Origin of the sequence: uncultured Dechloromonas sp. (genome assembly GCF_945957265.1) — a bacterium.
In the GTDB taxonomy this organism is placed as follows: domain Bacteria; phylum Pseudomonadota; class Gammaproteobacteria; order Burkholderiales; family Rhodocyclaceae; genus Azonexus.
In genome coordinates this window covers 107864-165534 of record NZ_CAMFKO010000003.1, presented here as the reverse complement: position 1 = coordinate 165534, position 57671 = coordinate 107864, and the positions used below count along the sequence as shown (strand labels likewise).

General features: G+C 57.9%; 44 protein-coding genes and 2 pseudogenes (2 of these 46 running past the window's edge). 12 read left to right on the top strand and 34 right to left on the bottom strand.

Annotation, left to right across the window (positions count from 1 at the left end; all coding sequences use genetic code 11):
• Window positions 1–375, bottom strand: the 5' portion of a protein-coding gene (metG, locus tag Q0P59_RS03360; protein ID WP_295003557.1) for a methionine--tRNA ligase. Its footprint begins 1728 nt before the window's first position; the window shows 375 of its 2103 coding nt (coding positions 1–375); it begins with the start codon at window positions 373–375; its stop codon lies off the left edge, out of view.
• Window positions 376–571: 196 nt separating this feature from the next.
• On the opposite strand from metG, the gene Q0P59_RS03355 reads away from it, so the two are divergent.
• The 4 genes from Q0P59_RS03355 (at window position 572) to Q0P59_RS03340 (ending at window position 5367) form a co-directional block, all read left to right on the top strand.
• Window positions 572–1255 (top strand): response regulator transcription factor, encoded by a 684-nt coding sequence (locus Q0P59_RS03355; protein ID WP_295003554.1) that lies wholly within the window; start codon window positions 572–574, stop codon window positions 1253–1255.
• A gap of 79 nt (window positions 1256–1334) precedes the next feature.
• Entirely contained in the window at window positions 1335–2426 is a 1092-nt protein-coding gene (gene apbC, locus Q0P59_RS03350) for an iron-sulfur cluster carrier protein ApbC (protein ID WP_295003551.1), read from the top strand.
• Between the two features lie 71 nt (window positions 2427–2497).
• Window positions 2498–3064 (top strand): dCTP deaminase, encoded by a 567-nt coding sequence (gene dcd, locus Q0P59_RS03345; protein WP_028994900.1) that lies wholly within the window; start codon window positions 2498–2500, stop codon window positions 3062–3064.
• A 74-nt stretch (window positions 3065–3138) separates the two neighbouring features.
• Window positions 3139–5367 (top strand): arginine/lysine/ornithine decarboxylase, encoded by a 2229-nt coding sequence (locus Q0P59_RS03340; protein WP_295003546.1) that lies wholly within the window; start codon window positions 3139–3141, stop codon window positions 5365–5367.
• 170 nt (window positions 5368–5537) lie between these two features.
• Here the strand turns inward: Q0P59_RS03340 and Q0P59_RS03335 are convergent, their stop codons facing one another.
• The 5 genes from Q0P59_RS03335 to Q0P59_RS03315 all read right to left on the bottom strand — a co-directional run bounded on the left by Q0P59_RS03335 (window position 5538) and on the right by Q0P59_RS03315 (window position 10057).
• Window positions 5538–5783, bottom strand: coding sequence for a hypothetical protein (locus Q0P59_RS03335; protein WP_295003544.1), 246 nt, complete (start codon window positions 5781–5783; stop codon window positions 5538–5540).
• Window positions 5784–5990: 207 nt separating this feature from the next.
• On the bottom strand, window positions 5991–7544 hold the full coding sequence (locus Q0P59_RS03330) for a hypothetical protein (protein ID WP_295003540.1): 1554 nt from the start codon (window positions 7542–7544) through the stop codon (window positions 5991–5993).
• A 118-nt stretch (window positions 7545–7662) separates the two neighbouring features.
• Window positions 7663–8070, bottom strand: a complete 408-nt coding sequence (locus Q0P59_RS03325) for a hypothetical protein (protein ID WP_295003538.1) — start codon at window positions 8068–8070, stop codon at window positions 7663–7665.
• 287 nt (window positions 8071–8357) lie between these two features.
• Window positions 8358–8840 carry a hypothetical protein gene (locus Q0P59_RS03320; protein ID WP_295003536.1) on the bottom strand — a complete coding sequence of 161 codons (483 nt, stop codon included), beginning with the start codon at window positions 8838–8840 and terminating at the stop codon, window positions 8358–8360.
• A 443-nt stretch (window positions 8841–9283) separates the two neighbouring features.
• Window positions 9284–10057: a response regulator transcription factor gene (locus Q0P59_RS03315; RefSeq protein WP_295003533.1), complete on the bottom strand. Its 774-nt coding sequence runs from the start codon at window positions 10055–10057 to the stop codon at window positions 9284–9286.
• 295 nt (window positions 10058–10352) lie between these two features.
• On the opposite strand from Q0P59_RS03315, the gene Q0P59_RS03310 reads away from it, so the two are divergent.
• Complete coding sequence (locus Q0P59_RS03310; protein WP_295003531.1) at window positions 10353–11420, top strand: ATP-binding protein; 1068 nt, start codon at window positions 10353–10355, stop codon at window positions 11418–11420.
• 66 nt (window positions 11421–11486) lie between these two features.
• Entirely contained in the window at window positions 11487–13562 is a 2076-nt protein-coding gene (locus tag Q0P59_RS03305; protein ID WP_295003528.1) for a response regulator, read from the top strand.
• Window positions 13563–13659: 97 nt separating this feature from the next.
• Here Q0P59_RS03305 and Q0P59_RS03300 read toward each other — a convergent pair whose 3' ends face one another.
• The 9 genes and pseudogenes from Q0P59_RS03300 to Q0P59_RS03260 form a co-directional block, all read right to left on the bottom strand.
• The gene (locus tag Q0P59_RS03300; protein ID WP_295003526.1) at window positions 13660–16782 is read right to left on the bottom strand and encodes a hypothetical protein; all 3123 of its coding nucleotides are present in this window, start codon (window positions 16780–16782) and stop codon (window positions 13660–13662) included.
• 17 nt (window positions 16783–16799) lie between these two features.
• Window positions 16800–17633: a hypothetical protein gene (locus Q0P59_RS03295; protein ID WP_295003524.1), complete on the bottom strand. Its 834-nt coding sequence runs from the start codon at window positions 17631–17633 to the stop codon at window positions 16800–16802.
• A gap of 61 nt (window positions 17634–17694) precedes the next feature.
• Window positions 17695–18270: a hypothetical protein gene (locus Q0P59_RS03290; RefSeq protein WP_295003522.1), complete on the bottom strand. Its 576-nt coding sequence runs from the start codon at window positions 18268–18270 to the stop codon at window positions 17695–17697.
• Window positions 18271–18545: 275 nt separating this feature from the next.
• The gene (locus Q0P59_RS03285) at window positions 18546–19115 is read right to left on the bottom strand and encodes a hypothetical protein (protein WP_295003520.1); all 570 of its coding nucleotides are present in this window, start codon (window positions 19113–19115) and stop codon (window positions 18546–18548) included.
• Window positions 19116–19187: 72 nt separating this feature from the next.
• Entirely contained in the window at window positions 19188–19730 is a 543-nt protein-coding gene (locus Q0P59_RS03280; RefSeq protein WP_295003518.1) for a hypothetical protein, read from the bottom strand.
• Window positions 19731–19927: 197 nt separating this feature from the next.
• Complete coding sequence (locus tag Q0P59_RS03275) at window positions 19928–20404, bottom strand: dihydrofolate reductase (RefSeq protein WP_295003516.1); 477 nt, start codon at window positions 20402–20404, stop codon at window positions 19928–19930.
• Entirely contained in the window at window positions 20401–21996 is a 1596-nt protein-coding gene (pgi, locus tag Q0P59_RS03270) for a glucose-6-phosphate isomerase (protein ID WP_295003513.1), read from the bottom strand. The genes Q0P59_RS03275 and pgi overlap by 4 nt, the downstream gene beginning before the upstream one ends.
• A gap of 4 nt (window positions 21997–22000) precedes the next feature.
• Window positions 22001–22282: pseudogene (thyA, locus tag Q0P59_RS03265) on the bottom strand (thymidylate synthase); the annotation flags it as partial.
• Window positions 22283–22696: 414 nt separating this feature from the next.
• Window positions 22697–23101 (bottom strand): hypothetical protein, encoded by a 405-nt coding sequence (locus tag Q0P59_RS03260; protein WP_295003511.1) that lies wholly within the window; start codon window positions 23099–23101, stop codon window positions 22697–22699.
• Between the two features lie 169 nt (window positions 23102–23270).
• Here Q0P59_RS03260 and Q0P59_RS03255 point away from each other — a divergent pair, with 169 nt between their 5' ends.
• Window positions 23271–23504 (top strand): helix-turn-helix transcriptional regulator, encoded by a 234-nt coding sequence (locus Q0P59_RS03255; RefSeq protein WP_295003509.1) that lies wholly within the window; start codon window positions 23271–23273, stop codon window positions 23502–23504.
• 222 nt (window positions 23505–23726) lie between these two features.
• Window positions 23727–24809, top strand: coding sequence for a type I restriction endonuclease (locus Q0P59_RS03250; protein ID WP_295003506.1), 1083 nt, complete (start codon window positions 23727–23729; stop codon window positions 24807–24809).
• A gap of 615 nt (window positions 24810–25424) precedes the next feature.
• Here Q0P59_RS03250 and Q0P59_RS03245 read toward each other — a convergent pair.
• From Q0P59_RS03245 to Q0P59_RS03200, 10 genes are all read right to left on the bottom strand, one after another.
• Window positions 25425–25682: a hypothetical protein gene (locus Q0P59_RS03245; RefSeq protein ID WP_274740268.1), complete on the bottom strand. Its 258-nt coding sequence runs from the start codon at window positions 25680–25682 to the stop codon at window positions 25425–25427.
• A 90-nt stretch (window positions 25683–25772) separates the two neighbouring features.
• Window positions 25773–26180, bottom strand: coding sequence for a Cu(I)-responsive transcriptional regulator (gene cueR / locus Q0P59_RS03240; RefSeq protein WP_027458361.1), 408 nt, complete (start codon window positions 26178–26180; stop codon window positions 25773–25775).
• A 19-nt stretch (window positions 26181–26199) separates the two neighbouring features.
• Window positions 26200–28608 carry a heavy metal translocating P-type ATPase gene (locus Q0P59_RS03235; protein ID WP_295003502.1) on the bottom strand — a complete coding sequence of 803 codons (2409 nt, stop codon included), beginning with the start codon at window positions 28606–28608 and terminating at the stop codon, window positions 26200–26202.
• An 88-nt stretch (window positions 28609–28696) separates the two neighbouring features.
• On the bottom strand, window positions 28697–29443 hold the full coding sequence (locus Q0P59_RS03230; protein WP_295003499.1) for an HD domain-containing phosphohydrolase: 747 nt from the start codon (window positions 29441–29443) through the stop codon (window positions 28697–28699).
• Window positions 29444–29453: 10 nt separating this feature from the next.
• Window positions 29454–32588, bottom strand: coding sequence for an efflux RND transporter permease subunit (locus Q0P59_RS03225; RefSeq protein ID WP_295003497.1), 3135 nt, complete (start codon window positions 32586–32588; stop codon window positions 29454–29456).
• Window positions 32589–32601: 13 nt separating this feature from the next.
• A complete protein-coding gene (locus Q0P59_RS03220; RefSeq protein ID WP_295003495.1) occupies window positions 32602–34185 on the bottom strand; it encodes an efflux RND transporter periplasmic adaptor subunit in 1584 nt (527 codons plus the stop codon).
• The gene (locus tag Q0P59_RS03215; RefSeq protein WP_295003493.1) at window positions 34182–35498 is read right to left on the bottom strand and encodes a TolC family protein; all 1317 of its coding nucleotides are present in this window, start codon (window positions 35496–35498) and stop codon (window positions 34182–34184) included. Before Q0P59_RS03215 ends, Q0P59_RS03220 begins: the two co-directional genes overlap by 4 nt.
• 4 nt (window positions 35499–35502) lie before the next feature.
• The gene (locus Q0P59_RS03210) at window positions 35503–35841 is read right to left on the bottom strand and encodes a copper-binding protein (protein ID WP_027458355.1); all 339 of its coding nucleotides are present in this window, start codon (window positions 35839–35841) and stop codon (window positions 35503–35505) included.
• A gap of 23 nt (window positions 35842–35864) precedes the next feature.
• Window positions 35865–36299, bottom strand: coding sequence for a DUF411 domain-containing protein (locus tag Q0P59_RS03205; RefSeq protein ID WP_027458354.1), 435 nt, complete (start codon window positions 36297–36299; stop codon window positions 35865–35867).
• A gap of 105 nt (window positions 36300–36404) precedes the next feature.
• Window positions 36405–37037, bottom strand: a complete 633-nt coding sequence (locus Q0P59_RS03200) for a cytochrome c (protein WP_274740279.1) — start codon at window positions 37035–37037, stop codon at window positions 36405–36407.
• Between the two features lie 149 nt (window positions 37038–37186).
• On the opposite strand from Q0P59_RS03200, the gene Q0P59_RS03195 reads away from it, so the two are divergent.
• The 3 genes from Q0P59_RS03195 to Q0P59_RS03185 all read left to right on the top strand — a co-directional run bounded on the left by Q0P59_RS03195 (window position 37187) and on the right by Q0P59_RS03185 (window position 41860).
• Window positions 37187–37864, top strand: coding sequence for a heavy metal response regulator transcription factor (locus Q0P59_RS03195; RefSeq protein WP_295003488.1), 678 nt, complete (start codon window positions 37187–37189; stop codon window positions 37862–37864).
• Complete coding sequence (locus Q0P59_RS03190) at window positions 37861–39255, top strand: heavy metal sensor histidine kinase (protein ID WP_295003486.1); 1395 nt, start codon at window positions 37861–37863, stop codon at window positions 39253–39255. The genes Q0P59_RS03195 and Q0P59_RS03190 overlap by 4 nt, the downstream gene beginning before the upstream one ends.
• Before the next feature lie 268 nt (window positions 39256–39523).
• Window positions 39524–41860, top strand: a complete 2337-nt coding sequence (locus tag Q0P59_RS03185) for an AAA family ATPase (protein WP_295003484.1) — start codon at window positions 39524–39526, stop codon at window positions 41858–41860.
• A gap of 98 nt (window positions 41861–41958) precedes the next feature.
• Here the strand turns inward: Q0P59_RS03185 and Q0P59_RS03180 are convergent, their stop codons facing one another.
• From Q0P59_RS03180 to Q0P59_RS03150, 7 genes and pseudogenes are all read right to left on the bottom strand, one after another.
• On the bottom strand, window positions 41959–47910 hold the full coding sequence (locus tag Q0P59_RS03180; protein ID WP_295003480.1) for a DUF3320 domain-containing protein: 5952 nt from the start codon (window positions 47908–47910) through the stop codon (window positions 41959–41961).
• Between the two features lie 148 nt (window positions 47911–48058).
• Window positions 48059–49051, bottom strand: a complete 993-nt coding sequence (locus Q0P59_RS03175) for a thymidylate synthase (RefSeq protein ID WP_295003478.1) — start codon at window positions 49049–49051, stop codon at window positions 48059–48061.
• 78 nt (window positions 49052–49129) lie between these two features.
• On the bottom strand, window positions 49130–49621 hold the full coding sequence (locus tag Q0P59_RS03170) for a hypothetical protein (protein ID WP_295003476.1): 492 nt from the start codon (window positions 49619–49621) through the stop codon (window positions 49130–49132).
• Window positions 49618–51576: a hypothetical protein gene (locus tag Q0P59_RS03165; RefSeq protein WP_295003474.1), complete on the bottom strand. Its 1959-nt coding sequence runs from the start codon at window positions 51574–51576 to the stop codon at window positions 49618–49620. Before Q0P59_RS03165 ends, Q0P59_RS03170 begins: the two co-directional genes overlap by 4 nt.
• Window positions 51573–53402, bottom strand: coding sequence for a tyrosine-type recombinase/integrase (locus tag Q0P59_RS03160; protein ID WP_295003472.1), 1830 nt, complete (start codon window positions 53400–53402; stop codon window positions 51573–51575). Before Q0P59_RS03160 ends, Q0P59_RS03165 begins: the two co-directional genes overlap by 4 nt.
• Window positions 53395–54411 (bottom strand): tyrosine-type recombinase/integrase, encoded by a 1017-nt coding sequence (locus Q0P59_RS03155; protein ID WP_295003468.1) that lies wholly within the window; start codon window positions 54409–54411, stop codon window positions 53395–53397. The genes Q0P59_RS03160 and Q0P59_RS03155 overlap by 8 nt, the downstream gene beginning before the upstream one ends.
• Window positions 54412–54646: 235 nt before the next feature.
• Window positions 54647–55162: pseudogene (locus Q0P59_RS03150) on the bottom strand (thymidylate synthase); the annotation flags it as partial.
• 127 nt (window positions 55163–55289) lie between these two features.
• Between Q0P59_RS03150 and Q0P59_RS03145 the strand changes: the two are divergent.
• Window positions 55290–56840, top strand: coding sequence for a hypothetical protein (locus Q0P59_RS03145; RefSeq protein WP_295003465.1), 1551 nt, complete (start codon window positions 55290–55292; stop codon window positions 56838–56840).
• Window positions 56841–56849: 9 nt separating this feature from the next.
• On the opposite strand, the gene mog is transcribed toward Q0P59_RS03145, so the two are convergent.
• Both mog and yjgA read right to left on the bottom strand, forming a co-directional pair.
• Window positions 56850–57434, bottom strand: a complete 585-nt coding sequence (mog, locus tag Q0P59_RS03140) for a molybdopterin adenylyltransferase (protein WP_295003462.1) — start codon at window positions 57432–57434, stop codon at window positions 56850–56852.
• Window positions 57427–57671 carry the 3' portion of a ribosome biogenesis factor YjgA gene (gene yjgA / locus Q0P59_RS03135; protein ID WP_295003460.1) on the bottom strand. Its footprint extends 292 nt past the window's final position, so 245 of the gene's 537 nt are visible here — the last part of the coding sequence; the start codon falls outside the window, past its right edge; the stop codon is at window positions 57427–57429. Before yjgA ends, mog begins: the two co-directional genes overlap by 8 nt.

The following is a 57671-nucleotide window of genomic DNA, read 5'->3' as shown; positions in this document are numbered from 1 at the left end:
GTACTGCTCGATGGTGCGCACCTCGATCAGGCCGGCCTCGCGCAGCTTCAGGTAGATGTCGTTGGCGCATTCCCGGGTTTCCGGCGAATGCGTGCTGTAGTAATTGTCGAAGCCGACGTGGAAGCCCGAGAAGTCGCGGTAGTGCTCGCCATGGACGCGCTCGATCAGCTGCTCCGGCGTGATGCCTTCCTTTTCCGCGCGCAGCATGATCGGCGTGCCGTGGGTGTCGTCGGCGCAGACATACCAGCACTCGTTGCCGGCCATTTTCTGGAAACGCACCCAGATGTCGGTCTGGATGTACTCGACCAGGTGGCCGAGGTGGATGGCGCCGTTGGCATAGGGCAGGGCGGAGGTGACAAGGATCTTGCGCGGCATGGGAGGCGAGTCTTGAAAGATAAAGCGCGATTTTACCGCGATGGCGCGTAGACGTTGCGGCAAACGCGGCCGGGAGGGCTCAGACTTGCTTTGTTAAGAAAGGTAAACGAATGTGTACGATTGGTGAAATTGAGCTTGGCATCGTTGCTGAAACCTGCTTGAGGGGGCAGAATCTGCCGCGGATTTGGGAGGAATTATGAATTTCGCTGTAGTTGAAGATAGCCGGAGTCAGGCCGAGGTATTGAAGGCCTTGTTGAAGAGCGAGGGGCATCAGGTGGAGGTTTTTCCTGATGGCGGCTCGTGTCTCGAGGCAATCGGGAGCCGCAGCTTCGATTTTTTCGTCATCGACTGGAACCTGCCGGACATGGGCGGTGACGAGGTGCTCAAGCGTGTTCGTGAACAGTGTGGCTGGGATGTGCCGGTTGTCTTCTGCACCGGGCGTACCGACGAGGAGGCGGCCGCCGATATTCTCCGCCTCGGCGCCGATGACTACATCCCGAAACCGATTCGCTACATGGAGTTCATGGCGCGTATCCACGCCCTCCTGCGCCGCCGCAAGCCGCGGGTCAGCACCCTGAACTTCGGGGGCATCGAAATCGATCTCGAGGGGCGCCGCATCCGCCTGTCCGGGGCCGAGGTCGAATTGACCCAGCGTGAATTCGAACTGGCCGTGATCCTGCTCCAGAATATCGGCCGCGTGCTGTCGCGGGACGAACTGCTGACCAGCGTCTGGTCGCGCGATGCCGGGGTCGATACCCGCACGGTCGACACCCATGCCAGCCGCCTGCGCAAGAAACTGGGCCTGGCCGGCGAAAGCGGCCTGATGCTGTCCTCGGTCTATGGGCAGGGCTATCGCCTCGATACGGTGCAGGGAAGCTGATTCGCACCCCGGGTTTCGGTTATACTGGACAAAATTGCTCGGGTATTTCCCGGCCGTCTCCACCCAACCCGGAGTTTTCATGAGTTTTACTGAACAGCAAATCAAGGCTGCGCTTTCTGCTGCGGTCGATCCCAATACCGGCAAGGATTTCGTCGCCGGCAAGGCGCTGAAGAACGTCAAGATCGACGGCGACGACGTCGCCTTCGACATCGAACTCGGCTACCCGGCCAAGACCCAGATCGACGCCATCCGCAAGCAGGTCATCGCCGCCGTGCGCACCGTGCCGGGCGTCGGCAACGTGTCGGCCAACGTCTTCACCAAGATCGTCGCCCACTCGGTACAGATGGGCGTCAAGCTGATGCCGGGCGTCAAGAACATCATCGCCGTGGCCTCCGGCAAGGGCGGCGTCGGCAAGAGCACGACGGCGGTCAACCTGGCCCTGGCCCTGGCCCAGGAAGGCGCCAGCGTCGGCATCCTCGATGCCGACATCTACGGCCCGTCGCAACCGCAAATGCTCGGCCTGGCCGGCCAGCAGCCGGAGTCGAAGGACGGCCAGAGCATGGAGCCGCTGCAGGCCTACGGCGTGCAGGCGATGTCGATCGGCTTCATGGTCGATGTCGAAACGCCGATGGTCTGGCGCGGCCCGATGGTCGCCCAGGCACTCGACCAGCTGCTCGGCCAGACCAACTGGCGCGACATCGACTATCTGATCGTCGACATGCCCCCGGGCACCGGCGACATCCAGCTGTCGCTGGCGCAGAAGGTGCCGGTGACCGGCGCCGTGATCGTCACCACGCCGCAGGACATCGCGCTGATCGACGCGCGCAAGGGCCTGAAGATGTTCGAGAAGGTGAATATCCCCATCCTCGGCATCGTCGAGAACATGAGCATCCATATCTGCTCGAACTGCGGCCACGAGGAGCATATCTTCGGCACCGGCGGCGGCGAGAAGATGTGTTCGGATTACAACGTCGAATTCCTCGGCAGCCTGCCGCTGGAACTGGCGATCCGCGAAATGGCCGATGGCGGCAAGCCGACCGTGGTCGGCGCGCCGGATTCGCGCACGGCCGAGATCTACCGCGGCATCGCCCGCCGCGTCGCGGTGAAGATCGGCGAGAAGGCCAAGGACATGACGTCGAAATTCCCGAATATCGTGGTCCAGAATACGTAATTTGTAGACATTTCCAGCGACAAAGGCGGGTAAAATCCCGCCTTTGTTTTTTGCAGCGCGGAATAGAAGAAATGGCCATCAAATCAGACAAGTGGATTCGCCGCATGGCGCAGGAACACGGCATGATCGAACCGTTCGCGCCGGACCTCGTGCGCGAGGTCAATGGCCAGAAGATCGTCTCCTACGGCACCTCCAGCTATGGCTACGATATCCGCTGCGCCCGCGAATTCAAGGTGTTCACCAACATCAACTCGACGGTGGTCGATCCGAAGAATTTCGATCCCAAGTCCTTCGTCGAAATCGAGTCCGACGTCTGCATCATTCCGCCGAACTCCTTCGCGCTGGCCCGCACCATGGAGTACTTCCGCATCCCGCGCTCGGTGCTCACCGTCTGCCTCGGCAAATCGACCTATGCCCGCTGCGGCATCATCGTGAACGTCACCCCCTTCGAGCCGGAGTGGGAAGGCCACGTCACGCTGGAGTTCTCCAACACCACCCCGCTGCCGGCCAAGATCTACGCCGGCGAGGGCTGCGCCCAGGTGCTGTTTTTCGAGTCCGACGAAATCTGCGAAACCTCGTACAAGGACCGCGGCGGCAAGTACCAGGGGCAGGAAGGCGTCACCCTGCCCAAAATCTGACGTATTCCGGTAACACGATCGACATATTCTTCGACCCGCTGCGGCGGGTCGCCGCTTTTTGAGGATTGAATCCCATGCGCTTTCACTTTCCCGTCATCATCATCGACGAAGACTTCCGCTCCGAGAACGCCTCGGGTCTAGGCATCCGCGCGCTGGCCGAGGCGATCGAAAAGGAAGGCATGGAAGTGCTGGGCGTGACCAGTTACGGCGACCTGACGTCCTTCGCCCAGCAGCAGAGCCGCGCCTCGGCCTTCATCTTGTCCATCGACGACGAGGAACTGGCGCTCGAGCCGGACGAAACGCTGGCCGAGCTGCGTGCCTTCGTCACCGAGATCCGCCACAAGAACGCCGAGATTCCCATCTTCCTGCACGGCGAGACGCGTACCAGCCGGCATATTCCGAACGACATCCTGCGCGAGCTGCATGGCTTCATCCACATGCACGAGGACACCCCGGAATTCATCGCCCGCAACATCAAGCGCGAGGCCAACGCCTACCTCGATTCCCTGCCGCCGCCCTTCTTCCGCGCGCTGACCCATTACGCTGCCGACGGTTCCTATTCGTGGCACTGCCCCGGCCACTCGGGCGGCGTCGCCTTCCTGAAGTCGCCGGTCGGCCAGATGTTCCACCAGTTTTTCGGCGAGAACATGCTGCGTGCCGACGTGTGCAATGCCGTGGAAGAACTCGGCCAGCTGCTCGACCACACCGGACCGGTCGCCGCCTCCGAGCGTAACGCCGCGCGCATCTTCAATTCGGATCACCTGTATTTCGTTACCAACGGCACGTCGACGTCGAACAAGATCGTCTGGCACTCGACCGTGGCGCCGGGCGACATCGTCGTCGTGGACCGCAACTGCCATAAGTCCATCCTGCACGCCATCATGATGACTGGCGCGATTCCCGTCTTCCTGATGCCGACGCGCAACAACTTCGGCATCATCGGCCCGATCCCGAAGAGTGAATTCGCCTGGGAAAGCATCCAGCAGAAGATCGCCGCCAACCCGTTCATCGCCGACAAGAGCGCCAAGCCGCGCGTGCTGACCATCACGCAGTCGACCTACGACGGCATCCTGTACAACGTCGAGGACATCAAGGCCGAGCTCGACGGCAAGATCGACACCCTGCATTTCGACGAAGCCTGGCTGCCGCACGCCGCCTTCCACGATTTCTACGGCGACTACCACGCCATCGGCGCCGATCGCCCGCGCTGCAAGGAGTCGATGGTCTTCTCGACGCAATCGACGCACAAGCTGCTGGCCGGCCTCAGCCAGGCCTCGCAGATCCTCGTCCAGGACGCCGAGAACAACAAGCTCGACCGCGACATCTTCAACGAGGCCTACCTGATGCATACCTCGACGTCGCCGCAGTATTCGATCATCGCCTCGTGCGACGTCGCCGCGGCGATGATGGAAGAGCCGGGCGGCACCGCGCTGGTCGAGGAATCGATCACCGAAGCCCTCGACTTCCGCCGCGCCATGCGCAAGGTGGACGAGGAGTGGGGCGCCGACTGGTGGTTCAAAGTGTGGGGGCCGGATGACCTGTCCGAAGAGGGCATCGAGGAACGCGACGCCTGGATGCTCAAGCCGGGCGAACGCTGGCACGGCTTCAACAACCTGGCCGACGGCTTCAACATGCTCGATCCGATCAAGGCCACCATCATTACCCCGGGCCTTGATGTGGACGGCGACTTCGCCGACGAATTCGGCATCCCGGCCGCCATCGTCACCAAGTACCTGGCCGAGCATGGGGTCATCGTCGAGAAGTGCGGCCTGTACAGCTTCTTCATCATGTTCACCATCGGCATCACCAAGGGCCGCTGGAATTCGCTGGTCACCGCGCTGCAGCAGTTCAAGGACGACTACGACAAGAACCAGCCGCTGTGGAAGGTGCTGCCCGAGTTCGTGCAGAAGAATCCGCGCTACGAGCGGGTCGGCCTGCGCGACCTGTGCACCCAGATCCACACCGTGTACAAGCAGAACGATGTCGCCCGCCTGACCACCGAAATGTACCTGTCCGACATGGTGCCGGCCATGCGTCCGGCCGACGCCTTCGCCAGGATGGCGCACCGCGAGATCGAGCGCGTGCCGGTCGACGAGCTGGAAGGCCGCGTCACCGCCGTGCTGCTGACGCCTTACCCGCCGGGCATCCCGCTGCTCATTCCGGGCGAGCGCTTCAACAAGACGATTTGCAGCTACCTGAAGTTCGCCCGCGAATTCAACGCCACCTTCCCCGGCTTCGAGACCGATGTGCATGGCCTGGTCAAGGGCAAGGACGGCCGCTATTACGTCGATTGCGTGCGCTGAAGGCTTTCGGCGGCGATGAACCTATCCGTTCGCGGGCCGCTTAAACCCGCCGTCCGATCCTTCGGGCAGAACTGGCTTCGAAGCCTGCTGCGCAGATTTTCAGCCCTTCAACCGCGCCACCGGTGTGGCGCGTTGCTGCCTGTGGATTGCTAACCCGGGAGAAGCCTAGCTCAGAGCTGCTTCTGCGGAGCGTTGAGCGGGACCGGTGCATCGTCCGGTTTCCGGCTGCAGAACGCGGGTGTGCGGGCTGAAAACGACTTGCCCTTCTTTGATCGAAATTCGCCAATCTCTCCGAGGTTCGGCCAGATGATCGGAATCAGGACGAACCACCAGCTCCATTCCGCGAATGGAGCAATCGCCAAGCCCTTGAGAATCAGGAACCAGGCCGCCATTCCATACCAGACACCGAATTTCATCCCATTACCTTTTGTTCGCGTAGTTGGGGCTCGCCTGCACAAATATCTTGCGATCTCGGCCAACCTGAGTCCCTAGTCTAGGGAGCGCGGGCGTGGGCGGTAAGATGTCAGAAAGCACAGAAACGCAGTGCACAACGGCAGTCGGAGCAGGACATGCAGCGTCACGCCCAGCTGCGGCGAGAAGCTGACATTCGGGGCGCGCCCAGCTCAAATCGAGAAAGGCGCAAGTTCCATGGTGCTCCATGACTGGCTTGCCTGCGTGCGGGCCGCGATGCGCAGAAAGTCATGGCCAACTTCCAGCACCTCCTGGACATGGAAGTCGCCGCCCGTATTGACGGCTTTCAGTGCCTTGACTCCTTTGGCGGGAACCTTGTTGCGCGGCAAGATGATCTCTACCGAGGTCTTGTCCAGGCTCCCAAATGCGCCTACCGCCAACAAGCCGAACTCGACCAGGTTGCCGCCCTCCCATCGTCCGTCGGCCAGGCGAAGCGGCACAGGCTCGAACTCTCGCGCAACGAAGCGGATACCGGCCTCGGTATGGTGTTCGGATGAATGTTTCACCCAGCGGACCACCCCGGCCGAGAGACCGCGCATGGACGGCAACTCAAACCCGACCAGCACGCCGGGGGAAAGATTCAGATAGCTCGTCCGGTGCAGCCGGATACGGCAGCCGGTATCCGAATAGTCGAGCAGAATGCCGGCGCGGACGCCCTGTTTGATCGGCCTGTCGTATCCCGGTTGCGTGCTGGCCTTCGCTGCCTGAACCAGTGACAAGGCACCGCAAATAAACGGGCTGCCAATGAAGGCGTCCATTCTCGGGCTGTGCCGGTGTGCCGGGAAGCTTCCCCAGCGTTGCGCCAGGACGCGGGGAAGGTCCGGGCACGCAAAGCGCATGCTCGCCCCCTCATTGGCCAGCATATTGGTCGCGGCTTGGCTGACAGGAAGCCATACGACCCGGTTTCTCGGATTGATCTCGGCTTTCCAATTGGCCAGAGGAAGGCCAAGCGCCAGGTCGAAGGCGACCGAGCCATTCGCCCAGGAACTGCCGAGGGCCATGTCATGAAGGGAGTCGGCAATCAAGTAGTCGGCTGCAACGAGCTCCATGGGTTTCATGGAATAGGGGTCGGCCAGCAGGAGCAGGAGCGTGCGGAATAGCTGGGCCGAGAGTGCCTCCTCGGATCTTGCGTGTTCAGCCCCATCCGCTGATCCGGAGGAGAGTTCATGGGCGGCGGCGAGTGCCTGCCAGACGATCGGGAACGCCGCTTCGGAGCGTACCCAGCAAAACATCGCCAGCATCCCGGCAGCTTTGGCTGTACGCACCGCCATGAAACTTGCGGCACCATCCTCGCTCCCCGCTTGCCATTCAGGCGGCGGGTGAGCCAGCGCCTCGCAATAGATATCCAGCAGGGTTTTAAGGAAGGCCACCGTTTGCAATGAGCGGATATCCTGATAACCGGCCGTGGTAATCATGCTGCAGCAGCCATGCAGTTCATCGACCAGGTGGGCTTCCAGTGCACCATGTATCGTCATGACGTACTGCAAATCGTCGGCCGTAAGGCCAGGACGGCGCATGCTTCGCAGGCGCTCCAATTCCTGGGTCGCCAGCGGCAGGGATTGCGGAACCGCTCTCGTGCCGGTGCCCCGCAATAGCTGGAACTTCTGTCTGACCGGCACGGGAACTGGCCGCATCTGCTGGCCCAACGAGAAAATGGGCTCGACAACAGCGGCTTGCGCGACATGTTTGACCAAGGTGGCGGTCATTGACACTCCTTTATTTCTTGGCAATGGTTGACGTCCGAAATGCTGGCAATGCGACTGCACAGCTCCAGCCGCCAGGGCAAGCGAATCATTTCGGCAGGTAGAACGGGATGCGTCGAGCTCAGCAACGCCGGCGGAACAAAATGACCGCCAGCACCAGCAGCCCAATGAACACACTCCACTCGACGATTTGCGCATCCAGGTAGTCAAGCCAGGCCTGGTCGCCGAACTCGACGGTTTCCCGGGCGCGCTCGGCGACGCTGTGGCGGACGGGATAGGCCAGGAACCACAACAGGTTGGCCAGCACGGCCGTTCCGGCCCAGCGAGGAACCGAGTCGCGGTAATAGATAATGGCGCCGATACCGCCCATCAAAATGGGCAGGCTGAGAAAGAAATTGACCACCACAATCGCAAAATTGGCCCCTGCCTGCAAAGCAGACCAATAACCAAGCAAAAATCCCGCGACCGCAGCGCCCGTGGCAAGCCCGGGACCTAGCGCTTCACGAGGTTCGTCCCTGAATAGATACACCCGCTACTCCTTTTCTAGCGTCGCTCCTGATCCCGAAAGACCGGCCTACTGATGATTTCCGATGCTAGTGGATTTGTGCGGCCCCTTGAATCCGTCGGAAGGCATGGGTATTTCGGCATCCTCCGGGGTATGCGTCGGCTTTCCCTTTCGCGGAGGCGTCGTGTCCATGCTTGGTGAGGCAGTGAGGGGAATGGGTACAACCGAGCGATGAGCACCTCGGGGCAGGCGAGATTGTTCCCAGGGTCTCGCGGCCTGGGCCGATGCCCGTTTTTGGGTTTCAGCCAGCGCTATCTGGAGAGCGCGTACCAGTCGGCCAGGATGTTGAGCACGAATTCAGCGCCGCCCTTGCCCTGCGGGTTGCGGCACACTTTTACCAGGGCGCTTTGCCCCTCGCGTTGCCACTGGGACGATTGCGTGCAGGGCGTAGCGGCGGCAGAGGCGCGGAGAACGCCCGGGTTTGATGCCCGATAGTGTTGCGACAATATCGACAGCACCGGCGTCAGTTGCTCGAGCGGACCGTTGATGATGATCTGGCCGACATGTCCGGCACGGGACCGCAGAAACACCTTGGCTTCGTTATTGCCCGCGGTTCGACTGTCCGCATCGAAGGGCAGGACCATGAAGCAGTCCATTGTTTCCGCCGGCTCTGCCTGGCACTCCATCGCCCCGTGGCGCTGTTGCAAGTCGGCAAGGGACATGCCGGCCACTCGCGGCAGAAGAAGCGAAGCCACGGTCTGGGTGGTCGCCAGGGCGTCGGCACAGAACAGCATGCATGCGAAACTCAGTGCAAGGCAGCATCCCCAGGAGGTGCGGGCATGGCTGGCGGGGGCAGGGGAATGCGTTTCATCGCATGGCATCGTTTGATTTCTCGCGGCAACTTCATGGAGGTATTTTCCCCATGATCGTCGCCGTAAAAAATATGCCTGATGACCAATGTCATATGATCAATTCCGCCTGAAAGGCAGGCTGGGAGGCCCGGGAAGCGTCTTGTAATGCATTTGTCATTATTGGTCGGTGTGCCCCGCCAATCGCCAGGAAATTTCCTGGCGTGCTTGTCCGCATGATGTCGACAAGGTCGCGGATTGTCTTCTTGGTGGAGGCGAAGTTGCGGGGGCGAACGGGCCGAGCGGCGTTTCCCGATGTCCGGGCGGTTTTTCTGCGTTGACTTGGCCGGATGATCGGGCCTGTGGCTCCGCTTCCGGCAGCGCAGGCTTCAACGAGACTGGGGCTGCTCGGCGCTACTCTCGAGGGCGCCGCCGCTCAATGCCGCCATCATCGCCTTGGCGCGGCTGCTGGCGTTGTATGCCCGCAGGATGGCGGCCACATAGTTTTTGGCCGTCCCGACCGAGACGCCCAATTCGCGGGCGATTTCCTTGTTCGACCTTCCTTGCAGCATCAAGGTCAGAACCTCCTTCTGGCGCGGCGACATGTCGACCGCATGCACCGGGTCCCGGTTCTTGGGCGGCGATTCGTTGTCCCGGGCAGGTGCCGAATTGCCCGCCCTGTCGTCGGTCAGCAGATCGAAAACCTGGGGGGGGAAATATCGCCCGCCCGCAAATATCAGTCGCAAGGCATTGGTCATCACGCTGACGTTGCTGCTTTTGGGTATGAACCCCAAGGCCCCCGCTCTCAGAAAATCCGCCGCCAGCCGCCAGTCCTCGCAGGCCGAGACGACAACGACGGGTAAGGCAGCCCATTCCGCCTTGAAGTATTCGATTCCTTCGGCGCCATCCGCATCGGGCAAATTAATATCGAGCAGCACCAGATCCAACTCATGCTTGCGCGCACGCATGGTCTGACGTGCTTCGGCCAGTGTTTCGGCCTCAAGCGTTTCAATGTTGGTTCCCGTCAGCACGTCGCCGATTATTTTGCGCATGCCCTCCCGAACGATCTGATGATCTTCGACAATCAGTACGACGCGACGGTTTTCCTGCCAGTAGTCATCCACGTAAGTCACTTCGTATTCGGAAATCGGTTTCTCAATCATGAGCGCTCCTTCCGCTGCTATTTGGTTATTCCCGAGCGCGCCAACGCTTCTTCTCAGTCTATAGCACAAGCGATACCCAAAGTATGTGCATTTTGACACCTGTCCTTGCGCTTGTTTCCTGCCAATAGGCAGCGTGTCGTTTCGGTGGGAATCTGCTTTATGGCACCTTCCCGGCGCGGGCAAGCTGCCTTATATTTTGCAACGTATGACACACCCTGATCCACATCTTCTCACGCCAAGGGACAATCCCGGTTGCCTTGATCAGCCCTTGCCGCAGTGGCTGTCGCATGATCTCATGCAGCAGCTGAATGCCTATGGTTTGGCCAGTGAGCAGGTCAAGGATGCCATCGGGCCGCTTCTTGCCAGCGACCCCGTGCTCAATCTGAATTGGGAAGTGATGGCCAAGGCCATCCAGACTCAAGAACGCCTGTTGCGATCCCTGCGTCAATTTTTGAACCTTCGTGCCTCCAATGCTGACGCCGAACTTCAGCCGACTGACCTGGGGCGAATCGGTGCTCAACTCCGGCGCCAGCATGACGAAAATGCGCCGCATGTGTTTTTTCAGCTACAGGGATTCGACGGTGTTTGCGTGAATTCGCAGCCGGATCGCTTGTTTGACCTGCTTTCCTGTCTCGCCGAGAACGCTGCAACCCATGCGAAAAGTACGATGATGCTAATCGCCAGCGCCTGCCCGGAAGGGGTGAAGGTTGAAGTTGTCGATGATGGAAAGGGTCTGCCGCCCGACATGATCAATATGTTGGGGATGCCTTTCGTTCGGCAAGCCTCCGCCCGTGCCTCGAAGAGAAAAGGACTCGGCCTGGGTATTTATATCGCGGCCAAAAACGCCGAAATGCTTGGGCTTGGCCTTGCGGTTAGCAGTTCGCCGGACGAGGGCTGTCGTTTCTCCATTACCCTCCCGCTGGCGACCGCCAGCACCAGGCCCGCGGCCTTGGTCGAGGAGGCGGCATCGATCGCCGGCTCTCATATCCTGATTGTCGACGGCGACGAGCAGCATTGCCGCGCATTGCAGCGCCTGTTTGCCAGCTGGGGGTGCCGTTCCGAACATATTCCGAATTGGGACGACTCGTTTGCCCTCCTGGTAAGCCAGGGAAACTACGATGCCTTGCTGATTCGTCAGGACATCTGGTCCAGAGAACTGAGCAGGATCAATCATGCCTGTCGTTCAGGGGCTTCTCCGTTTCCCGAGATATTCATCATTGCCGACCAGCGCCATGCCCAGGTGCCCAGCCTTCTTCCGAACGCTCCGCAGCGTCCTTGCCATATTTTGCAAAGCCCTCTCACGCCGAGTCGGTTGCGCTCCATCATGACCGGTGTCTTGCGTCAGCGGAGCGGCATGGCATGACCCCGATGCGCAAGTGGGCACGTATTCGTCCTTACATCACACCTCTGTTCGCCAACGCCGCCTCGCATGTCTCCCATCTCATTTCCTGAAGGCAGCATTTTCCTGTCGGAGGCACAAGAATACCTTGGCGCATTGGCCGACACCATGCCGCTCGTTCTATGGCATTGGAATGTGCGGTCGAACAAGATGTCGCTGGTTTCATCGAGTGACAACTTACGGCCTGAAAATGTCAAAACCTGGGGCGACCTGTTCGGAAAGGAAGGAGAAGCACACTTCCAAACTGCTTATCGCAAATCGGCACTGCGCAGCCTCAATCGATTTTCCTTCGACTGTCTGCTCGGCGCCAATAGCGGCCAAGCGATCAATGCCGTCTGCACGGTGCGCATCTGCCGACGCGATGAGAGCGGCAGGCCGCAAGTCGTCATTGGCACCATGGCGCCGGCTCTCAAAACAGACGGGCCTTCGCTGACGCTCGCGGCGCAGGATCCCAGTACCCGATTCCTGGCCAATATGAGCCATGAAATCCGAACGCCGTTGAATGGAATTCTGGGCATGGTGGAGCTTGCCCTCGATACCTCGCTCAACCAGGAGCAGGAGCAATACCTGCGTACCATCCGCTCTTCGTCGATTGCCTTGCTGAGTGTGCTGAACGACATCCTGGATTTCTCCAAGGCCGGTGGCGGTCAGCAGGTGCTCGAGAAAGTGCCCTTCAGTCTGCGCATGGTCGTCGGTGATGTGCTTCGTCTTTTCTCGGTTGGTGCGTGTCGCAAGAATATCGACCTCGCCTCATATATCGACCCGAATCTGCCGGATGGGCTCTTGGGAGATTCGGGACGAATCCGGCAGATATTGATCAACCTGATCGGCAATGCCATCAAGTTCACCCCTCGCGGGGAAGTTGAGCTGCGCGTCATGCTTAAGTCGCTTGACGACCAATCGGCCGGCATCAGCATCGTGGTTCGCGATACCGGCATCGGTATCAAATCCGAACAGCTTTCCCGCATTTTCAACCCCTTCGAGCAAGGCGACAGTTCGACGAGTCGGAAGTATGGCGGCTCGGGGCTCGGGCTCGCGATCACCAAAACACTGATCGAAGCCATGGGCGGAAGCATCAAGGTGCTCAGCGAACCGGGAAAAGGCAGCCAGTTTTTCGTGTCGCTCAGCCTCGAAATGCAAAGCCGAACCTGCGCGGCCAGTTTTCCTCCCGTCGCCATGTCCAGCCGGCCCTATCGCGTCCTGGTGTCGACCCCTCATTCCGCCACGGCTCGCGTATTGCAAGACTACCTTGCTGCCATGGGGTACGCCATTACCCTTGCCAAGGACAATGCCAGTACCGAGGCGGAATTGCAGGCGGCTGTCGCCAAGGGGCAAGCCTTCGATCTGTTGTTTCTGGATACCGACATGCCGGAACCGGGCGGGCTGGCGCTGCTGTCGGGGGAATGGAAGGACGTTCTGGGGCCCCTGACGCACTGCATCATCATCAGCAACGTATTGCGCTTCAGTTCGGACTCGGTCATATGTGAAGCCCACGACATACCGGGGCGGCTATGCAAACCCATCATCGATCGCGAACTGCAATCCGCCATCCAGGCTACCATCCGGAGCATGGGGGCGGCCCGCCAGAAAGCCACGCATGACTCAATGCTCGCATCCCTGGAGATCGATCATGAGTTCGTCGACAAAGCGCTATCCACCGAGCCCAAATTTCATGTGCTCATCATTGATGACGACCCGGTCAACCTGGAGGTGACCGCAGCCATCCTTGAGCGTGCCGGCTATCAAGTCACGCAGGCGGACAACGGCCAGAAAGCGCTGGATTTTTTCGAGTGCGGCGCTTTCGATGCGATTGTCATGGACGTCCAGATGCCCATCATGGATGGCATTGCCACCACCGAAGCGATTCGGATGCGGGAGTTGCGACATTCATGGGTGATGAGCCCGGGCTGGAGTTCCACGCCCATTATCGGCCTGACGGCGGATATTCAAAGCAGCATCAAGGATACGGCCCTGTCCGCCGGAATGGATACGATACTGATCAAGCCGGTGACGCGACAGCGCTTGCTGGATACCTTGAGCGATACGATCGCCGAAGCCCGTGCGCGTCCTCGGCCCGACCTTTCTTCGACGTCCCACGCTGACTAAGCGCTTGTCTGCGCTCGCAAGAAAAGCGATTGCAGGCTGGCGTTGAGCTTGCGCTGGTGATTTGCCTGCAAACGCGCGGTGTCTTGCTCGAATAGGGCTATGGCGCCGCTTTTTTCATCCCGGCCATCGGTATGGGGACGGCTTTTTCGCGGAGAATCAGCCAGTGCTTGTCGGTCTGGATCAATTCCAGCGTCTTCCGGGTTACATCGGAATATTGACGTGAGCGATAAGTCTGACGGAAACGAACCGTGGCATGTCGATTGTTTGTCACAACAATGTCCATGTCCTGCAGCTCAATCTGGATATTGTCCTGAGATGAAATGCGAGTGCGACGTTGGCACTCCCAGTTCTGGCGTGTCCCGGCCGCAGGTTCGAAATCGCCGGCATAAGCCGCCAGATACCGACCGAGGTCGCGCGACATCCAGGCATTTTTCCAGTCTTCGATGCGCTCACGTACCTCTCTGTTCGCCAGGTCCGGCGTTACGGCCCTGGGGGCAGGCGCACTGGCCAACACGCTATCCGCCCTGATCAGAGCGGGTTCCGGCGATGCGTCGACGACCTTCGTCGGCGTTGTCTTGCGGCTCTTGTATGGGTCTTCCCAAGGTTGGCATGAATAAACGATCTCCTTGTAGATCGCCGCATCTTCCTGGCTTGGCATGTCGGAAGCCGGCATCGCGCAGTTGTACTGATCGTCGGGGGTGTTGCCGACCACGAAGCGTTCGATCCGATCGCCGTTTTCCTTGAACTCGAACAGCATGGCCGCGCCGTGCCGGTCCGGGTGGAGTTTCTCGACCTGCTCGTTGGGGCGCTTGAAGGTGTAGCGAACCGGGATCAGCGGTCTGGCAGGGTTCGCGTCGTTACGGAATTTCGCGATAATCCAGAACCCGGCCTCAATGGTGATGGTTTTGAGATTGCCCTTGAACAAGGTACGGGGGGCGCTGACTTCGTCGGGATTGGAGACCGGGCCCGGCGTTACCGTCACGTTCTTGACCACCCCCTGAGAAACCGGAATCAGGACGCTGCTTTGGGCGCTCACTTCGATTTTGCGTTCTCCCAGCTGCACGGTCTGTGTTTCCTGCGACCGGTTGATCACGGAAATGCCGGCGTAGTCGTTTCCGGAGAAGAGATCGCCAATGGGAATCTGCTGGCTGTCCCGACCGAATGCCACTCCCGACGTCGATGCCCCAAAATTGGTGGTGAACGATGCGTTGACCGCCTTCGCGCTTCCATTGCTCGTCGAGGCTGCCAGGCTATTGGTAACGGCGCCCAACTGGCTGGTCAGATAAGCGTTGGCGCTGTGCGTCCGGTCGCCGGTATTTTGCTGGGCGCCGGAAACGCTGGCCGAAACCGATCGAACCTCGTATTCCCGAGTCGGATTGAGTGCTTGGGAATAGCCCGTGTTGAAGCTGCTGTTCCCATTGAAGTCGGTGCTGAAACTACTATTGATCATGGCAGGGCCACCGTCCAGCGAGAGCGGTATGGCAATGTTCAACATCAGGGACTTGTCCTTTTTGTCGGGGTCGTAGCTGCCCAGGGCCAAGAATGTCGCACCTCTGAAAAACGATGGCGATGCGGCCAATGTCGCCAAGTAACGCGTCGTCTTGTTGATCCCGTCGTCAAAGATGTTGGCGCTCAGCGTGAGCGGTATTCCCCGGTGCCCGATGGAGGCATTCCAGGCGCGATATCCGTGCGGACTGTTCGACAGGCAGATATTCATCACGCCAATCTGGCAGTTGGGCGATATCCCTCCCGAGATTTTCGGTGGCATATAGCGGGTAAATGTTCCGCCCACCATGAGATCGCCCATCCTGGGGGTGAGTCCGATATTGATTCCGCTTTCGTTGCCCCCGCCCGCCATGGCCGTTGCGCGCCAAATGCCTCCCCGATCATAGGCCGACGTACTGATGCGCTTTTGCTCCCCGATAATTTGCCCGCCTAAGGAAAGCGCGAACGCATCGAATAGGTAGCTGTAGCTTCCCGATGCCTGGATCTTGTCGAGTGTTTCAAGATTGCGGTTGTCAAAGCCCGAGCTTTTCAGCAATTGACCGGCATCGAAATGCCACATGTGCCGATCCATGCCGATGGCGTTGCTGGCGGCTACCTCGTTAACGGATTGCGTTGCCGCGCGAATCGTCGATTCCTGGCCGGAAATGCCGCGAATGATGACGTCCACGAAAGCATCGGCAAAGCCGCTGAACGTGACCCACTGGTCGCCTGCCGCCAACTGTCCTTCATAAAGCTGGACTCCGTTGTGCTGAATGCGCACATAGCTGGGCGACAGCAATTGCAGGCGTACCCGTTGTTTCTGGTTCAGCGAGGCCAGATTGCTGTTGGAGGATTGCCAGGCAACACCCAACTGCAAGGGTTTGCTAAAGAACATGCCGGTTGCCAGGCCAAAACCCTGTCCGGCCGCAGCCCCCCGGAAAAGACCGCCATAGGCCGTGCCGGCATCTTGCCGGAAACCGGCCGCAAGCGTGTTGTACTGAAGCCGTGTCGACGAGGTGTCATTCGAGGTGGATGCGCCGCTATCCCGGTTGTGTATCGAGACGGCCGACAGGTCGTATTCAAAGCGTGCAGCGCCCCGCGACATCACGCCCCGCTGTACCGTGCCGAAGGAGTTGGTCTGCTTGCTATCGCTGCTCTCGGCCCAACTTCCGTAGAACGACGCAAAACCGACCGACGAAGCTTCGCTGACCACCTGTTCCGGAATCAGCTTGGGTTGCGCATGCTCGGACAAGCGCAGCTCGATTAGCTTTCCCGCATCTTGAGAGGCATCCCCGGCAACCGCCTCCGAGCCTTTTCGAGCCAGAGCCTCCAGGGTGAATTCGATACAGGACTCCCTGGCGTTCTCCAGTGGCAGGCAATTGACAACGCCGCCCTCGTGATACGCCTGGAGCGCGAAGGCGTCGGATGCCTCCCGGTCGAAGCCCGCTTCGATGAGCAAACGCCGGAAGCTGCCGATCGATTGCTGCGACAACACGTAACGCCCCGCTTGAGCCGTCTCCACCCAGGTAATGCCGCTGATTGTCCGTCCGCGAAAGAGCAGGGGGCGCTCGATGCCGCTCGAAGCGGCGCCTTTGAATCCGGCCGGCGCGTTGCGCTCGAATCGTGCGGAAGGTGTCGCCCAGCAAGGCCAGGCGACAAGCGCGGTCGTTACCGCGAGCGCGATAGGAGAGAGGAGAGCCCCCGGCTCTCTTTGGAGATTGCGCCAACTGGGCATGGATACTCTCTTGTCAGTTAGTGCGTCTTGGTCGCGATGGCGTTCGCTGCGGGTACGGGCTTATAGAAACGATTGGGCTGACGCCGGGAGTTCAGTACCGGATAAGCCAGCAGGCCCAGGTAAGCGGGTGCCGCAGCGGCACCCGGTTCGCCCAGGGTCACCGCCTCGCCGGGCAGCAGCGTTTGCCGCGGGAAAGCGGGCCATTCGCTGCACTCAACCAGGATCTGTGTGTTGGTAGGGCAGGCATAGCCTCTATTGAGATAGATATGCTGTCCACTCTGGTTAACTAGCGCCAATTGGCCTTGTGCGTTCCTGCTGAAACCAATGTCCTTGTCGTTCAGTTCGTTTTTGGGGTGGCGATGAACGGCCACCATCGCTTCGTAAGCGAGCAGGAATCCGGCGGCGAGCGCGCCTGATTTGGATTGCTCGGCCAAATGAAGCTGAGAGACATCTTCGAAGCGCACATAGTAGCTTTGCGCATCCGCTGTCAGCTTCGTGGTGTCGACAATGAGTCGCGCCGAAAACCCGCCGCCGGGGGGCAAAACCATTTCCTCGGGGAAAACGCGCAAGGTTCCCGTTTCATCCGCCGTGATCTGGCGCTGGCCGTCGTCACCGAGCGCGATTCGCTTGACCGTGGCGCGGACGTAAACTGGCGTTTTCCCCGGGTTCTGCAGATTGATCTGGCTGACGAAGCGGCTTTCCGGAGTCATGTCGATCAGGTTTTTGTCCAGGTACCATTCCGGCCAGGAAACGACATCCCGCCGCTCCATCTGTTCGGCGGAGCTTGCGGACGAGGCGGCCAATGCCAGGAAAACGGCACCCAGCCAGGACCAGCGCGAATGTTTGTTCATTTGATTTCCCAACTTCATGGGGCTTTGGTGAGGGAAGGGGGGGCTCTTCCTGTCGCCACCATCAGATCGGCGATGCCGTAACGGTCACGGTGTCGGTGAACACATCGGTTTCGCTAGCAGACCAAGTTGCGCCGTTAGATAAAACGATTGTCTTCGTGACGTTCGGGTTAACGCAATTAACCAGATCGGATTGGGCGCTTGTGATGTCGAAGCTTAAAACGCTCGAGCGAATCGCACTGGCGTCTGTTGGCACGGTGCCGGTCCGATAAATAAGTTGGTTGTAAATCTTGGTCGCACCCGTCGTCGCACTCTTGGCCTGAATGTTGAGGCCACCTGCGCTTATGCCGGGGGACGAAAACGTGATGCGAACATTGCCGCCAGTCGAGTGAGCTACGCAAAACTGATCACTCACCCCGGGCATCGGTCCCCAGGGGCTGGTCACGCTGCCGCTGGTGGCTGTCAGGTTGGCGTCCAGAAGGCCAAAAACGCGGACCTGTGGCGGGGCCACTGTCCCAAGCGTGTTGGTGTAAGAGCCGGTGGACGTGGCGCCGGCGGTGCCCTGACTGGCGGCGAGCGCACCGGTGGAAGCGGCCAGCGCCAACACGAAGGCCGATATTTTGAGAGCTGTGGATTTCATTTCATTTTCCTAAAATTCAGAGCAGGATTGCTCGTGGGTGACTGGAAAGTCCCTTAGGCCTCCCTCCGCTGTTATGGCAACGCAGCCCTCCGAAGGCCGCATCGCCAAGAACTGCATTTGGGCACCAGGGGGCAATTCGATGAGCTTGCCCCCTCTGGCCGCCAGGGGATTGATCGCGCATGACCGGGTGCCAACGCCTGTGACTCTATCGACATCGCTGACAGCGGCTTTCAAAATCACGCCTCATTCTCCGTTGTGCCGATAGGGTCGCACTATCAGATCGGTGATGCCGTAACGGTCACGACATCGGTGAACACATCGGTTTCGGTCGCAGCCCACGTTACGCCACCCGTCAGAACGATCCCCTTTGTCACGTTCGGGGTGACGCAATTAACCAGATCGTTTTGGGCGTTAGCGACATCCAGCGTTTTCAGTGCTGAGCCAAGAGCACTGGGCGTGGTTCCGGGGATATATGCGAAATGGTGGTAATACTTGGTTGCGCCCGTCGTGGCACTCTTGGCGGGAAGGCTAATGCTGCTCGTGTTGCTAATGCCGTAAGACGAAAAGGTGAGACGAACATTGCCACCGGCCGAGTGAGCCACACAAAACTGATCATTGACTCCGGGCTGTGCCCCCCAGGGGCTGTTCACCGTGCCGCTGGTGGACGTCATCGTGGCATCAATCAAACCAAAAACACGGACCTGCGGCGGGGCGGTCGTACCCAGCGTGTTGGTGTAAGTCCCGGTGGACGTGGCGCCGGCGGTGCCCTGGCTGGCGGCGAGCGCACCGGTGGAGGCGGCCAGTGCCAGCACGAAGGCCGACATTGCGAGAGCGTTGGATTTCATTTCATTCTCCTAAAAATACAGAGCGGGATTGCTCATGAATGACTGGAAGGGGCCACGGGGGCGTCAGCTCCGTCAGAGCGATGTAGCCGTGATGGTGACTGCATCGCTAAAAATCTCGTTTGCGGGAAGCGTGGACACCGTGATCCACTTGATCAGATTGCCCCCTCCCGGGCATAGCGAGGTGCTATTGACGACCTGGCTGGAAGGGATATCGACGACGGCCGTGGCGCTAAGCGACAGCAGGCGACGCCCGCTGCCATCGGCATAGGAAACGCTTTGGCGATAGGCGCTGACCGCGCCTGTCGAAAGATTTCTGGCCAACCAGGATTTTCCGTCGCCAGCCCCGCCGCCGGCGGGGGTGAAGGTGAGACGGACGCCGCGCCCGGCCTGGGTGTTGACCACGCATAGCCGCCCGCTGACTCCCACACCGGCGGCGCCCTCCGCATCGGGCAGGGAGATCGAGGATTTGAGCGTGGCGGTTTCGTCCGTGATGCTCAGTACAACCACATCGGCGAGGGCTGCGCCGGCAAGGTGCAGGGAGGCGAGCGCAACTACCAGCGCGTTCGCTTTGTTCTGCCTTGTTGCCTTGTGCGGGAATTGGGTATCAAGCTGCATGGCGCCCTCGTTTCGATGGACGCTATTTGAACAATCTCGATGCGTGCTTGATAGATGCCTTATGACCCGTGTACTAGGTCACCGGGACGTGGGGGCGATGCGGCTTGCGGCAGAGTGGGGAAGGAAATCGTCTGCCGTGAACGATTCGTTACGACGTCGTGGCCGGTTGCGCAGAGTACACCATACGGTGTTTCGTGTCAGCTTCGCCGGTAGGTGACGAAGGCGTGGCCCTGCCCGGGCGTGCGCCTGCTTTCCTGCCAGGTATCCGCCGGGATGCTGGGGAACCAGGCATCGCCTTCCGGTTCGAGATCGACTTCAGTGATCTCCAGGCGGTCGGCAACGGCGATTGCCTGCCGGTAGATCTGTTCGCCACCGATGACGAAAGCGGTTTCCGTGCTCGCAGCCAAGGCCAGCGCGGCTTCCAGGGAGTCGGCGAGTTCGGCGCCGGGGGCGGCGTAATCAGGCTGGCGGCTGATCACGATGTTGCGCCGGCCGGGCAGCGGGCGAAAGCGCGGCGGCAGCGATTCCCAGGTCTTGCGGCCCATGATCACCGTCTGCCCGGTGGTCAGCGCCTTGAAGTGCGCCATGTCGGCCGGGATGTTCCAGATCAGGGTGTTGTCCTTGCCGATCACCCGGTTGCGGGCGACGGCAGCGATGACGACGACTTCGCTCATGACGGGTTCCTGAATTGGCGCAGATGCTCGATGAGCCCGCGTGTCGAGGCGTCCAGGGCATCGCTTGCGGCTTCGCCGCGAATGCACGGGGCGAGGCGGCCGGTCAGCTGCTTGCCCAGTTCGACGCCCCACTGGTCGAAGGAGTTGAGGTTCCACAGGATGCCGAGGCAGAAGACCTTGTGCTCGTAGAGGGCCAGCAGCTGGCCGAGGGTGAACGGCGTCAGCTCCGACAGCACGATGGTGGTCGACGGCTGGTTGCCCGGGAAGCGGCGGAAAGGCAGCAGATGCTCGGGGATGCCGGCGTTGCGGGCCTCTTCCACGGTCTGCCCGAAGGCCAGGGCCGAGGATTGGGCCAGGCAGCTGGCCAGCAGGTCGCTGTGATGGCCGGGCAAGGGGTAGTCCGAGCGGCCGAGAGCGATGAAGTCGCTGGCGACCAGCGCGCTGCCCTGGTGCAGCAGCTGGAAGAAGGAGTGCTGGCCGTTGGTGCCGGCCTCGCCCCAGAGAATGGGGTTGGTCGCGTAGTCGACCGCCACGCCGTCGCGATTGGCTCGCTTGCCGTTGCTTTCCATCTCGAGCTGCTGCAGGTGCTTGGGCAGCAAGGCCAGCGAGTGGCTGTAGGGGAAGACCCCGTGGCTGTGGGCCTCGAGGAAGTTAGTGTTCCACAGGGCGATCAGGGCCAGGGTCAGCGGCAGGTTTTCGCGGGCCGGCGCGGCGAAGAAGTGCTCGTCCATGTCGTGGGCGCCGGCCAGCAATTGTTCGAAGTTGCGGAAACCGACGGCCAGGGCGATGGGCAGGCCGATGGCCGACCACAGGGAGAAGCGCCCGCCGACCCAGTCCCGGAATTCGAACACGTTTTCCGGCGTGATGCCGAAGGCCTGCGCGGCTTCCCGGTTGCTGGAGGCGGCGACAAAGTGGTGGGCGACGGCGTCGGCCCGGCTTGCCGTGGCGAGCAGCCAGGTGCGGGCGGTGCGCGCGTTGGCCATCGTTTCCAGCGTGGTGAAGGTCTTGCTGGCGACGATGAACAGGGTGCTGCGCGGGTTCAGTTCGGTGAGCCTGCTGGCCAGGTCGGCGCCGTCCAGGTTGGAGACGAAATGGACGCGCAGGTCGGGTTGCTGGCAGGCCGACAGGGCGTGGACGACCATGCGCGGCCCGAGGTCCGAGCCGCCGATGCCCAGATTGACCACGTCGGTGATGCGTTCGCCCGAGTATCCCCGCCAGGAACCGCTGTGGATGCGCTCGCAGAAATCGGCGATGCGCGCCAGGACCCGCTTGACCTCGGGCGGCGAGGCGTCGCCGGCGCGCAGGTCGACATGGCGGACGGCACGTCCTTCCGTGTGGTTGATCGGCTCGCCGTTGCGCATCCGCTTCACCCAGCCGCTCCAGTCGGCTTGTTCGGCCAACTGGCGGAGCAGGGTCATGGTTTCGGGGTTGATGCGCTGCTTGGCGTAGTCGACGAGCAGGGAGCCATGGCTCAGCGAGAAGCGGGCGAAGCGCTCCGGGTCGTTGGCGAACAGGTCGCGCAGATGTCGTTGTCGTATGCTGCGGGCGTGTTCGGCGAGCGCCAGCCAGGCGGGGCGGAGAGGAACTTGCATGGTTTCAGACGGCGACAGGTGCGGCGATGTGCGGATGCGGGTCGTAGCCTTCGAGGCGGAAGTCCTCGAAGGTGAAGGCGAAGATGTCCTTCACCTCAGGATTGATCCACATGCTCGGCAAGGCGCGCGGTTCGCGGCTCAGTTGCAGGCGAGCCTGTTCGAAATGGTTCGAATAGAGGTGGGCGTCGCCGAAGGTGTGCACGAATTCGCCGGGCTGGTAGCCGCAGACTTGCGCCAGCATCATGGTGAACAGGGCGTACGAGGCGATGTTGAACGGCACGCCGAGTCCCGTTAATGGACCATTCATTTGTTCAATGCATTGTGTTTCAGAACGAAATCTCTGATTTTCTATTAAACAATCCATCACAAATGTCTAATCCATCTTGGTTTAAGTCAACCCGACTAAAGTAGGCGCCGCGTAGCGGTGCGGGGTTCGTCGGGAGACAAGGGAAGCGCGTCAGGAAGGTGCCGGAAGTCAGACTAATTTTCCAAGTCTAATTGCGTATCGCTTGTTCACCAAGAAGACCAGAGACGTATGAGCATATCTAGGGGGCAAAAAATGCCTGCGAACTGTCAGGAAGGTGCAGTAACCAGCTACAACACCTAGACTAGGGGATACTTCCCTGTACGGTTTGTTTGGCGATTGATAAAGGCGAAAACCAAATTTAGGTCCGAGCGACCATGTGAATGGTTCACGTGGCTAAATTGTCGTCTCAATCCAAATCTTTGCCTTCGCCAAAGCAAGCCCACTTGAAAGAATTGCCTCTGCCATACTGTGCACATGTTCCCGGCTGCCACGTGCCGTAATGGTCAGTTCGATGTCTCCATTTTGGGCAAGAAGAAGAGTAGCTGGTTCCACGTCCACACACTGCCTAATATGGTTCAGTAAAAACTGTGCGCGCATACTCGAAGGAACAACCTGGATTGCAGTGACCGTATGGAGGCACTCATCTGCTTGAGAAAGTTGGCGTTCCAAAACCTCGATGGTAGCCAACAGTTCTTGTGAGCATGTGCCTTCTTTGGCTAGCTTTAGTGCGGTAACTAATTTTTTGTACCAGTCTCCGTTGTAAAGCAGGCCACGAAATCGATTCGGACGATTTTTCATTGTTCCTAGCTCAGAGTCATTTTCATGGCCTGTTTGCAGAAAAAGGCCATAGCTCGCCTCAAGGTGGTGGTATGCAATATTAATGGGAGAACACTATACGGTGGAACACTATGGTGTGTAGATTCTAACAGCAAACCCCCTGAAACTCGGCGAAAAACCGGGAAAAGGTATGAATCGAATTGAAGCCTTGGGGGCCGTAATACGGGACACCCGTTTACGTCTTAATATTTCGCAAGAGAAGTTGGCAGAAACTGCCAAGCTTCACAGAAACGCATTGGGCCGTATTGAACGATGCAATGTCGTGGTGACTGTTGGTACGCTCTGGCTTATTGCTGACGCACTCGGGGTTCCCGCGTCTGTATTGATGCAAGAAGCTGAACTATTGGCGAAAAAGGAAAGCTAATCCGAAAAGCTGTCGTCATCCCAATTAGTCTTCCGAAAGCCGTCCACCACAAATCGGCCTACAGAGCCGATACGACCAATGCTGCTCTCTCTGAGTTCTGAAAATTTTCGGGGAGCTAGCGAATTACGCAGAAGTTCACTGTCCGCACGTACTTCTCTGTCAAAGTTAGATATGTGAAGGTAATATCCAATTTTCATTGTAGATGCCCAGCAAGGATTCGACATGGATTTCATTGACCAACTTCGCGCTCTGGCCACACGTATTGCCAATACCAAGGACCTCATCCAAACGGAAGAAGCCACCAAGAACGCCATGGTGATGCCCTTCATCCAGGCCCTTGGATACAACGTGTTCGACCCACTCGAGGTGACCCCCGAACTGGTCGCCGACGTCGGCATGAAAAAGGGCGAAAAGGTCGATTACGCAATCCTCAGCAGCGGCAAGCCCATCATCCTGTTCGAATGCAAGAAAGCCGGCGCCGAGCTCAACGTCAATCACGCGTCCCAGCTGTTCCGCTACTTCCACGTCACTGAAGCACGCTTCGGCGTCCTGACCAACGGCATCCGCTACCAGTTCTTCACTGACCTGGAGCAGCCCAACAAGATGGATGAGAAGCCGTTCCTTGAATTTAACATCCTCGACTTCAAGGACCAGGAGGTCGAGGAACTCAAGAAGTTCGCCAAGGCCAGCTTCAATGTCGACACGATTCTGATGACAGCGAACGACCTGAAATACACGCGGATTATCCAAAACCAGCTGGCCGAATGGATGACCAACCCGTCGGAAGAGTTCGTACGCCTAGTCGCCGCCGACCACCTCGCCGGCAAGCGTTTTACCCCGGCGGTAAAGGAACAGTTTACGTCCATCACCAAGCGCGCCTTCCAGCAGCTAATCGGCGACCGTATCAATGACCGCCTGCGTGTAGCCATGGCGCCAGAACAAGCCGCTGAAGCAGCACCGGCTACCACTGCCGCCCCTCAAGAAGCGGCCGAGCCGACGAACGATACGACGGCCATCACCACGACACTTGAAGAAATCGAAGGCTTCCATATCGTTCGCGCGGTTCTGCGTGACGTGGTTGCCACCAAGCGGATTGTGATGCGGGATGCCCAGAGCTATTGCGCCATCCTCCTGGACGACAACAACCGCAAGCCGATTTGCCGCCTGCGCTTCAATAATACCGCTCGCCTTGCCATTGGGCTGATGGACAGCGAGAAGAATGAAGAGCGAGTCCCGCTGGCCGACCTGGATGAGCTCTACAACTACGCGGACCGCCTCAAAGCGACTGTGCAAAGCTACCTTTAGCCGCCTGATAGTCAGTTGAAACTGGCTATTCATACAGTGCCACGTCCTCATCGAACAAACATTCGACGAGGACATGGTGGCCATTCCCTCCAAGCCCGTCCTGCTCGAGGTCCGCGGGTGTGAAATCTCACCTTAGTTGACCACCTGAAGTCATCGGACCTGACCACCGAATATCGATAGCTTGACCAGTAATCTTTTGGGCGGCATTCGGCCAGGAGCAGAAGTTCAGCCTAAACCAACAAAATGGCCGCTTTCTAAAGATTTGCGGCCACTCATTGAGTTGACCGCCTAGCTCTGGGAGTGCCCGAAAAACCAAGAGCCAAAAATCAGTCACTGTGAATGATTATGGCCTTGACCGCATCTATCGGGCCGACATCGTGCCAATGCTCGCTCTTTTTCTCCGCAGGAGGAACCTCCTGGCAACCATGATTGCATTCCACCACCCAGCGGCGCATTAGGAAGTTTCTACAAAACCTAAAGCTAATCGCTCTGTGGTCACAGCCAACTGCCTCCGCAAGTAACTTGCAGGCGCAGTGGCTACCGTGGCGGGTCGTGTCGAAATCGAGCATTTGAAATGATTGGCGGCTCCTGAGAGCCGCCAGATTGGAGCAGAAGCTACTTCATGTCTCGCGGGTGGTAATGCTTCGACGTGTCCTTGGCTGGATTTTTCTTGGTCGGTTCAGCAGGTTGCGCATTCTGCGGCACCCCAGTTTTCTCCTGAACATGCGAATGGGGCTTTGACGCTTGAGATGGTGCCGCCTTCTCGGCTTTTACCTCGGCAGCCGGAGCTGCTTTTTCTTCAGCGTAAGTGCTCGTTGAGAGAGCGGCGATAGCAGCCAGAATCATGGCGGGAAGCAGGTTTCGCAGTTTCATGGTCATTCTCCTCAAACTGTTGAACAAGGTTGTCCTGTTTTGACAATTTCAGTGTGCGCTTTGCAAACCGTCGAGGAGGTGACGCCCAGATTACATTCGCGTCAGGTTCCCTGCCCCCGCCAGATTGTCCAGAATAGGACAATCCGGTCGCTCGTCACCGTGGCAGCAATCCACGAGGTGAGAGAGGGCGTTTTTCATCGATTGGAGTTCTTCAAGCTTCCTGTCCAGGAAATCCAGATGTTGCCGAGCGACAGCCTTAACTTCGCGGCTAGGGCGAGTTTTGTCCTGCCAAAGACTGACTAGGCCCCTAATTTCCTCTATCGAGAAACCCAAATCACGAGAACGCCGAATGAATTGCAAGGTGCGGATGTCCTTTTCGCCGTACAAGCGATAGCCAGCGTCGGTTCGGCTGGCTGGCGGCAACAGCCCAACACTCTCGTAGTGCCGAATCATCTTGGCCGATACACCGGAGGCCTTGGCCGCTGCGCCGATATTCATTCCACTCTCCCATCCACGCTCATATGGTTGCGGCACCCCGCCAACGGCGCAGGAGCAATGCATTGGTGACCACACTAACACTGCTGAAGGCCATCGCCGCACCGGCAATCACCGGATTCAGCATACCCAGCGCGGCGAGGGGAATGCCCAGCACGTTGTAGGCAAAAGCCCAGAACAAGCCCTGCTTGATTTTGCTATAAGTACGCCGCGAAACATCGAAGGAATCGGCGACCAGGCGCGGGTCCCCCCGCATCAGGGTGATGCCCGCCGCTTCCATGGCCACATCGGTGCCGGTCGACATGCTCAGCCCAACGTCGGCAGCGACTAAGCTAGGCGCATCATTCAGACCATCGCCGACCATGGCAACAACATATCCTTGACCACGAAGCTCCTGGACGATGTTCGCCTTGTCCCCGGGCAGCAATTCGGCACGCACTTCATCGATGCCGAGTTCCTTGGCCACGGCCTGTGCGCTACCCTGATTGTCTCCGGTCAGCATTACCGTCTTGATACCGAGCTCGCGCAGCCGGGCGACAGCCCGATAGGAAGCCGGTTTGACGGTGTCGCCAAAGGCGAGAAGCCCCAGCAACTTCACGGAATCGCCCTTTTGGCACAGCAACCACGAAATTGTCTTGCCCTCGCTTTCGAGTGCCGAGGCAACGGCCGCTAGTTTGCCTAGAGCTACGCCGAGCTCCTGCATCAGACGGGAGCTTCCGAGGAGCATCAATTCGCCATCTAGCAGGGCTTGAATGCCACGTCCGGGCAAAGCTTTGGCTTCGCTGACAACTGGCAGAGAGAGGCCAAGTTCACGCACCTTTTCCATGACAGCATGAGCTAACGGGTGGTCGCTAGTTTGTTGAAGCGCACCGGCAATCCGCAATATTGCTTCTTTGGTGACGCCCTCGACTGGTTCATATGCCACCAAAGATGGCTTCCCTTCTGTGAGTGTCCCGGTCTTGTCAAAGGCCACCGCCGTGACCGAGTGTGCCAGTTCAAGTGCTTCGGCATCTTTGATGAGGATGCCCTGACCGGCAGCTACCCCCGTCCCAGCCATAATGGCGGTCGGGGTGGCCAGGCCCAAGGCGCATGGACAGGCAATGACGAGAACGGCGACAGCATTGATGAGCGCTTCTTCCCAATTCCCGGCATATAGCATCCAGCCAACAAAGGTAACCAATGCAATCGCCAGGACGGCCGGCACAAAGACAGCACTGACCTGGTCAACAATCCGCTGTATCGGCGCTTTGGCCGCCTGGGCCGACTCCACCATACGAATGATGCGGGCCAGTGTTGTCTCGGCACCGATTGCCGCCGTTCGGACGCGCAGCAATCCTTCGCCATTCACTGAGCCGCCGGTCACCCTATCCCCGACACGCTTCGAAACCGGCAGGCTCTCGCCGGTGATGAGCGCCTCATCGGCATGGCTTTCCCCACTGACTACCTCACCATCCACGGCAATACGCTCTCCTGGACGGATAACGACGAGGTCGCCAATGGCCAGTTGCTCGACCGGCATCGAAACCTCCTGGCCGTCGACTAAGACGCGGGCAACGCTAGGACGAAGTGCATTCAGCGCCCGAATGGCATCGGCCGTCTGCCGTTTGGCTCGTGCTTCCAGCCACTTGCCCAAGAGAACCAGCGTAATGACCGCAGCGGAGGCTTCAAAGTAGAGATGGTGGCCATGACCCCCGCCGTTCTGAATCAGTTGATATGCCGAGAGGCCGTAAGCGGCACTGGTGCCGAGGGCGACCAGCAAGTCCATGTTGCCTGCGCGGGCCTTGATTGCCTTCCAGCCAGACCGATAGAAACGCCAACCCAGCCAGAACTGAACAGGTGTTGCCAGTGCCATCTGCACCCAGCCATTCAGCATCCATTCGACCCAGAAAAGTTGAGCCAGCATGGGCGCTATCAAAGGCAGAGTCAGTATCGTACTGGCGGCAATCGGCCACCACTCGGGGAGCCGGGCAGGGGTGGCTTCCGGCTGTTGGGTAGCGACCGGATGCGCGGTGTATCCGGCTTTGGTGATGGCGGCCTGTAACTCGGAAAATGCCATCCTCGATAGCGCTTCTACGGTTGCCTTTTCCGTTGCGAGATTGACCGAAGCGGTTAGCACCCCAGGTTGCTTGAGCAAGGCCTTCTCGACCCGGCCCACACAAGAGGCACAACTGATTCCGTCAATCTGAAGCTCGATGGTTTGTGTTACCACCTCGTATCCGGCGTTGCGAATAGCCGCAGCCAGCGTGCTCGCCTGGACCTCGGGGGTCGTTGTCAACGACGCCTCTTCGGTCGCCAGATTGACGCTGACATCTATCACGCCGGTGAGTTGCCGGAGTGCCTTTTCGATGCGTGCGACACAGGAGGCACAACTCATCCCACGAATACCAAACCGGAGTTCGACAGGAAAATTGAAATCTGATGAGGCGGACATTGGAATCTCCTTGGGGTTGCCATGGAGTCATGCTGAAGCTTCCAACCATGGGAAGGTCAAGCGCTTTGAAAGGATTTTTTGCACTAGCCTAGATTCCCTCCGGGTGACTACATTTGATGGCGACCATGTCCCGAAGTACCTTTTCTTCTGCCAGGAATAGATTGACCGCCAAGGGGTCGAACTGGCTACCCGCCATCCTCCGAATTTCCTCCTTTGCCCTATCAAACGAGAGGCCCTGTCGATATGAGCGGTCGGACGTCATGGCGTCTAAGGTGTCAATCACCGCAAATAGCCGGGCGCCGATAGGAATTGCCTCTCCCCCCAAACCTCGTGGGTAGCCCGTACCATCGAATCGTTCTTCATGGCTCCGAACCAATTCGGCAGCAACCTCGAGACCGGGCAACTGGCTGACAATGGAGTACCCCAACTCAACATGGCTGCGCATGGTTAGCCATTCCTCGGCGGTCAGGGCGTCAGTCTTTAGAAGAATGTGCTCAGGAATGCCGATTTTTCCGATGTCGTGAAGCAAGGCCCCCCAGTAGATTTGGCGGAGCTCTTCAGCATCGGAAATGATTCGGCGGGCCAGTACCAGGGTGTGACAGGCGCTTCGCCGAGAGTGCAGTCCTGTTTCCAGTTCTCGCAGGTCCAGTGTTCGGACAAGTGCCTCCACAAACCCTGAGTAAAGCCCAGCCAAATCGAGAGTCGGCTTGTGACCGATGCACCGGTCCAGCAGGCAGCCCTCACAGCAGTGACAATGCTCCTCTCGAAGGTACAACCTCTCCTTGTCGCTAGTACCGCAGTGGGCGCATGTCGGAGAGGCTGTACTTGAGCTCATGATGTACTCGTCAAGCTTCCAGGTTCCTGGAAAGCCGCCACTGCTTAACCAGTGCGTAGATGGCGGGGATGACGGCCAACGTCAGAACGGTCGAGGAAATCATGCCACCGACCATCGGGGCGGCAATCCGGCTCATCACCTCGGAGCCGGTACCTGTTCCCCACATGATGGGCAGCAAGCCCGCCATGATGGCGACGACGGTCATCATCTTCGGCCGAACACGCTCCACCGCACCTTCCATAATGGCTTCGTAAAGGTCAGCCACACTAGGTGTTTTACCCTCAGCGCGCCGCTTGGCCTTCAACGCTTCCCAAGCATGGTCAAGATAGATGAGCATCACGACGCCGGTTTCCGCCGCCACGCCAGCCAGCGCAATGAAGCCTACGGCAACTGCCACCGAGAGGTTGTAGCCGAGCAGCCACATCAGCCAGATACCGCCGACCAGCGCGAAGGGCACCGACAGCATCACGATGAAGGTTTCGGTCAGGCGCCGGAAGTTGAGGTAGAGCAACAGGAAAATGATGAGCAGCGTGACAGGCACGACAATCTTCATTTTCTCGATAGCTCGCTCCATCGACTCGAACTGGCCGCTCCAGGTGGCGTAATAGCCCGGCGGGAATTTCACCTTCTCGGCGACAGCCTTCTTCGCATCAGCCACGTAGCCACCGATGTCGCGGTCGCGGATGTCGACGAAAATGTAAGCGGAGAGCAGCGCATTCTCGGTCCGGATGCCCGGCGTCCCCTTGGCGACCTCAACCTTGGCCAGTTGCCCCAGCGGAATCATTGCCCCATCCATGGTCGGCACCAGCACCTGCTGGGAAATCTGCTGCGGGTCGGAGCGCAGTTCGCGCGGATAGCGCACAGTGACCCCGAATCGCTCACGGCCTTCGACGGTCGTGGTCACCATCTCGCCACCCAGTGCCTGTCCAATCACCTCCTGAACGTCGCCGACAGCTAGGCCGTAGCGGGCCAACTGAGCACGGTCCGGTTCGATATTAAGGTAGTAACCGCCGGTGATGCGCTCGGCAAAGGCGGATGTCGTGCCCGGCACCTCCTTCACCACCGTTTCGATTTCCCGGGCCAAGCGTTCCATTTCGTTGAGGTCCTTGCCGAATACCTTGATGCCGATGGGCGTCCGGATACCGGTGGACAGCATGTCAATACGGGCTTTGATGGGCATCGTCCAAGCATTTGACACACCAGGGAACTGCAATGCCTTGTCCATCTCGGCAATCAGCTTGTCGATGGTCATCCCGGAGCGCCACTCGGATTCCGGCTTGAGGTTGATGACCGTCTCGAACATTTCGGTCGGCGCCGGGTCGGTGGCCGTATTGGCGCGCCCCGCCTTGCCGTAGACTGATGACACCTCGGGGAAGCTCTTAATGATTTTGTTCTGGGTTTGCAGGAGTTCGGCCGCCTTGGTAATTGACATCCCAGGCAGAGAGGCCGGCATGTAGAACAAGGTACCCTCGTTCAAGGTCGGCATGAATTCGGAACCCAGCTTGCTGGCGGGATAGATGGATACCACCAGCGCCACCAGCGCCGCCACGATGGTTGTCTTCTTCCAGCGCATGACCCAGGCAATGATGGGTCGGTAGCCCAAGATGAGGAAACGATTCACCGGGTTCTTGGCCTCGGGCATGATTTTGCCGCGAATGAACAGCATCATCAGCACTGGCACCAGTGTCACCGAGAGCAAGGCTGCGCCGGCCATCGAGAAGGTCTTGGTGTAAGCCAGCGGCGAGAACAGGCGACCTTCCTGCGCCTCCAGCGTGAATACCGGCAAGAAGGACACCGTGATGATGAGCAGCGAGAAGAACAGCGCGGGGCCGACTTCCTTGCATGCGGCAATCATCGCCTCGACCCGCTCGCTGTGGCTGTGATTCTCCGGCAAGCGTTCGATGTGCTTATGAGCGTTCTCAATCATCACGATGGCCGCATCAATCATCGCGCCAATGGCGATGGCAATACCGCCCAGACTCATCAGGTTGGAATTCATGCCCAACAGGCGCATGGCGATGAAGGCCATCAGCACGCCGACCGGCAGCATCAGGATGGCGACCAGGGCACTACGCAGATGGAGCAGGAAGACGATGCAGACCAGGGCGACGATGAGGCTTTCCTCGGCCAGGGTACGAGTCAGCGTATCGATGGCACGGTGAATCAGCTCGGAGCGGTCGTAGACTGTCTCGATGGTGACGCCTTCAGGCAGGCCAGCGGAGATTTCACCAATCTTCTCCTTCAGGTTATGGATAACTTCCAGAGCGTTCTGACCGTAACGGGCCATGGCGATGCCGGAAACCACCTCGCCTTCGCCGTTGAGTTCGGTCAGGCCGCGACGCTCATCCGGGGCTAGCTCGACGCGAGCAATATCGCGTACCAGCACCGGCGTGCCCTTGTCCGATTTCACGACGAGATTTTCGATGTCACCGGCACCGCGCAGATAGCCTTTGCCGCGCACCATGTATTCGGTTTCGGCCATCTCGACGACCCGGCCGCCAACATCGCGGTTGGAGTCGCGGATAACCTGTGAGACCTTGGCCAGCGGAACGCCGTAGGCACGCAGTTTCACCGGGTCGACAGTGACCTGGTAGGTCTGGACGAAGCCACCGATGGAGGCCACTTCTGCCACGCCATGCGCCTTGGTCAGTTGATAGCGCAGATACCAGTCCTGGAGCGTGCGCAGTTCGGCCAGCGTCTTGTCCTTGGCCAGGACAGCGTATTGATAGACCCAGCCAACGCCGGTCGCATCCGGACCGATTTGCGGCGTGACACCCTTGGGCATGCGGCCAGCCGCGAAATTGAGATACTCGAGAACGCGCGAGCGCGCCCAGTAGATGTCCGTGCCGTCCTCGAAGATGATGTAGACAAACGAAGCGCCGAAGAACGAGAAGCCACGAACCACTTTGGATTTCGGCACCGACAGCATCGATGTCGTCAGCGGATAGGTGACCTGGTCCTCGACCACCTGCGGCGCCTGGCCGGGATACTCGGTGTAGACGATAACCTGGACGTCGGAGAGGTCGGGGAGCGCATCCAGGGGCGTGCGCATGACCGCCACAACGCCGGCGACGATGACAAACAAGGTGGCAAGCAGGACGAGGAAGCGGTTGCGTCCCGACCATTCAATGATTTTGGCCAACATCGGGATAGGCTCCTCAGTGACCGGCGTGCGGGTTGGCCTTGCCGGCCGGTTGGCTGGCAAGTTTCACCGAGGTGATGACCCATTCGCCCTGACCGCGCTCAACGAACTCGAAATCAATCGCAGCACCGGGCTTTAATTGCTTGAGGATGGCTTCGTTGGCAGCCTTGAACTCCATGGTCATGCCGGGCCATTTCAGACTCGCCACCGGGCCATGCGTCACACTGACCGTGCCTGCCTTCGTATCGACTTCCTCAACCTTGCCTTCGGCCTGATGGCCAACCTTGGTTGCGGCAGGTTTCTCGGGCGCGGCCGCGCCACCATGACTGGAATGCCCGAAGCTGCCGACGGCTGCTTTCAGATTGCTCTCCGCATCAATCAGGAAATTGGCGGCGACGACCACCTGCTCGCCTTCACGGACCCCATCCAGTACCTCAATACGCTCATCACTGCGGGCACCGAGCTTGACGTCGCGCGGTTCGAAACGGCCTTCCCTGGCTTGCACCAGAACGATTTGGCGCGTGCCGCTATCGATGACCGCTGAATTCGGTACGGTGACTACCGCACCCTTGGCCGCCGTTGGCAACTCAAGCTGCGCAAACATGCCCGGTTTCAGTTGGTTGTTTGGATTCGGCAAGTCAATTCGAACCGGAATGGTCCGGGTTTCTGCTTTCAGGGTCGGATAGACATAGCTGATGGTGCCTTCGAAGCTCTTGTCAGGGTAGGCATTGATTTTGACCTTGGCCTTGGCACCAGGCTTGACCCAAGCGATGTCCTGTTCAAAGACATCAGCGACGGCCCAGACCGACGAGAGGTCGGTGACTTGATAAAGTGCTTCGCCGGGCATGAAGCGCATGCCCTGGACGGCCTTCTTCTCGGTCACGATGCCATTGACTGGCGAACGGAAGGTTAGCGTGCGCCGGGTTTCACCGGATTTGGCGAGGGACTTCACTTGTTCTTCCGAGATGTCCCAGTTGCGCAGACGCGCCAGACTGGAGTCGGCCAACTGACGCATCCCGTCCTGAGTGCTCCCATCAGCCCCCTTCAGGCTCTCGACGCCTTGGGCGGCAATAGCGTACTCGCGCTGCGCCGAGACCAGTTCCGGACTGTAAACCTCAAACAGCGGCTGCCCCTTGCCCACCGGCTGACCGGTCACATTGACATGCAGACGCTCAACATAGCCTTCGAATTTGGGCGAGATGGCATAGGTGCGGCGCTCGTCGGGCTCAATTCGACCGGCCGCCCGGATAACCTTGTCCAGGTTACGCAGCGTTGCCGCTTCGGTACGCACCCCGAGCTTCTGAATCTTCTCGGTGCTGATTTTGATTTGGTTGGCGGAAGCCGGTTCATCATCTTGCTCGCCTTCGTAGACCGGGATGTAGTCCATCCCCATGGGGTCTTTCTTGGGCGTCGGCGAGGTATCAGGCAAACCCATCGGATTGCGGTAGAAAAGAACTTTCCGTTCTTTCTTCCCCGCATCGGCCGTCATGCTGGCAGGCCCCTCGGCGTGTGGAAGCGAACTATTCTTCTGGCCCGCCCAGTAACCGCCACCAGCGGCCAATGCAGCCACGACGGCAGCGGCAATCACTCCCTTGTTCATAGTTCTTCTCCGAGGATGCGTTCGATTTCGGCGAGGCGAACCTGGGCCTCTGCACGCGATTTGATTTGGTTGAGCTTGGCCTGGCGAATCTGGCGCTGGGCATCCAGCAGGGTGGCAAAGTCCACTTTGCCGGTTTCATAGCCCGACAGCGCCGCTTTGAAAGTCAGTTCAGCCTGCGGTAGCAAGCTGTCGGTAGTCAGGCGTTCGGTCCGCCGGGCCGCTTCCAGTTCGAAGAGGTTGGCCGAGAGGTCGGACAGGAGTTGGTTGGATGTGGCATCACGTTTTGCTCGGCTCGCCGACACCATGGCTTCGGCCTCGCGTTCCTGGGCGCGTCGGCTGGACTGCTGCAAAGGGATGTTGATTTCGAACATCAAGTCCCATTGCTTCACTTCATTCTGCATCTGGTTCGGTACAACACCGACCGTCACATCGGGATAACGATTCTTGTAGGCCAGTTCCCGGCTTTTCTCGGCGGCTGCGATTCGGTGGCCTTCGGCCGACAACATCGGGTTCCGGGTCCGCGCACGCTCTTCCAGGGTCGCGTAGTCAAGTTGGGCGGGAGCCGGCAAGGGGCGCAGGGATTCCGGCATGGCCAATGGCGCAGCAGCGGGGCGCCCCAACAAGGCGTTCATGCGTGTCTTCAGGTGATGATGTTCAGTCTCGATAGCGATGAGTTCGTTACGCATCGAAGTCTGTTCGACCTGTGCCCGGATAACGTCCTGCTGCGCTGCCAGGCCGCCGGCGTAGCGAACCTGGGCAATTTTCTCCAGGCGCACCATCAGGTCGAGAATTTCCTTGGTCAGGCTTTCATTGCGGTTCAGGTAGTAGAGCTGCGCGTAGGTGGTCTTGATTTTGGCGGCGACTTCGCTCCAGGTGCCGTAGGCGCGCCCCTTGGCGCCCTCTGCCTCCAGTTCGGCAATTTCGCGCTTGAGGTCGCGTTTTCCGAACCAGGGGATGTCCTGCATCAAGGTGTAGCGCGTGCTACCGACCCGGCTGGGGGACAGGGAGGCGCTTTGCGAGCCGCCCTTGGTAATGTCCATCAATTCGGTGCGCAATTTAGGGTCAGGCAATGCCCCGGCTGGGGTAATCCGCTCAGTGGCGGCATCAGCTTCGTAGCGCATGCTGGCGAAGTCGGGGTTTCCTTCTCGTGCCATCGACAGCAAGCTCTCAACATTGCTGCCCGGTTGAACTTGGGCCTGGGCACCCAGGCACCAAGATGCTGTAAGCGCGGCGCACAGGAGTTTGCGCGAGGGTGTTATTCGTTTCATCGGCTTGTCCTCGTGATGTTTTACGCTGGCACCGCGTGCCAACATGTTCTTACTTTGGCAGTTCCAGGCGGACGATAGTCATTGCACCATTGATGTTGTCCGATGCGAATCGGATTTTCTGTCCGCTCTTCACTTTGTCGAGCCAGGAAGCATCCTTGACCTTGAACGCCATGGTCATCGCTGGCATGCCGTTGGGCAATGCATCATGGGAGACGGTCAGCTTGCCTCCAGCCTTGTCCACCTTTTTCACCAGGCCGTCGATGAGCGGGGATTCCGCAGCCTGAGCGTGCATTGCACCGTGACCGGCATGCGCGCCATGGTCAGCGGCCAACGCAATTGCGGGAGCCAAAGCGCCGATAACGGAAAGGGAGGCAATCAATTTCTTCATAAGTGTTCTCCTTGTGATAAAGGTTAATGTTTTGCGAAAACCTTGTGGCTTCCGTCCGCCTGGACGAGCAGCGTGTCATACGGTTGTGGATGATTGGTTTCCATACCCGGCGAACCTTGGGGCATGCCGGGTGCGGCTAGGCCGACGGCCTTGGGCTTTTCTTTCAGCAGGCGCTGGACATCGGCTGCGGGCACATGCCCCTCGACCACATAGCCACCGACCTTGGCAGTGTGGCAGGAGCCAAAACGTTCCGGCATGCCGGTCAATTTCCGGGCAGCAGGCACGTCGTTAACGTCCTTGGTGACGACGTCAAAACCAGCCTTGCGCATGTGTTCAACCCATTTTTCGCAGCAGCCGCAGTAAGGGCTCTTGAAGACCTCGACGCGCTCGGCCGCATGGGCCTGTGGGATGGCAGCAAACAAAGCAAAGGCAATGATGAGAGGTCTGGTCTTGAGCATTTCGGTCTCCGTTAAGCAGTGAGGGCTAACGTATAGGAACAGAGTTTAGATAGGCGCAACCAACAGCTACCTGACCCCAAAATTACATTTCTGTAAGCATGGGCCCTAGTGGCTGTGTTTGTGGCGGCTGTGGGAGTGGCTCTCATGGTTATGTCCCTTCTCCGACGGTTGTTGTAGCGCGGGCTCATGAGGCATGCCGCCATGCGAATGCCCCTCGCTTGCAGCAACACTGCCCTCATACGCGTTGGCTGAGAGCTTCGGTAGCACCTTGATGAAAGCCGTCAGGTCCCAGATGGCTTCGTCATCCATACCACCTGCAGCCCATGCCGGCATGCCGGAGCCTTTGATACCGTGTTTGATAATCCAGAAACGACGTCCATCGCCTTCTGACGCATTCGTTGCGTCATCTGCCAAGGCGAGATTGGGCGGAACGGGATACAGACCTTTGCGTATCTCGCTGTCTTCCATGCCAGGGGAGAGATGGCAACCAACGCACATGGCTTCGTAGTTGCCCGCACCGCGGCGAATACGCTCTCCGGACGCCAAATCTCCGGGGGGAACGATGTCTTTCGCTTGCCTCGTGATGGATTGCTCACGCGCCCAGGCAATCAGTTTGGTCACGCCATCTGAGTGTGTCCTATCCGCCGCGAAATCGAGACCGCCATTCTGGATATAACCAAAGCCCGCAATAGCCCCAAGGCCAATCACAGAGGCTGCCCCCAACAAAAATTGCTTCATACGCGTCCCCTGATTTCAATATGCACCATTTTGGGGAAAGTGACCTAACCAGAAACTGACCGAAAAATTACATTTCCGTAATCTGGATGGTTAAGCTGCCGCCTGAGAGCAGAATAAGTCGCAGGAAATGAGTCACAGGGAGTAGTTCGATGAGGATATTGGTCGTCGAAGACGAGCCGAAAACAGGCGATTACCTTAAGCAGGGCCTGACAGAAGCCGGTTTCATGGTCGACTTGGCCAGAGACGGCTTGGATGGACTACATCTTGCCCTGACTGAAGCCTACGACTTGGCCGTGCTGGATGTCATGCTGCCGGGCATTGAGGGATGGCAGGTATTGCAGGGCATTCGCAAGGCAGGCAAGGACATGCCGGTGCTGTTCCTGACCGCCCGCGATTCCGTCGATGACCGGGTGAAGGGTTTGGAGCTGGGGGCTGACGACTATCTGGTCAAGCCGTTTGCCTTTTCGGAACTCCTGGCACGAGTGCGCACCCTGCTGCGACGAGGCTCCAAAACCAAAGAGGCCGACGTGCTGCGAGCAGCCGACCTGGAACTTGACTTGATGCGGCGTCGGGTTACTCGGGCTGGCAAAAAAATCGACCTCACCTCCAAGGAGTTTTCACTGTTGGAGTTGCTGCTGCGCCGCCAAGGGGAAGTCCTGCCGAGGTCGCTTATTGCCTCCCAGGTCTGGGACATGAATTTCGATAGCGACACCAACGTTATCGAGGTGGCGATACGTCGCCTGCGAGCCAAGGTTGATGACAGCTTTGAATTGAAGCTCATCCACACTGTTCGCGGCATGGGATATGTGCTGGAAACCGCCGAATGATGCAACGCCGAAGGAAATCACTGACCGCCCGGCTAACTCTACTCTTTGCCGTCGTTTCATCCAGTGTTCTTCTGATTCTGGGATTAGTTATCGCCGAGTTGGTTGAACGTCACTTCGAGGACATGGACCTGGAGCTACTCGAGGGAAAGCTTGAACTCATTCAACACGCGGTCATTTCAGCGCGCGCTGAAGGAAACTTCGATGGTTTGCCGGCGCAGCTGGATGCAGCCTTGGTTGGTCACCATGGTCTAGCGGTAGGAGTGTGGAGCTCCGACGGCAAGAAACTGTACTTGTCTGAGCGTGCAGACTTCCCGCAAAAGAATCTTCCGCCAAAACAAGACAACCCCCTTCCTAGAACCTGGGAGGGAAAGGTAGAGCAACACTATCGTGGCATCTCGGGCCTAGCTCCAACTGGCGCTGAAGGCGAGGCGCCAGTGGCGGTGCTCCTCTCAACCAGTCTTACTCACCACGAGCATTTCATGCAGTCGTTCCGCCTAACGATGTGGGCCGTCGTAACGCTTGCTGCCTTGCTGAGTGGATTCCTGGGTTGGTTAGCTGCCAGACGAGGACTGGACCCGTTGCGAAACATTACCCGTCGGGCATCGGACATCACAGCTAACAGCCTGGACCAGCGGATTGAAGCAGGCGAGATTCCGGCCGAACTGGCTGAGGTAGTCAACACGCTGAACGACATGCTGGGCCGTCTCAAGGAGTCATTTGACCGGTTATCTGACTTTTCGTCAGATATTGCCCACGAATTGCGAACGCCAGTCAGCAACCTGCTGACTCAAACGCAGGTCATGCTTTCCAAGGTACGCTCGATTGATGAATATCAGGATGTTCTTGCATCGAACGCGGAAGAACTTGAGCGATTGTCTCGCACTATCGCCGACATGCTTTTCTTGGCCAAAGCCGACAACCATCTCCTGGTGCCGACACAAGAGCCCATAGACCTCAAAGCTGAAATATCGGGCATGCTTGAGTTTTACGAGCCGCTGATTGACGAAAAACACTTGCAATTGACGTTGCATGGCAACGCCGAAGTTGATGGAGACCGGTTAATGCTGCGGCGAGCGGTCGGCAACCTGCTTTCAAACGCAATCCGCCATACGCCAGAACATGGTTTTATCAACATTGCTCTTGAGATTGAGGATGAGAAAGTCAGAGTCCGCATTGAAAATAGCGGAGAAACGATACCTTCAGAACATCTGCCAAGACTGTTCGACCGTTTCTACCGAGTCGACTCATCTCGGCAACGCGCAGGGGAAGGCTCTGGTTTGGGATTGGCGATTACCAAATCCATTGCTTTGGCACATAACGGAAGCGTCAGCGTCAATTCTACTGATGGGGTAACCAGGTTTTCACTTTGGTTGCCTGCACGGAAGAGTTAAATACAGCTCTTGCCGAACCTCAGCGACCGCTAGCAGTCCTCGCGTAAATGGGGGCTGAATGTCAGCTTGGGGTCGATTGGAGCCGGTCAAGTGCGGGCGATTCGGTGGTCAGTAGCCTGCGATTTCACACGCGGGGACTCCATGGAGGACGCCGGCCTCTTTGAGGGCGACATCGTGGCGGTCCAGAAAGGCGCGCCGGCCAAGCCCGACGATAACCTCTGTCCTTAAGTTTATGCATTAAGATAATGACATAAACAAGGGAGAGGCGATGAAGCTGGAGCGTTTCGGAAAAATTCGCGGCCACAGGATTTTCAAGAACTTCACTTGGCCGATAACGCTAGAAGAGTTTGGCCGTTTTAATCTTGTGTACGGCTGGAATGGTACGGGCAAAACGACCTTGTCAGGACTGTTGAAGTCCCTTCAGACGGGGACGGCAGTTCTTGAAGGTGACGTCGACTTTGTTCTGGATGGCACCACTGTTGCAGGCAAAGACCTTTCTCAAGTCGGATTGCCACAAGTCCGCGTCTTTAGTCGTGACACGGTCGCGCGTAGCGTTTTTGAGAGTACAGGAGGTGCCCTTGGCCAGCTACCCCCCGTGTATGTTTTCGGTGAGGAGAGCGCAGAAAAACAGCGTCAGCTCGATGCCATCAAAGCAAACCTTCCTGCCCTCACTGAGGCCGTCAGGATAGCCGCTGCCCAAGAAACCAAAGCCCAAAAGGACCTTGACGACTACGCAACAGCTACAGCACGTTCCATCAAGAATCTGCTGGTTGCGCCCGGTGGCAGCTTCAATAACTACAACGCCGCTGACTTTAGGACGAACATGTCGCGGTTCGGCGCTTCGCCGGCTGCTCAATTAGCCCCAGAAGAGCGACAAGCACTGCTCGACATGAAGGACGCCCAAGCATTGCCATCGGTGCAACTAGCAGTGGTTGCTTTTCCCGACCTGCTGAAGCTCCAGCAGGAAGTGCAAGATGCTCTGCGAGCAAGTGTTGTATCCGCCGTCATTGATGAGTTGGCAGCCAATCCAACGGTTGCAAGTTGGGTCCAAAGCGGTTTGTCGCTGCATATTCAGGGTGGCGATGCTGCCGCCTGCAAGTTCTGCAATCAACCGCTGCCGGCCACACGCCTGCGTCAACTAGAGGCTCACTTTAACGACCAGTTTCGTCAATTTAACCAAAATTTAGCGGCGCTGGTTGGACGCATCGAAAATGCGGCTAATGCCATTGGGGTTGTTACGCTACCTAGTAGTAAGGACCTCTACCCGGAGCTTCGGCGCGAATATGAGGAGGCCTGCGGTGGAGTCAAACTCCACTTGAATAATGTCCGTTCTGGACTGCTAGCACTTGCGAGAGCCGTGAGAGTTAAGCAAGAGCGAGTCTTCGAGAGCCTTGACCTCAGGAGTCTCTTAAGCGGTGGCAGCGGCCTTCCTGATGACGACGTGTCCATATTGGCGAGACTCATGGAGGCCTTGTCTGCAGGATTGCCAGCTCTGGGTGAATTCATGGGAAGGCTCGCTCTCGAGCGCGTCAATGCTCTCCTTGCTAAGCATAACTCCAAGACGGTGTCTTTTGCTGAGCAGGTGAAGTCCACGCGTGAGCGCTTGCATCTCCATGAGTTGTCTGTCGCATTACCCGGGTGGTCCGAGAAGCAGACTCGTTTGGAAGATGCAACCAAGTTGCACGCGGCAGCCAAGGAGTCATGGGGCAACGCTCGACTGGACATGTTGGCACTTGAGACGGACATCCGTGACCATCGTCAACCTGCTGATGAACTAAACCGTGAATTGGTGGCTTATCTTGGACACGATGAAATCCAGGTGGCGGTGGAGGACAACGGGTACCGCCTCGTCAGGTGCGATGGCGCCGCTACAAACCTTAGTGAAGGTGAGCGAACTGCCATCGCTTTCCTGTACTTCCTAAAGTCGCTGCAAGACCGGTCCTTCGACCTTGAACATGGCATCGTTGTTGTCGATGACCCTATCTCGAGTCTTGATACAAACGCAATTTACAGTGCTTTTGGCTTTATGAAGCGAAGGCTATGTGACGCTGGGCAGCTCTTTGTCCTAACCCACAACTACACCTTTCTACGGCAGGTTAAGAACTGGTTTGGCCATCTAAACAGAGGGCGGGGCCAAAAACCGGCTAGATTCTTCATGCTGCGAGCAGCCTATAGAGATGGGCAACGCAACTCTGCCCTCGAGGCCTTGGACCCGTTCCTCCGTGACTACGAATCCGAATACCACTTCCTATTCAAACGGGTGGTTGAGGCGAGTGGGCTCCCAGGTGGGGCGCCATTGCAGTCTTATTATGAACTTCCCAATTTGGCTCGGCGCTTGTTGGAGGCGTTCTTGGTTTTCAAGGTGCCTGACCAGAAGACTCTGCATGCGCGGCTTGAAGTTGTCGACTTTGACGGTCCCAAGAAAACTCGCATCCAGAGATTTTTAGACACACACTCTCACGCCGAGCAGATAGGCGAAGGCCATGACGATGCATCAGCTCTTGGAGAAGCACCGGAGGTACTGCGAGATGTTCTGGCGCTGATTAAAGAGTGTGACGAGCGGCATTTTGCACGAATGAAACTGGCTATTGCTCCCCCTGTATAAATAGCGTAGCGGAGGACCAGGCCAGGGCTGCGCTAAAAGTTGCCTGACTTGAGGTTGCTGCGAACGCAGAGGCTCCTTGGCCTTCGTTCTGAGCAGAGTTATCTGATGAGGCTGACGGACCCCTCGCTCATTCTTACCATTTCTTTGGCCCGTCCAGCTTCTAGGGCTCGGATAATTCGCGCCTCCGCATCTGCTGAGGTACGAGCAATTCGCTGAAGACGGCAAATGGTCCTAGCCAATTCGCTGATGCTGGTTGCCCCGTGCTCCGAGAGAATAAAAACCGCCAAATTGGCGAGTTCTTCAAGGCAGATTTCACCTAATTGCCGCTTGCTGTCCTCGGCGTCATCCGCTAGTCGGAATTCTTGCCATTGCGTGGGCTGTGAAAGCTCGGGCCAATAGAAGGTGGTTTCCCCTTCCATGGTTCTAACTGCCATGGCAGGCAAAAGAGACCGCAGCAGTTCTTCAATACGCCTTCCAGTTCGAGCTAGGCCCCAAGCGCGAGCGACCTTCCGGAACAGCGCAGAATCGGCAATAGGTCCTTCGGCGTTAATTACTTGTGAAAGCTGCCCAGCTAGAATCTTCCGAGATGCCGGGTCATAAAAATGGTCCGGGTGGCCTCCGGAAATTTCGGTACTGCGGTATGCCGGAAGCTTTTGTTCCGGGACGGGCTCTGGTTGAACCATCTTTGCGTATGCTGCGACCTCAAGAGCCTCCTCGGAGGTCTCCGCACTTTCAATTTTGGGTTCCTCGGGAGCTTCCTCTTCAGAGGGCGCAACGGTCACCAGATGTTCCAGTCTGGCCAGAATTTTCTGCATCGGCTCGCTTGGATTCCGCCACCAATCAGTAGACCAAATCCTGTGCAACTCCCAACCAAGCCCTTGCAGAATGAGGTGGCGTAGCCGGTCGCGGTCGCGAGCAGTGGCAGCCGAATGATAGGTCGCCCCGTCACACTCAATACCCAATAAATAGCGGCCAGGAGCACGTGGGTCCACAACGCCAATGTCGATGCGGTAACCCGATACCCCGACTTGGGAATGGACCGTCCAGCCCTTCTCTCGCAACTGATTGATAACCTGCTTTTCAAATGGGCTATCCGGCTCCAGCCCAGTCGGATTGATTTGCTCGATGAGCGCGCGCGGTCCTCGAATTGCGAAATCGAGGTAATTTTTGAGGTCCCGAACCCCGGCAGCCCGAACCCGTGAAAGGTCAATCTGCTCTGGCATCAGGGTGCTGAAGATAACAACGCCCTGTCTTGCACGCGATACGGCGACGTTCAGCCGGCGATGCCCGCCCTCAAGGTTTAGCGGGCCGAAATTCAAGGCCACCTTACCTGCTGCATCCGGGCCATACGTAATTGAGAAGTAAATGATGTCCCGTTCGTCGCCTTGGACGTTCTCCAGATTCTTGACGAACAGCGGCTCAAGGGTGCTTTCGGCGATGGCCTGGTCGAGCTTGGTCGAGGCCCGGCGACGGGCATCCAGCAGGTTTTCAATCAGGCCTTGCTGGGCTTGGTTGAAAGTCACCACGCCGAGAGACTGCTTCTTTCCCTCGGGCGAGAGGTAGTGTTTTTCGATGGCGGCCACAATTGCTTCGGCTTCGGCGCGGTTGGTCCGCGAACCGCCTCGGTCATACACACCCGTCACCCGCTCTAGGCGAACGGCCGTATCTTCCGTCACCGGGGACGGGAACGTAACCAGCCGGTTATCGTAGTAAGTTGCATTGCTAAAGGTAATGAGGCTCTCGTGCCGGCTACGGTAGTGCCAATCCAAGCCGAGTTTGGGAAGGCCGATGCTCAAACATTCGTCCAGAATGCTTTCGAGGTCTTGTACCTCATCCTCGCCAAGGTTCGCGTCATCCTCATCGACACGATTGAAGAAATTGGTTGGAGGAAGCTGCTTGGGGTCACCAACACAAACCAGTTGCTTGCCGCGTGCAATTGCACCAACGGCATCCCAAACCGGGATTTGTGAGGCCTCATCGAAGATGACCACATCGAACTGCTGGTGCCCCGCTTCAAGGTACTGTGCAACCGACAAGGGGGACATCAACAGGCAAGGCTTCAGCTTCGATAACAGCGTTGGTAGATTCTTAATCAGTTGCCGTATTGGCGTGTGGTTTCGTTGTTTTGTCAGTTCCCGACGAAGCTTACCCATTTCCGAGTCGGCGCCAGGGGCCAACGCAGTGCTGGAGGGAATCTGGCCCGACAGCTTTGCAACGGCATACTGCTGACTCAGCTTCTGGAAGCGCTCGTCAGATTCCTTGAACTCGGCAATCTTGCGTTCGTGGTCAGCGCTGGAGAATGCGCAAAGCACTGGCTCCCTGTCCATCGCTCTCCGGACCCACCAGCTTTGATAGGTATATTCGAAGAACTCGGCAACATCCGCCAGCGCAACCTCGCCCGCTTCAAGGGAGCGAACAATGCCCGGCAGGCCGGCGCTGATGACCTTTTCCCGGTTGTTTTGCCAGAGGCACCAGGGTTGGATTTGGTGGGCCGCATGTTGCCATCCCTGTAGTTGTGCGAGCAGGCGCTGAATCGCTCCCGCAGCATGGGGCTCTTCGATAAGCGAGTCTTTGGCTCCACTCAGCTCTGAGACATGATGCGCCTCGCTGACCAGTTGCCGCTGGGCATCGCGATAGCGAACCAAGGCCCCTCCCAAAACACCGTCAGCCCGAAGCATCGACCGATTCTCAGTCACGTAGGGCAAGAGTTTGCTCAACAAGGCGCCGTGGAGGGCAATGTCGCCAGCCGCCAGTTGGGCCAGGGCGTCGGAATATTCCTTAGCCCATTTTTCATGGGCATCAACAGCATTCCAATCCGTCTTGTGAGCGTTGAACTCATCCTGGAGAAGCGCAGTTGCCTCCGCTCCCATGGCTGATAGGGCCTTGTCTTCGTCGTTAAGCTTGCGGAGGGTCGCAATCAGGTCATTAGCTTCGCTCTCACCAGGTGTTTTTTGGTCAATCCGGTATAGCCCGAAGCGCTTCAGGCACGCCCGTTTGGCAAGCCAACTCTTGGGCCACCAACTACTGTTGGCCTCACCCCACTGTATTTCGAGTTCTTGGCCGCTCAGGTTCGCCACTTCTTCCCTGTAGGAGCCCTCAAAGGTTTTCCAGGCGGCCTCGCGCTGCAGGCCATGATGGCGGAGCATCTTCAGCCGATTTCGAGCAATCTCATCGGTTGCCGCTCGGGCAACTCCGACCGGAACATTTGGCGCTTTCAACAATACATCGGCAAGGCGGTCCAACGCCGCCAGTTCGGACCACGATGAGCCAGTTTCTGGTCTTCCCAACAAATGGAGAAATGGCGCAATCAGTTCTTGAGTCGTGGATGCTGCTGCTGAAAGGCTATGGGCGGCATCGAGCAATTCTTGCTCCCAAGTGGGCGTCCAGGCCGTCCGCTTAATAGCCATGAGCGGATGGGCGCTGAGGTCGTGAAGCTGACCAGCGAGGGCTGCCATTTGTCGGCACAGAGTGCGCAGGCTATCGAGGTCCTTCCGGCTATGCTGGTTAGGGTCGGTCCAATCCAGGGCAGCAGGTTTCCAGTGGGTGTGTTTGATGCACGTCCCAATCGCATCGTAGATGGACAGGTCGTTTGGATGGGTTTTGTGAAGCGCGCCAACCAAAGTGTTCAATTCACCGCGTAAGCCAGCGAGGCGTTCAGCCTCTAACTCCCAATCCTTCACTGTTCTGGCATTGCCGGCATCCAAGGCCTTGCCCAACTGAGTGAGCACTTCAGACTTCTTGGCTTTCGCTGAGTGCAATTCGAGGCAAAACGGCCCAAGCCCGATGGAGTTCAACCGTCGATGGACGACCTCAAGCGCCGCCATTTTCTCGGACACGAAGAGCACCGTTTTGCCGGTCGCCAACAAGTGGCAAATCAGGTTGGTGATGGTCTGGCTCTTACCAGTTCCCGGGGGGCCTTCCAAGACCAGATTACTTCCCGAGTCCGCCACGCAAATAGCACGCAGCTGCGACGAGTCCGACAGCATCGGGGTATACAGCTGTTGTGGAGCGAAACGCTCATCCAGCGTATCCGCTGCAAATTCTGGGTCAGCCTCGCTGAAGGCCTTGCCCGGATTGTTGATAAGGTGAGCAACGACAGCATTTTCCTGAAGCTGTTTCTGGCGGTCTTGCAGGTCCTTCCACATCAGGTACTTCGTGAAGGAGAAAATGCCCAGATGCACCTGTTCCTTCACTTCCCAGCCTGGCAGTTCAGTGACGGCCAGCCGGAACGTTTGGAAGATTTTCTCTACGTCCAGGCCTTTGTCGTCCGTGGGCAGAGCCTCGAATGACGGCATCTTGAGCTGGAAGTCGTTGGCCAGTTTTTGAAGCAGGGTGGGATTTACCAGCGCCTCATCATCGTGCCGGGTGAGCCGGAAGCCCGTTCTCACCGACTGACGGGTAATAGTCACGGGAATGAGCAGAATCGGGGCGAGGTGATTGGCTTCGGAATTTTTGTCTTCCCGCCACTGCAGTAGGCCAAAGACCAGGAAGAGCGTATTGACCCCGCCTTCTTCCTTGCCGGTTTCGGCTGCCCGGAAAATCTCGGTCAGTCGGTCGTCGAGCTTGTCCTCTGGAACATCGACGACCAGTTCGTTTTTGGCGAGCGCGTCTTCAGCAAACGCCAACATAGCCGTTTGTCCGGTCCGTCCTTTGAAGACAGCCGCAGCACGAGGGTCAGTGCCGTCCATGATTTGCGGTGCAGCTTTGACTCTAAACTCACGCCCATCTGAAAGCCTGTCTTCCAATGCACCTAGGTCGTGGGAAATGACCTTGAGGTTGCTCTTGCTAGGCTTGAAGTTCAGCAACCGATTGCGCAGAGTGAGGTCGAGTAGCTTGCTCTTCCATTTGGCCAGGCGGCCTTCTGGGGTATCTGGGGTGGAAACCTCAGTTGGGGGCAATAGCTCCGGGTCCAGCGGCGGTAGTGCCGGCATATCCTCAATGGAAGGAGGTGCCTCTTCTGCAATTACGACAGTTGGCTCTTGCGCCGTCGAGCGAGAGGGAAGCGCTCGAATCTGAAGCTCGCGAGCGCGACGAATGTCGATGGCGTAGTGGAATTTCTCCTCTTCGTTGAGGTACGCGTCCCCTGTTGAACATGCCCAGCGGAGAGACGGCTTCTGGTCTGAGGCGGTGCCTGTCGTCTCAAGTGTCAGGAATTCACCGGATTTGACCCGTTTTCTCACGGCCATCACGTCATCAACGACTGACGTCGGAAAACTCGTTTCAATCAGCCATACTCCAATCCATGCGTGGCCTTCTTTGAAGAGAACAACTGGGTGCAGCCCTGCTTGCTCAAAGCAGGAGGCAAAGAGCATCGCCAGGTCGAGGCAGGTTGCCACCCGGCCATCGAATATTCGTTCTGGCGTTCTAATCTTCTGGCCATCTGAGCCAAATGAGGCAGGCGGATTTGAGTAGTGCAGGCCCTCGGCCAGAAGCGCACTGTAAATGGCCGAAACCTGTTTCCAGACCCGCTCACGGTTCTTGGATTGATAGCCATCAAGCGACAGCCCTGCGTCGCTCTTACGCAGAAGCGCAGATGCTTTGCCAAGCAAGCGGTCGACCACGACCGAGTTCGGCATGCTGAAGGCTGCAAGCAACTCGGGCAGGCTACGAGTTCCGGCCCATTGGTCGTACGCAAGCACCTCAATGGAATGATTGAGTTCAGACAGCGTTTTACCGTCTGCTACAGCTTTTATTCGAATAGAGGCTTTCTCGGCTTCGTCGAGCTTGATGAGGTAAGTATGGTCAGGCTGAAGGTCGACTGGGGAGATTGTTCGAGACTCTCCCGGAGCAAGTTGCTCAAAGTGAAAGCGGGCGCCTTGTGCGAATTCTGGGGTGCAGGAAACCAGGACAGCAAGGGAGTTCAGCGCCTCTTCGCTGTTGTTCTTAACGATGAGAGAGCGAACAACTGGAATATTGTTTTGAATTGCAGCGTACCCGGTTGTGGGGTCCACAATTACCTTTAGGTCTACCATGGGCGATTCCGTTTTCGCCTTTTCTTCTTGTTCGTTCAGCACTTCGGTCGCCATCTCATATCCCTTGGTTTTAAGCACTTAGACCTCATGCAATCCACTGAAAGCACAAGTGCTTATTGTATTTCTTGGGCATAAAATAGGTGTAGTGAATTTGCTTGAGGTACGGCTATTTCGACACAGTGCTCGACCAGAAAAAACGGGGCCGAAGCCCCGTTTGAGATAACAATCAGACTGCCATAGGCGCCGTGAGTGGCGGATGGTGCTGATACCCTTCGAGCCAAAAATCACTCGGCTCAACTTTTTCCAGCCATTCAGGTTCGTACTTTCTTGTCACCGCGTAGTCAGGAATACGGTCTGACAAAACCAGCTTGGGTGCCTCGAAGGGCTCACGCTTCAACTGCTCTTGAAGCATCTCTACGTGACTTTCGTAGATGTGAGCATCTCCGATGAAGTAGGTGAACCAACGCGGGGTATACCCAGTCAAGCGGCCAACCAGATGAAGTAGGGCGGCACCTTCCGTCAAATTGAACGGTGTTCCGAGCCCTACATCGTTGCTACGGATGTAGAGGCATAGCGAGATTTCACGTTTTGCCGCGTTGACCAAAAACTGATACAGCAAATGGCATGGCGGGAGCGCCATCTCCTCAAGCTGAGCCCAGTTCCAGCCATGGAAGAGGATTCGACGGCTACCCGGGTCACTCATGATGGTATCTAGGCACTGCCGTAGTTGGTCTATCGCCTTGTAAAGTAGCACGCTCGTTGTCGTGCCGTGCTCACCTACATCCTCGACTACGCCAACCTGCTTGTAGCCGTTGGCAAGTGCATCTGCAAGCTGAGCGGCCCCCTGCGGTTGGCTCTGGTCAAGCAGCTTATACGCAGGCCACTCGCGCCATTGAACGCCGTACACCGGTCCTAGGTCGTCCATCTGGAGTCTATAGGGGCTGGCCAGCCATTGGGCGTTCTCATTGGCATTTTGGTCCCAGACTTTGCAGCCCAGGCCACGAAAGTCAGCTGCGCTACGGTAACCCCTCAGAAAACCAACCAGTTCGCCGACTGCGGACTTGAAGGCCAGTTTTTTGGTGGTAACTGCCGGAAAACCTTCCTGGAGGTCAAATTTCATCATTGCACCGGGAATGCTCAGGGTGCGAATGCCGGTGCGGTTGTTTTGCCAGTCGCCGTTGTTAAAAATGTCCTGAACGAGGTTGAGATACTGTTTCATGTTCTTTCCTTTAGTACCGAGATTGGTACTAGGTATAGCTCGGCGCTGTGGCTAGCGTAACCCTACGCATAAAGTTAGCTATTGTGGCTGTTTCGAGGACATTTGGACAACCTTTGCGCTGGAAGCTTTTTTCAGGGAAGTTATTTCTTGCTCGAACGCAGTCGCTCTTGCTTGGAGAATGCGGATTAGCTCCTGCGCTTGAGCCAGCTGCTGGGCTGCAACGTCGAACCGTGTTTTCCAGAGAAGCACTTCATCCCTGCTGTCGCACAGCTGCTGTTTGTAGCGCTCGATACGAGATTCTTCCTTGGCACCGGAAGCTGTTTCTTCGATAGTCACATTTAAAGGTGCTTTACGCGCACCTTTGATTTTCCGGAGTTGGTCCAATGGCCACTTCCGATTATTCAAGGTGCCTCGACTGCAATCGGCCAACTTGGCTAAAACATCCTGGGTGGGTTTCAGTTTTGGGTCACTTTCAATTCGGGCCAAGGCATCCTGGATTCGCCGGGTTACTTCGACAAATTCCTGTTCGTTTTTCTCTTGGAGTGCAGCCGGGATAGCGGAATTTGTCATGATTGCTCCGTTTCGGCCATCTGACCGAGCTGTGCCAAAACTTGCTCCGCAGCTTGCACTGAAGCGAGTAAAAGTTCTTTTGCGTGAGCCATACGGGGGGTTGCGGCCAGTTCACGGTTCTGGTCGAGAATTTTGCGCCAGACCGGGGCGTGAGTTCGGGTAATCACCGCTTGTTTGCAGACGCCTGGGTTGCATTGAAGCGACCCAATGCATGGCGGAGTGTCCTTTTTACCATCCTTTAGTAGCGTATCTCGTCTGCCTCCGCAGTAGCCGATGCCGACGCTGGCAAAGGGCAAGCCTTGCTTTGCCAGATTCTCGATGACTTCATCTACCGTCCAGCCTTGGGCTGCCATACCCTCAAAGTACGCCTTCCTACGCTCAATGAATGCTTCGGCGCCTCCTCCTGCGACTGGACGGTCAGGGTTATACAACTCCTGGGCAGCTTCACGGTATGCTGAATCCGAGTGAAGGGCTCGTTGCGTTGCCAAGTCTCCAACATTCCCATACATCATCGTCACATTAGGCGGTAAGGCGTGCAGGGCGGTATGAAGGTGCTTCAACTGGTGTGCAATGAACAGGAGTCCCACATCAGCTCGAGCGAGCTGATGGGCCAATGTATGACGCAACTGATGGGCGCTAATGCTCCAGTCGGCCCATCTGTTGGAAGTGTCTATTTCATGCAGATAATTTGTTATTGCACCAGTAAACCCATTTAGCGAAAGCGCTCGCGGAGTAGTTCCGAGTGGGACGGTCTCTGAGGCAGATAGCAAGAAGGGATTGAAAGTTGCCCGAGCAATATATTCAAGACACGTGACGGCATCGCGCATTATTGGTATGGCTGGCCACAAGTCGACGCCCTCTGGGGCATCCAGTGCCTGATGTTTGATATGCGTTCCCGTTAGAACGGGAACCCCATGGAGCAGTTGGATACACTGGTTGGTGAAAGTGGTTAGGTCGCTATAACGGGCGCCGGTATAAAGTCCAATAACCGTGAAGGCTGCGCGTTGTACTCGGTAAAGCCAACTGAATACCTGCTTACGACCAACACCATAATTACGCTTGAATTTTGCGGATTTTGCAGAAGGTCCTGTCCGCTTCTTCCCAGTGCGTGCCGCAAATTCTCTATCGTCTTGCCGTAGCGCGATGTAATCAGATATCAGAGCGGCACCATCAATTAAGCTGTTAGAGAACTTAGGTTCAAACGGTTTGCCTGATTTGTCGTGTGCCTCCTCTCCGATGAAGCGCAGGAAGCCGAGTACGTCCGAGCAGGCGGTATTTGAGAGCAGCCGAAACAGGTCATTTGGCATGACCCGCAGGTAGTCATTCCTCTTTTTAGAGGTTTTGGCGGGAAGTGCTTTGATGTCTTGGGTGTTCCATTGCAGCGTACGTTGCTGGAAAGCTGCCTTCATGACGGGGCTGGCTAGGAGTTTGAGGCCTTTCTTTACTGCGACTCCGTCCGCTCTCGGGGAGTCAGCCAAGGTTGTCGATATGGCCCGTAGCGATAGGTCGGTTATTGACTGAATGGGGCTAAGGTGCCGTGTTGTGCTAATCCAGTCGTCCAGTTGGTAGCGCTGCAAAACGTCTGAGAACAGGCAAACGAGTGCCCTGACCATGACAACCAGTGTTTGAGGCTTTGCCGACCGGGTTCCGTGAAGGCCAAATGCCGAAGGAAGGTTGAGGTAGAGGTAACTAAATATCTTTAGTTCCTCAACCATCATTTTGGTTATGAGCGCACTACGATGGTCGTCATGCTCTCCTTGAGCATCAGCGCAATACATGCCCCAGTTGATTCGGAGCCGAGACTCTGGAACAGACGAAAGGCGCGCAACGCTATTGTTGGTGAAGTCCCATTGGTCATCAAAGAAGCAAGACTTGGCTGACACTCGAGTCTTTGCTTCTATGAAAGGACGGCCCGCCAAGACATCTTCAAGTCGTAATGCTGCGCTGTCCTTCATTGGCATGTTCCTCGATAAAGCAATGGGTCAACCACAACGTCGATGGTGGTCGCCATGTCGAATGCCCACTCAATTTCGTCCGCTGTAAATTGACTCACTTCGGGATTGAGTAAGTCATCCAGGACAGACAGCGTTTGGTTGTAAAGATGGGCATGCGGAAGGTTCTGTACATTGTTCGCCTGTGCAGCAAGAATCTGGGAGCGATATGCCACCAGTGATGGCAGATGCTCCTTCAGCACAACAACATTTCGGCAGAACAGGCACATGTTGAAGCGTGTGCATGCTTGCCCGGGCACAAAGTCAACGGCACGCTTAACCCGGTCCGGTGGGTCAAAGACGTTTTTGCAGTCAGCGATGAGTCCTCTGAATAGATTGATGGGGTCGGGTGAAACCGCTGTGGGTTCTCGGGGGGAGAACACTTCTGCCTGATTGGCTCGAATTTGTGCCAGCGCCTCTGAGACAACTTTTCTTGCTGGTTCATCAAGCCGATTGGCAGCTATGTACCGCAGGGTTTGGACTATGGACTTATGTCGAGCTACCTGTTGAATTTCGAAAAAATCTCGCCCTTCCAGCGCCATTTCAGTGAGTTTCGTTGAGCGAAACCGCACCAGATTGAAATTTAGGGGGCCGTCTTCATCATTGCGGAGGTCGTACTTCTCAACCATCCATTTACACCAGGCAGACGTTCTGCCATTCGTAAGAGGCAGCGTTCTGGTATAGGCATGTGCTCCAGTGGAACCATGGATGAACAGGAGGTTTTTCAGCGGGTCGTTTTCTGGCAGTCGGTCTCTAATTTTGGTGGTGAGCTTCAATATCGTCGTGATAACGCGCTTTACTTGTAGCGTCTGCTTTCTTTTGAGGCCGCGCTCTTCTCGTTTTTCAAGCAGAGGGAGATGTAATTCCTTCTCTCCATTTGAGCGTTCCTTCTCAAATAACAGATAGGGCATTCCGGTTAGAGGATGTTCGTCGCGCAAGCAGTCGACCTTTAGCCCCAGGAGGGACGAAGGGTTGAGTCCCGTCAGATACAAGAGATTGATGGCCAGTGGCATTACTAGGGCATCATCTGGAATGGCTGCAATTCCCCAGCTGCGATATAGCTTGTGTAGCCCACCGTGATATTCATGGGCTGCGTTGAGAAATCTGGCGTGTCCCTTCTTGGTTGGACCAAAGCCTAGTATCGGTTCGCAATCGAGGACGTTTTCGAAGTACCAGCGCATGTTCGCCTCTACGCCATATCCATAGCCCTTGTTCCGGCCACGAGTTGGCTCAACTCGTGGGTCCCTACCTACTTCAGGAGATTGCTTTGTGTACCCTTCGGCAACCGTATACGAAAACCGGAGCTCTTCCGCTACAGCATTGAGAATTTGAGTGAGTTCCTTGTCGGAATAACTGGCGTGCGCATCTGTCTCACTAACCGAGCGTCCCCAGGATGTCGCCTCGATGGTTCTGGTATGCAAGAGGCCATAAGCGGCAGCCTCTGACATCACCTGCCTTACCGCACTAAAATGCCCAGTAAGGGTATGGGAACTCAGGTGTATTTCTTTTGCACGAATGCGTGCCTGGAGTGTCTCTTTGAAGCGTAAGAGCGCGAGCGAATCCCATTTCTCAGCCAAACGGTAAGGTATTAGTCCCTCGGTAGCTTCAATGTGCTGGATGAAGAAGGTTTTTGCCGACTGATAATTGTTCTTTGTGCTCTCATTTGACATTCGGTCTTTGCGCTTGTCGAAAATCCATTCGAGCTGGGCAAACGGATGCGCTACAGTTGGTTCTGGAGGTTTTCCGTATTTGCGCAGGTCGAGTGGGATGATGTTCTCAAGCTCAGCCAATTCGGACTCCAATTTTGCGAACCTTGGGTTGTTTTTTCTCGGGTAGGTACGTTGCGTCCAGGATTTTTTGGGCCTCCTCGAAGCGGAAGCGAATTTCGCCTTGAGCTCCATCCTCAGTCATCCGATGTAAGACTGGGGCTGGAATATGAGCGTAGATTTCAGTAGTCGACAGCTGGCTATGGCCAAGGACGCGTTGAAGTACGACTAGATTGTCTAGCAGGCTCTTGCCGTGCTCTGATTTCATGACTGAGTATGCCGTCCCGTGGCGCAGTCGGTGAGGAGAAGCTGCGGTTAGTCGAGTACGACCGAGTGCATCGGCAATACACTTCTGAATCGCCTCGGCAGTTATTGGTTCGCCGTAGGTATTCAAAAAGGCAGGCTTAGCTGCTTCCGGCCAGTCATGGTTGGTGAAATATGTTCGCGTTTTGAGGTAGCGATTGAGTCGGACCAGCATGGCTCTGGATATGATTGTGTATCGCTCTTTGATTTCGCCACCGTGTCCCTTGCTCCCGCGGACGAATAGCGGGAAATACATCTGGGTTGCAGGGTATTGCTCTATGAGGGGAAGGTCACTTTTCAACACACGTGGCACTTCTGAAACCCGAAGGCCCGTGTCGAAGATGAAGTGTCCGATGAGTCGCTGCACCTCCCAATGCATTCCCTGCAATAAGGTGATGACTTCATCTACCGTGAGATAGCGTGGCATTCTCTTACTAGGCGTTGCCGTCCTGTAGCCTAGGTTCTCATAAAGGGCATGGGCTTTGACCCTATTGGCTTCCTCTGTAGTCAGCCAGTCCGTAAACATCTTTAGTACAACTTCGTACCCTCGAACGGTTGAGCTGCCTAGGCCCTTGGCATTGCACGCACGATAAAACTCGTCCAGCACAGGAAGCCCTACGGCGAGTATCGCGTCGTCTACACGAACTTGGCCGAAGACCTTGTGCACTTCCAGGAAAGAACAAAAATCACGGATACGGCCTGCGTAGAGTTCGAGGGTGCCATCGGCCATCCGCTTGGGTAATTGTTCCAGGGACTGGATGAAATTGGTTGGCAGGACGGCGACACGCTCTGCCGAGTCGAGCAGCAAGAATCTTGGCGGCTTGCTTGTGCGGGAGCGATGAACTTCCATTAGCTATAGTTGATGATGTACAAATGAACATTATATAGGTATTAAAATAAACATTTGGGTATAAAAAAATAACAGAAGGGCTTCTGGACTGTACAGAAATACCATGGTTGTCTAATAGGAAGATGTCGGCCGAGCGCTGGTAGAGCTGGCAGCTCAGCTTGCCGTTGGCGACGTAGAACTGGAACAGGCAGTGGCAGGGCGGCAGCGCCATGCTGTCGACGTCGCCCGGGTTCCAGGCAGACACGATGTGGCGCCGGGAGTCCGGATTGTTCTTCAGGCCATGCACGAGCTGCGTGATCTGGTCGATCAGGCGGCCGTCCGGGGTTTCCCAGCGGCGCCACTGCTTGCCGTAAACCGGGCCGAGATCGCCGTTTTCGTCGGCCCATTCGTCCCAGATGCGGACGCCGTTGTCCTGCAGGTACTTGATGTTGGTGTCGCCCTGGATGAACCACAGCAGTTCGTGGATGATCGACTTGAGGTGCAGTTTCTTGGTGGTGACGACCGGAAAGCCCTGGCCCAGGTCGAAGCGCATCTGCCAGCCGAATACGGAGCGGGTGCCCGTGCCGGTGCGGTCCGACTTGTCGTTGCCGTTGTCCAGCACATGGCGCATCAGGTCAAGGTAGGGCTGCATCGATTCGACTATCCGGGGAAAATACAGATCGGCTATTCTACCTCGGGGATCGCCTTCGGAAATTTCTCTCGTTCGACGACCGAGGCGGGAACTACAATCAAAAAAAACAGTTTTCTGGGGAGAGACCGTGTTCGACAAGGTAGCGACGCTGGGCGGAATGTGGGGCGGAAAACACGACCATCCCCTGGTCAACCCGCGCGAAATGCGCAAGATTCTCAGTGAATTGCCGAAGGACAACGCCTTCAAGGCGCAGGACGAAATTACCGGCTGGCTCGAATCCCTGGCCGGGATCGACGACTTTCCGGTGGACCGTCTCTACGAGGTGGCGCAGGCGCTGGAAGAGGCGGCCTATCCCCATCTCAAGCGCCTGTCGCGCGAGTACTTCCAGGCCGCCCGGCTTTCCCGTTCCGAGGAAAAGCGCCTGTGGTCCATCAATTACGGGTTTTGGCGCCTGTTGTCGGCGGCCTACGAACGCTGCCTCGGACGGGTTGCGGACAAGCCCCGGGCCGGCGAGTTACCGTCGAGCGTGCTGCCGACGCTCAGCGTTCGCCTGATCGCGGCGCTGGGGGCCGTGCTGAAGTGGGAGCAGTTCCACTATGGTCCGATGCGTGCCGAACTGTGGCGGCCGCTCGGTCAGGCGCTGCTGGCCGCCGAAACGGCCGAGGTGGCCGAGAAGGCGGTGCCCTTGGTCGGCAAGGCGGGGATGACCTCGCCGGTCATCGAGTACCAGAAGGTCATGGTTTTCCAGGCCGCCTCGCTGGGCAGCCTGTTGCCGCTGGAGATCGAAATCGCCGAGCGGCTGATCGCCCATTTCCTGAACGGTTTCGTGTTCACGCGCAGCGCCTTGATCGACAGCGTGTATTGGTCCGACTTGCTGCTGGCGCAGCCACCGCTGCGCCTGGCCAGGATGCCGGCCCGCGCGACGCCGACCCAGCGCTTCATCAAGCCGGCCGGTGCCCATCAGGCCATGCTGGCCTTGCTCGATGCCCTGGCGCGCGGCGACGACGTGCCGGCGGAGCTGGATCTTGGCGGGCAATACCTGCCCAAGCTGGTGGCGCGCGTGCTCAAGCATCTGGCCAGCTATCTGGCACCCGTTCCGCCGCAGCGCAAGCACGACCGGCATCGGGTGATGCACCGCATGTCGGTGCTGCACGGCCTGGTCAACGCCTTCGTCGTCTTTTCGGGCGAGTTCGGGGGGCGTCCCGCGGGGCTGCCGATCGAAAGCTGGGTGGTCGAGAATGTCAGCCGGGGCGGATTCGGCGCCGTACTCGGGGACGTTCCGGGAGAGTGGCTGCGGGTGGGCGCACTGATCGCCATGCAGCCGGAGGGGGGCGACAACTGGCTGATCGGCGTCGTTCGCCGCTATCACCGCGAGTCGGAAAGCGAAGCCCGGGTCGGCATCGAGGCCTTGTCCCGCCAGGCCAATGCCCAGGAAGTTCGTGTCCGTTCCGCTTCCAGCTATGGCGCGGCTGCGACGACGCCGGTGCTCCTGCTGCTGGACGGCAACGACGCCGGCGAGTTGCGCGTGATCCTTCCCTACGGCGCCTTTTCCCCGCGCGAATCGCTGGAATATGCGTGCGACGGCCGGCGCTTCGTGCTGGACCCCGTTTCGCTGCTCGAGCAGACGGCCGATTACGAACTGGCGCGCTATCGCCAGAGCGTCATCGGCGCTGTCTGAAGCGCCGATTTACTGTGGGCGGATGGCCGATTTGGGGCGGAAGGCCTTGATCACCGCCGCGTTCGTTTCGGCATAGGGGCCGCCGATCAGGTCGATGCAGTAGGGCACGGCGGCGAAGATGCCGACATGGCTGACCGTGCCGTCGGCGGCGCGGACGCCTTCCAGCGTCTCCCTGATCGACTTCGGCTGGCCGGGCAGGTTGATGATCAGGGCCTGCTTGCGGATGACGGCGACCTGCCGCGACAGGATGGCGGTCGGCACGAAATTCAGGCTGATCCGCCGCATTTCCTCGCCGAAGCCAGGCATTTCCTTGTCGGCGACGGCCAGCGTCGCTTCCGGCGTGACGTCGCGCAAGGCCGGGCCGGTGCCGCCGGTGGTCAGCACCAGGTGGCAGCCGGCCTTGTCGACCAGGTCGATCAGGGTCTGCTCGATGCCCGGCCGGTCGTCGGCGATGAGCCGGGTTTCGGCGCGCCATGGCGAGGTCAGCGCCGACGACAGCCAGTCGCGCAGGGCCGGAATGCCCTGGTCCTCGTACACGCCCGTCGAGGCGCGGTCGCTGATGGAGACCAGGCCGACGACGAGTTCGTCATTCATCGCCATCTTCCTCGGCCGGGGGCGCGCCCTTCTGGTCCAGCTCCTGCAGGATCTGGAAGATGGCGCGGAAATTCTTCGGCGGCTTGTTGTTTTCCTTTTCCTTCAGCGCATTGCGACGCAGCGTGCGCAGATGCTGAAGATCCACGGCGGGCCACAGGGCGGCGATTTCGGCGAGAACCGCCTCGTCTTCCAGCAGGCGGACGCGGAAGCGTTCCAGGCGATGCAGGCGGGCCGTTT

What these genes read in the sequence shown, in the direction of transcription:
- Q0P59_RS03200 (WP_274740279.1), bottom strand. Translation starts at nt 37,037, where the DNA reads ATGAAGCAATTTTTGTTGGGGGCAGCCTCTGTGATTGGCCTTGGGGCT.
- Q0P59_RS03235 (WP_295003502.1), bottom strand. Translation starts at nt 28,608, where the DNA reads ATGTCCGCCTCATCAGATTTCAATTTTCCTGTCGAACTCCGGTTTGGT.
- Q0P59_RS03210 (WP_027458355.1), bottom strand. Translation starts at nt 35,841, where the DNA reads ATGAAGAAATTGATTGCCTCCCTTTCCGTTATCGGCGCTTTGGCTCCC.
- Q0P59_RS03355 (WP_295003554.1), top strand. Translation starts at nt 572, where the DNA reads ATGAATTTCGCTGTAGTTGAAGATAGCCGGAGTCAGGCCGAGGTATTG.
- Q0P59_RS03305 (WP_295003528.1), top strand. Translation starts at nt 11,487, where the DNA reads ATGTCTCCCATCTCATTTCCTGAAGGCAGCATTTTCCTGTCGGAGGCA.
- Q0P59_RS03275 (WP_295003516.1), bottom strand. Translation starts at nt 20,404, where the DNA reads ATGAGCGAAGTCGTCGTCATCGCTGCCGTCGCCCGCAACCGGGTGATC.
- mog (WP_295003462.1), bottom strand. Translation starts at nt 57,434, where the DNA reads ATGAATGACGAACTCGTCGTCGGCCTGGTCTCCATCAGCGACCGCGCC.
- Q0P59_RS03225 (WP_295003497.1), bottom strand. Translation starts at nt 32,588, where the DNA reads ATGTTGGCCAAAATCATTGAATGGTCGGGACGCAACCGCTTCCTCGTC.
- Q0P59_RS03190 (WP_295003486.1), top strand. Translation starts at nt 37,861, where the DNA reads ATGATGCAACGCCGAAGGAAATCACTGACCGCCCGGCTAACTCTACTC.
- Q0P59_RS03230 (WP_295003499.1), bottom strand. Translation starts at nt 29,443, where the DNA reads ATGAGCTCAAGTACAGCCTCTCCGACATGCGCCCACTGCGGTACTAGC.
- Q0P59_RS03250 (WP_295003506.1), top strand. Translation starts at nt 23,727, where the DNA reads ATGGATTTCATTGACCAACTTCGCGCTCTGGCCACACGTATTGCCAAT.
- Q0P59_RS03290 (WP_295003522.1), bottom strand. Translation starts at nt 18,270, where the DNA reads ATGAAATCCACAGCTCTCAAAATATCGGCCTTCGTGTTGGCGCTGGCC.
- Q0P59_RS03260 (WP_295003511.1), bottom strand. Translation starts at nt 23,101, where the DNA reads ATGAAAAATCGTCCGAATCGATTTCGTGGCCTGCTTTACAACGGAGAC.
- Q0P59_RS03205 (WP_027458354.1), bottom strand. Translation starts at nt 36,299, where the DNA reads ATGCTCAAGACCAGACCTCTCATCATTGCCTTTGCTTTGTTTGCTGCC.
- Q0P59_RS03320 (WP_295003536.1), bottom strand. Translation starts at nt 8,840, where the DNA reads ATGCTGTTCTGTGCCGACGCCCTGGCGACCACCCAGACCGTGGCTTCG.
- Q0P59_RS03245 (WP_274740268.1), bottom strand. Translation starts at nt 25,682, where the DNA reads ATGAAACTGCGAAACCTGCTTCCCGCCATGATTCTGGCTGCTATCGCC.
- Q0P59_RS03300 (WP_295003526.1), bottom strand. Translation starts at nt 16,782, where the DNA reads ATGCCCAGTTGGCGCAATCTCCAAAGAGAGCCGGGGGCTCTCCTCTCT.
- Q0P59_RS03155 (WP_295003468.1), bottom strand. Translation starts at nt 54,411, where the DNA reads ATGGCCGATGGCACCCTCGAACTCTACGCAGGCCGTATCCGTGATTTT.
- Q0P59_RS03280 (WP_295003518.1), bottom strand. Translation starts at nt 19,730, where the DNA reads ATGCAGCTTGATACCCAATTCCCGCACAAGGCAACAAGGCAGAACAAA.
- pgi (WP_295003513.1), bottom strand. Translation starts at nt 21,996, where the DNA reads ATGCAAGTTCCTCTCCGCCCCGCCTGGCTGGCGCTCGCCGAACACGCC.
- Q0P59_RS03170 (WP_295003476.1), bottom strand. Translation starts at nt 49,621, where the DNA reads ATGACAAATTCCGCTATCCCGGCTGCACTCCAAGAGAAAAACGAACAG.
- Q0P59_RS03340 (WP_295003546.1), top strand. Translation starts at nt 3,139, where the DNA reads ATGCGCTTTCACTTTCCCGTCATCATCATCGACGAAGACTTCCGCTCC.
- dcd (WP_028994900.1), top strand. Translation starts at nt 2,498, where the DNA reads ATGGCCATCAAATCAGACAAGTGGATTCGCCGCATGGCGCAGGAACAC.
- Q0P59_RS03310 (WP_295003531.1), top strand. Translation starts at nt 10,353, where the DNA reads ATGCAGCAGCTGAATGCCTATGGTTTGGCCAGTGAGCAGGTCAAGGAT.
- Q0P59_RS03220 (WP_295003495.1), bottom strand. Translation starts at nt 34,185, where the DNA reads ATGAACAAGGGAGTGATTGCCGCTGCCGTCGTGGCTGCATTGGCCGCT.
- Q0P59_RS03195 (WP_295003488.1), top strand. Translation starts at nt 37,187, where the DNA reads ATGAGGATATTGGTCGTCGAAGACGAGCCGAAAACAGGCGATTACCTT.
- apbC (WP_295003551.1), top strand. Translation starts at nt 1,335, where the DNA reads ATGAGTTTTACTGAACAGCAAATCAAGGCTGCGCTTTCTGCTGCGGTC.
- Q0P59_RS03330 (WP_295003540.1), bottom strand. Translation starts at nt 7,544, where the DNA reads ATGACCGCCACCTTGGTCAAACATGTCGCGCAAGCCGCTGTTGTCGAG.
- Q0P59_RS03335 (WP_295003544.1), bottom strand. Translation starts at nt 5,783, where the DNA reads ATGAAATTCGGTGTCTGGTATGGAATGGCGGCCTGGTTCCTGATTCTC.
- Q0P59_RS03315 (WP_295003533.1), bottom strand. Translation starts at nt 10,057, where the DNA reads ATGATTGAGAAACCGATTTCCGAATACGAAGTGACTTACGTGGATGAC.
- Q0P59_RS03295 (WP_295003524.1), bottom strand. Translation starts at nt 17,633, where the DNA reads ATGAACAAACATTCGCGCTGGTCCTGGCTGGGTGCCGTTTTCCTGGCA.
- Q0P59_RS03255 (WP_295003509.1), top strand. Translation starts at nt 23,271, where the DNA reads ATGAATCGAATTGAAGCCTTGGGGGCCGTAATACGGGACACCCGTTTA.
- Q0P59_RS03175 (WP_295003478.1), bottom strand. Translation starts at nt 49,051, where the DNA reads ATGAAACAGTATCTCAACCTCGTTCAGGACATTTTTAACAACGGCGAC.
- cueR (WP_027458361.1), bottom strand. Translation starts at nt 26,180, where the DNA reads ATGAATATCGGCGCAGCGGCCAAGGCCTCCGGTGTATCGGCCAAGATG.
- Q0P59_RS03215 (WP_295003493.1), bottom strand. Translation starts at nt 35,498, where the DNA reads ATGTTGGCACGCGGTGCCAGCGTAAAACATCACGAGGACAAGCCGATG.
- Q0P59_RS03165 (WP_295003474.1), bottom strand. Translation starts at nt 51,576, where the DNA reads ATGAAGGACAGCGCAGCATTACGACTTGAAGATGTCTTGGCGGGCCGT.
- Q0P59_RS03185 (WP_295003484.1), top strand. Translation starts at nt 39,524, where the DNA reads ATGAAGCTGGAGCGTTTCGGAAAAATTCGCGGCCACAGGATTTTCAAG.
- Q0P59_RS03285 (WP_295003520.1), bottom strand. Translation starts at nt 19,115, where the DNA reads ATGAAATCCAACGCTCTCGCAATGTCGGCCTTCGTGCTGGCACTGGCC.